This is a genomic window from Klenkia terrae, assembly GCF_900491935.1.
GTDB lineage: Bacteria > Actinomycetota > Actinomycetes > Mycobacteriales > Geodermatophilaceae > Klenkia > Klenkia terrae.
In genome coordinates this window covers 2,055,571-2,113,241 of the sequence record NZ_UEXK01000004.1, presented here as the reverse complement: position 1 = coordinate 2,113,241, position 57,671 = coordinate 2,055,571, and the positions used below count along the sequence as shown (strand labels likewise).

Below are 57,671 nucleotides of genomic sequence, written 5' to 3'. Positions count from 1 at the left end.
GCGCCAGGTCCTCACCGAGATCGGGTTGATCCAGTGAACGAGGCGGAGGAGTCGGTCGCCGCGGAGACCCCGGCGACCCCGGTGGCCCAGCGGCCGGGGTCGTTCAACGGCGAGCTGGTCGCTGCGGTGCTGCTGGCCGCCCTGGGCGTCTACCTCCTGGTGGACGCCGGCGCGATCGCGATCCCGGGGTCGAGCAACACGGTCGGCCCGCGGTTCTTCCCCTACGCGGTCGGCGGGCTGTCGGTGCTCACCGGTGCCCTGCTGGCCCTGCGGGTGCTGCGCGGGGACCGCGGCCCGGCCGACGACGGCGAGGACGTCGACCCCGACGCCCCGACCGACTGGCGGGCCGTCGCGGTCATCGCGGTGGCCTTCGTGGCGCACGCGCTGCTGATCAACGTGGTCGGCTGGCCGCTGGCGGTCGCGCTGATGTTCGCCGCGGTGGCCACCACGCTGCAGGGCCGGCTGACCCCGGTGGCGGCGGTGCGGCCGTTCCTCGTCGGGCTGACCGTCGGCTGCGTCGTCTGGATCATCTTCGTCAAGGCGCTGAACGTGGCGCTGCCCGGCGGGATCGTCCTCGAGTTCCTGACGAGCTGGTTCTAGATGGCCATCTCCGACCTGCTCGGCGGGTTCGCCGACGCGATCACCCCGGTCAACCTGCTCTTCGCGCTGCTCGGCGTGCTGCTGGGCACCGCCGTCGGCGTGCTGCCGGGCATCGGCCCGGCCATGACGGTGGCCCTGCTGCTGCCGGCCACCTACGTGCTGGAGCCGACCAGCGCGCTGATCATGTTCGCCGGCATCTACTACGGCGGCATGTACGGCGGGTCGACCACGTCGATCCTGCTGAACACCCCCGGTGAGTCCGCGTCGATCATGACCGCGCTCGAGGGCAACAAGATGGCCAAGGCCGGCCGCGGGTCCGCGGCCCTGGCCACCGCGGCGATCGGCTCGTTCGTCGCCGGCACCATCGCCACCCTGCTGCTCGCCCTGGTCGCGCCGACCCTGGTGCAGGTCGCGATCAACGTGACGACGGCGGACTACTTCGCCCTCGCCGTCCTGGCGTTCGTCGCGGTGGCCAGCGTGCTGGGGTCCTCCCCGCTGCGCGGGCTGGCGGCGCTGTGCCTGGGGCTGTACCTGGGCCTGGTCGGCACCGACGTCCTGTCCGGGCAGGAGCGGTTCACCCTCGGCATCCCGCAGCTCTCCGACGGCATCGACGTCGTCGTGGTCGCGGTGGCGCTGTTCGCCGTCGGCGAGGCGCTGTACGTGGCCAGCCGGTTGCGCAAGGGGTCGGTGCAGGTCATCGACCACAAGGGCGGGTGGCTGACCAAGGAGGACTGGCGCCGGTCGTGGAAGCCGTGGCTGCGCGGCACCGCGCTGGGTTTCCCGTTCGGCGTCATGCCCGCCGGCGGTGCGGAGATCCCGACGTTCCTCTCCTACGCCACCGAGAAGAAGCTCACCAAGCACCCCGAGGAGTTCGGCCACGGCGCCATCGAGGGCGTCGCCGGGCCGGAGGCGGCCAACAACGCCTCCGCCGCCGGTGTGCTGGTGCCGCTGCTGACGCTGGGCATCCCGACCTCGGCGACCGCGGCGATCATCCTGGCCGCGTTCCAGGGCTACGGGATCCAGCCCGGCCCGACGCTGCTGACCACCGAGGGCCCGCTGGTCTGGGCGCTGATCGCGTCGCTGTTCATCGGCAACGTCATGCTCGTCGTGCTGAACCTGCCGCTGGTCGGCCTGTGGGTGAAGCTGCTGAAGATCCCGCGCCCCTACCTGTACGCGGGCATCCTCACCTTCGCCTCGCTGGGCTCGTTCGCGGTGAACGCCGACCCGCTGGACCTGGTGATCCTGCTCGGCCTGGGCCTGCTCGGGTTCGCGATGCGCCGGTTCGGCTGGCCGGTGGCCCCGGCGGTGATCGGGCTGATCCTGGGGCCGATCGCGGAGACCAACCTGCGCCGGGCGCTGGCGATCAGCGACGGCGACCTCTCGGTGCTGGTGGACAGCTGGTTCAGCCGGGTCGTGCTGCTGCTGGCCCTGCTCGCCCTGGTCGGGCCGGTCGTGCTCCGCGCGGTGCGCGGGCGGCGGGCGACCCCGGCCGAGGTGGCCCAGGAGCAGGAGGAGGATCGAGAGGTGCAGACCGCAGCGAACCGAGAGGGAGGCACCCCGTGAGCGCCGTCGTCGTGGGCTACGTCCCCCACCCCCGTGGCCGGGCCGCGCTGGACCACGCCGTCCTCGAGGCGCACCGCCGCGAGGCCCTGCTCGTGGTGGTCAACTCCTCCCGCGGCGACGCCCTGGTCGACGAGGAGTTCCTCCGCGGTGACCAGCTCCGCGCGCTGCACGACGAGCTGGCCGCCTCCGGCCTGCAGACCGAGATCCGCCAGCCCGTCCGCGGCCGCGACGTGGCCGAGGAGCTCGCCGCGGCCTGCACCGAGACCGGGGCAGAACTGCTGGTCATCGGCCTGCGGAAGCGCTCGGCGGTGGGCAAGCTGCTGATGGGCTCGGCCGCCCAGCGGATCCTGCTGGACGTCGACTGCCCGATCCTCGGCGTCAAGAGCTCCCCCCGGGAGAGCTGACCGGGCGGTCGAGAAGTCGACCGCCGCAGGACGACGACCCGCAGGTCAGGGTGCGGTTCGGTGACGATGGACCAGGGCGGCTCAACCCTGGGGCGGGTGGGACCGTAGGGACGGGTGTGACCGGCAGCTCAGCCGGCTCGTCGCCTGGGAGTACACCGTGCGTTGGTTCACCGACAGATCTGTCTCGATCAAGATCGGCGCCGTGGTCGCGGTCGTCTGCCTGCTCGCCGCAGCCCTCACCGGGCTGGCGCTGTCCCGCCTGTCCTTCCTGCGCGCGGAGGCCAACGACCTCTACGACGGCCACATCGTCCAGCTGGTCGCGCTCGGCGAGCTGCAGCGCGCCTACCAGGGCGACCGGGCCCGGTACGCCGGCTACGCCCTGCTGGACGACGACGGCCGCGAGGAGATGGCCGCCGAGCTGGCCGAGCGCCGCACGGAGTTCGACCAGAAGGTCGAGGACTACGCCGACCACGCCATCGACGCCGCGGCCTGGGCCCAGTTCCGGTCGGACCTGAACACCTACTACACGATCGCCGACCAGCAGCTGGTCCCGGCGGCCGACGCGGGCAACCAGGCCGGCGTCGCGACGGTGCTGACCGGCTCGCTGCAGTCGGCGGTGGACTCGGTGATGGACGACTTCTCCGCGGAGTCCGACCGGTCCAGCGAGGAGGCCGCCACGCAGATCGTCTCGACCGACGCCAAGGCCGCCCAGGCGATCTGGACCATGGTCGGCGGGCTGGTCGCCATGGTGCTGCTCGGCTCGCTGGTCGCCTGGTACGTCATCCGCGGCATCAAGCGCTCGGTGTCCTCGGTGCAGGTGTCCCTGGAGGCGCTGGAGCACGGCGACCTCACGGTCACCCCGACCGTGCACTCCCGGGACGAGCTCGGCCGGATGGCCGAGGCGCTGGGCACCGCGCAGGGCCAGCTCCGCTCGCTGATGGCCTCGGTGGTCGGGTCGGCGGACGCGGTGGCGGCCTCCAGCGAGGAGCTGTCGGCCTCGGCGGCGCAGATCGCGGCGTCGGCGGAGCAGACCAGCGTGCAGTCGGGGTCGGTGTCGTCGGCGGCCGACGAGGTGTCGCGCAGCGTGGCGACGGTCGCCGCCGGTGCCGAGGAGATGTCGGCGTCGATCCGGGAGATCGCGCAGAACGCCAACGAGGCGGCCCGGGTGGCCGCGGACGCGGTCTCCGAGGCCGAGCGGACCAACGCCACGATCACCAAGCTGGGTGTGTCGTCGAAGGAGATCGGTGACGTGATCAAGGTGATCACGAGCATCGCGGAGCAGACGAACCTGCTGGCGCTGAACGCGACCATCGAGGCCGCGCGGGCCGGCGAGGCGGGCAAGGGCTTCGCGGTGGTGGCGAACGAGGTGAAGGAGCTGGCGCAGGAGACCGCTCGGGCGACCGAGGACATCGCCCGGCGGGTGGAGGCGATCCAGGCCGACACCGGTGGTGCGGTGGCGGCGATCGGCCGGATCGGCACGGTCATCGGGCAGATCAACGACTACCAGCTCACGATCGCCAGTGCGGTCGAGGAGCAGACGGCGACGACCAACGAGATGTCGCGCAGCGTGGCCGAGGCCGCGGGCGGGACGACGGAGATCGCGTCGACGATCACCGGGGTGTCGGGCGCGGCGGGGGCGACCACGCAGGCGCTGGGGCAGACCCGGGTCGCCGTGGACGAGCTGGCCCGCATGGCCGGCGAGCTCCGCACCACGGTGGGGACGTTCACCTGGTGACCAGGGCCGCCGCGCAGGGTGGGGCGCCGGTGCGACGTCGTCGCGGGCTGGCCTACCGCTCCCTCCGCTTCAAGGGCACGGTGCTGGGGCTCGTCGTCCTGGCCGCCGTGGGCGCGCTGGTGACGGCCCTCGTCCTCGGCAACGCGACCGTCGTCGCGTCGTCGGGGCGGGTCGACGAGCTGTCGGCCGCCCGCTCGGACGTCCTGGCCCTGGGCCAGCGCACCAGCGAGCTGCAGGTCGAGGCCTACGAGGCGCTCATCCGCGCCGACCCGCAGAGCCAGCAGGGCCAGGTGGCCGGGCTCGGCGAGCGGGTGCAGGAGCTGGTGGACCAGGTCGGCGGGGCAGCGCTGGACGGGGACGCCGCGCAGGCGGTGCAGGCCCTGGGCACGTCGGCCACCGACTACGCCGGCACCGTCTCGGCCTTCGTGGCCGACGCGGTCGCCGACCAGGGTGCGGCCCGGCGGCGCTGGACCGAGGTGCAGGCGGCGGAGGACACGACCGGCGCGGCCGTGGCGGCCGCCACCGAGGCCCTGGACGCCGACCTGGCCGACGCCCGCGCCGAGCTGGCCCGCACGGTGCAGATCACCACCTGGGCCGGACCGCTGATCGCGCTGCTCGGCCTGGCCGGCGTGGCGAAGGTCGGTCGGGACACCTACCTGTCCGTCGTCCGACCCGTGGGGCGCCTCAAGCTGGGTCTCGAGGCCCTGGCCGAGGGCGACTTGACCGTGCAGTTCGGCGTCCGCGGCAACGACGAGATCGGCCAGATGGGCCGCGCGCTGCAGGCCGCGCAGGCCTCGCTGCGCGAGCTGATCGGCTCGGTGGTCCGCTCGGCCGACGCCGTGGCGGGCGCTGCGGCCGGCCTGGCCGAGTCCTCCGCGCAGATCTCGGTCTCGGCGGAGCAGACCTCCGGGCAGTCCGGTGCCGCGACCGCGGCGGCCGGCGAGGTGTCCCGGTCGGTCGCGACCGTGGCGGCCGGTGCCGAGCAGATGAGCGCCTCCATCCGGGAGATCGCCCAGAACGCCGGCGAGGCCGCCCGGGTCGCCGCCGGTGCGGTCGAGGAGGCCGCGGACACCAACGCGACGATCGGCCGGCTGGGCGAGTCGTCCCAGGAGATCGGCGACGTGGTCAAGCTGATCTCGGCCATCGCGGGCCAGACCAAGCTGCTGGCGCTCAACGCCACCATCGAGGCGGCCCGGGCCGGCGAGGCGGGCCGGGGCTTCGCGGTCGTGGCCGACGAGGGCAAGCAGCTGGCGCAGGCCACGGCCCTGGCCACCGAGGAGATCATCCGGCGGGGGACGGCGATCCAGACCGACACCGGCGGCGCGGTCGACGCGATCGGGCGGATCGGCACGGTCATCGCGCAGATCAACGACTACCAGCTCACCATCGCCTCCGCGGTCGAGGAGCAGACCGCGACCACCCAGGAGATGTCCCGGTCGGTGGCCGAGGCCGCAGCGGGCACGACCGAGATCGAGCAGAACATCACCGGCGTCTCGGGGGCCGCGCGGGCGACCACCGAGGCCCTGGGCCAGAGCCGGTCCGCGGTGGACGAGCTCGCCCGGATGGCAGGTGATCTGCGGGCCACGGTGAGCACCTTCCGCACCTAGCCCGGGAGGGGCTCAGAGCTGGAAGGACCTCCGGGACAGCCCCATCATGTAGCCGTCGATCGTGGTGGTGACCGGACGCTCCGGCTCGTCGGCGGCACCGAGCGTGACGAACAGCGGGCTCAGGTGCTCCACCGTGGGGTGGGCATAGGGCAGGCCGGGGGCGTCGGCGGCGTAGCGGGCCAGGCCCTCGACGTCGCCGGCGGCCAGCAGCTCGGCGGCCCAGTCGTCGAAGTCCCGGGACCAGGAGGGCACCTGGCCCGAGGCGATCGACTCACGGGTGAGGAAGGGCAGCCCGTGGGTCATGAACCCCGAGCCGATCACCAGGGTGCCCTCCTCGCGCAGCTCCCGGATCCGCCGGCCGAGGTCGAGCAGCCGGTGCGGGTCGTGCGTCGGGAGCGACAGCTGCAGCACCGGGACGTCGCCGAGGGGGTACATCACCTTCAGCGGCACCCAGGCGCCGTGGTCCAGGCCGCGGTCGCGGTGCTCGTGCAGCGGCTCGGAGTCCGGCATCGCGCCGGCCACCCGGCGGGCCAGCGCCGACGCGTCCGGCGTCGCGTAGGTCATCTCGTAGTAGCGGCGGGCGAAGCCGCCGAAGTCGTAGACCAGCGGGGTCTGCGCAGCCGACGACGAGATCGAGAGGGGGGCGGACTCCCAGTGGGCGCTGACGATCAGCACGTCCTTGGGCTTGGGCATGGACAACGCCCAGGTGTGCAGGTCGCGCATCCACGGGCCGTCGTCGAACAGCGGCGGTGCGCCGTGGCTGAGGTACAGGCTCGGCAGCGCGCCGTCGGCCTCGGTCCAGCTCCGCTGCTCACGGGCGGCGGGGAGGGCGTCGACGAGGAACTCGTCGAAGGCGGCGGCCGGGACGCGCGGGTCGAAGATCGAGGTCATGGCCCGACCGTAGGCCCAAGTACTTGAGAAATCAAGTATCTGCCCCCGACCCCCGATGGGGTGATCCGGAACGGCATCGGCTGCTGTCGCGGGGCGGACCTGCCGACACGAGGAGGAGCGCTCGTGCGGGCGGCGGACAGGGGATGTTCCACGTGGATCAGCGACCGGGCGGTCGACGCCTGAGGTGGGCCCTCGTCCGGGCCGCGCTCGGCGCCGCCCTGCTGGGCGGGGTGCTGCTCGCCGTCGCGACGCCACCGGTCGACACCCCTGCGCTGGTCGAGGCGAGCGACAGCAACCCGCTGCCCCCGACCAACGTGGTCATCACCCCAGGCAACGGCCAGTTCACGACGGTGACCTGGACGGCCTCGACGGAGCCCAACCGCAGCGGGTACGTGGTCAAGGTGGGCTCCTACCAGACCACCGTCACCGGCACGACGACGACGACGCCCATCACCGGGCTGACCAACGGCACCGACTACACGGTCCAGGTCTTCACCAGGACCAGCTACAACCTGCTGGGCCTGCAGACGGCCACCGGCACGGTCCCGGCGACGGCGTCGAGCTACCCGCGGGACGGCGTCGCCCCGGCTGCGCCGACCGGGGTCGCCGCGGTCCGCGGGGACGGCCAGGTCACCGTGACCTGGGCGGCGAACACCGAGCCCGACCTGGCCGGGTACCAGGTGCTGCGCGACGGCACCCCGGTCAGCGGGACGCTCACCGGGCGCACGTTCACCGACACCGGCCTGGTCAACGACACCACCTACCGCTACCGCGTCCAGGCGATCGACGTCTCCCGGCAGTGGTCCAACTCGTCGGCACCGCCGGTGGCGGCGACGCCCACCGACCTGACCCCGCCCGGCACCCCGACGATGCTGCTCACCGAGCGCGGCGACGGCCAGGTGACGGTGTCGTGGGCGGCCAACCCCGAGACCGACGTGACCTCCTACCGGCTGCTGCGCGACGGGGTCGAGGTGGCCACCATCCCGGCCGGCACCCGCGGCTACACCGACACCGGCCTGGTCAACGACCGCACCTACCGCTACTCGCTCGTCGCGGTCGACGGGCACGACAACCGGTCGGTCCCGACCGCCCAGATCAACGCCACCCCCACCGACCTGACCCCGCCGGCGGTGCCGACCGGGTTGACCGCGGTCCGCGGCGAGCAGAGCGTCGCGCTGTCGTGGACGGCGAACACCGAGCCGGATCTGGCCTCCTACCGCGTGCTGCGGGACGGCGTGGAGATCGCCACGGTCACCGGGACGTCGTACACCGACACCGGGCTGACCAACGACCGCACCTACGGCTACCGGCTGGTGGCCGTGGACACCCACACCAACCGGTCGGCCCCCTCCGCGTCGGTGAACGCCACGCCCACCGACCTGACCCCGCCCGCCGTCCCGACCGGGCTGGCCGCGGTGCGCGGCGACGGCCGGGTGGACCTGACCTGGACGGCGAACGCCGAGGCCGACCTGGCCACCTACCGGGTGCTGCGCGACGGCGTTGAGATCGCCACGGTCACCGGCACCTCCTACGCCGACACCGGGCTGGCCAACGACACCGCGTACGCCTACCGGCTGGTCGCCGTGGACACCCACGGCAACCGGTCGGCGGCCTCGGCGGCCGTGTCGGCCACCCCGACGGACCTCACGCCCCCGTCCGCGCCCACCGGGCTGACCGCCGTGCGCGGCGACGGCCGGGTCCAGCTCGGCTGGACGGCGAACCCCGAGACCGACGTGGCCACCTACCGGGTGCTGCGGGACGGCGTCGAGGTGGCCACGGTCACCGGGACGTCGTACACCGACACCGGCCTGACCAACGACCGGTCCTACGCCTACCGGCTGGTCGCGGTGGACACCCACGGCAACCGGTCCGCCGCGTCGGCCGCGGTCAGCGCCACCCCCACCGACCTGACCCCGCCGGCCGTCCCGGTCGGCCTGGCCGTGGCCCGCGGCGAGCAGCGGGTCACCCTCTCCTGGACGGCGAACACCGAGCCCGACCTGGCCACCTACCGGGTGCTGCGGGACGGCGTCGAGGTCGCCACGGTCACCGGCACCTCCTACGTCGACACCGGGCTGACCGACGACACCGCGTACGCCTACCGGCTGGTCGCGGTGGACACCCACGGCAACCGCTCCGCCGCCTCCGCCGCGGTCAGCGGCACGCCCACCGACCTGACGGCCCCGGCCACCCCGACCGGGTTCACCGCGGTCCGCGGCGACGCCCGGGTCGACCTGGCCTGGACGGCGAACGGCGAGCCCGACCTGGCCTCCTACCGGCTGTACCGCGACGGCCTGCTGCTGGCCACGGTCACCGGCACCTCCTACGCCGACACCGGCCTGACCAACGACCGCACCTACGCCTACCGGCTGGCCGCCGTGGACACCCACGGCAACGACTCGGTCGCCACCGCCGTCGTGCCGGCCACCCCCACCGACCTCACGCCGCCGGCGCCGCCGACCGGCCTGGCCGTCGCCCGCGGGGACGGCCAGGTCGTGCTGACCTGGACGGCGAACACCGAGCCCGACCTGGCCACCTACCGGGTGCTGCGGGACGGCGTCGAGGTCGCCACCGTCACCGGGACGTCGTACACCGCGACCGGGTTGACCAACGACCAGACCTCCGCGTGGTCCCTGGTGGCCGTGGACACCCACGGCAACCGGTCGGCCACCTCGACCGCGGTGCCGGCCACCCCGACCGACCTGACCGCCCCGGCCGCCCCGGCCGCGCCGACCGCCGTGCCCGGCGACGGCCAGGTCGCGCTGAGCTGGCCCGCGAACGCCGACCCCGACGTGGCCTCCTACCGCGTGCTGCGGGACGGCGTCGAGGTCGCAACGGTCACCGGCACGTCCTACACCGACCCCGGGCTGACGAACGACACCGCCTACGCCTACCGCGTGGTGGCCGTCGACGGCCACGGCAACCGGTCCCCCGCCTCCGCGGCGACCACCGCGACCCCGACCGACCTGACGGCCCCGGCCACCCCCGGTGCGGTCACCGCCACCCCGGGCGACGGCCGGGTCGACCTGACCTGGCCGGCCAACACCGAGCCCGACCTGGCCACCTACCGGGTGCTGCGGGACGGCGTCGAGATCGCCACCGTCACCGGGACCTCGTTCACCGACACCGCCCTGGTCGCCGACCGCGCCTACTCCTACGCCCTGGTCGCGGTGGACACCCACGGCAACCGGTCGGCCACCGGTCCCTCGACGTCGGCCACCCCGACCGACACGACCGCGCCGGGCGCCCCGGCGGGCCCGGCGGCGACCGCGGGCGAGCGGCAGGTCGGGCTGACCTGGACCGCGCCGGCCGACGCCGACGTGGTCGGCTACCGGGTGCTGCGCGACGGCGTCGTGGTGGCCACGACCACCGGGACCTCGGCCACGGTGACCGGCCTGGCGCCGGGTGCCGCGGCGACGTTCACCGTGGTCGCCGTGGACGGGCACGGCAACGTCTCCGCCGCGTCGGCCGCGGTCACCGCCACGCCCTACGACAGCACGGCCCCGGCCGCCCCGACCGCGGTCACCGCCCGCGCGGCCAGCGGGTCGGCCACCGTCTCCTGGACCGCGCCGGCCGACCCCGATCCGCTGGTCTACCGGGTGTACCGGGACGGCGTCCTCGTCGCCTCGCCGACCGCGTCCCCCGTCGTCCTCACCGGGCTGACCAACGGCACCTCCTACTCGATCACCGTGGTCGCGGTGGACCCCAGCGGCAACGCCTCGGTCGTGTCCGCAGCGGTCGCCGTCGTCCCGGTCGGGGCCACGGTGCCCGCGCAGGGCTCCGGCGAGACGGGCGGTCTGGCGGTCAGCTCCGACGGCCGCTTCGTGGTGGTCGGCACCCGGGCCCGGCTCGAGGCCGCCGACACCAACACCGCCTACGAGCTGTACCGGCTGGACCGGACGACGGGCACCGCGAGCCGGCTCGCGCCGATGGCCGCCGGGGCCTCGGCCGCCGACGCCACCAACCTCGCGGCGCCGGCGATCAGCGACGACGGCCGGTACGTCGCGCTGGCCACCACGGCCCGGTTGGTGGCCGCCGACACCAACACCCTGGCCGACGTCTACCGCCTGGACACCGCCACCGGCACGTGGGCCCTGGTCAGCGCGCCGACCACCGGCCGGGTCAGCGCCTCGGTGCCCGGCACCGAGCTGCAGGGCGGGTCGTCGGTCTACGCCACCAGCCCGACCGTCGTGATCAGCGGCGACGGCGACCTGGTGCTCTTCTACTCCGCCCGCGACGACCTGGGTCCGGTCGACACCAACGGGGTCGTCGACGTCTACGCCAAGCGGCTGTCCACCGGCGCGGTCACCCGGGTCTCGGCGACCGGCACCGGCGCCGACCTGCCGCGGGCGGCCACCGGGCCGGCGCTGGCCCTGACGCCGGACGGCCGGTTCGCGCTGTTCCCGGCGTCCGGCCCCAACGGCCCGGTCGTGCTCTACCGGCGGACGCTGTCCGGCGCCGGGGCCGGCGACGCCACGGTGGTGAGCACGATGGGCACGACGACGGTCGGGGTCTTCCGGGACCTCGGGGACGTCGACCTGTCCGACGACGGCCGGTACGTGGCTTTCGTGACCGCGGCCAAGCCGAGCGCACCGACGTCCAGCTGGTCGACCGGGTTGGCCTACCGCAAGGACACCGTGACCGGCGCCGTGGCGCCGCTGGGCACCGGCCAGACCTCGGCCTGGGAGCACCAGGTCGCCCTGGACCCCACCGGCCGGTACGGCTTCTTCTCCACCGTCGCCGCGGTGGTCGCCGGCGACACCAACGGGCACACCGACGTCGTCCGCCGGGACCTGGACACCGGCACGCTGACCCTGGTCACCGCCGACGGCGACGGCCGGCCGGTCACCGGCCCGACCGGGTCGGTGGCGCCGGCCGAGTACGGCCGGGTGCTGGCGGTGCGCGGCGACCTGGTGGTGCTGGCGACGTCCCAGGCACTCGTCACCGCCGACGCCAACCGCCTGCGGGACCTCTACGTCAAGGACCTCACCACCGGGGCCGTGCTGTCCCCCGTCCCCTGACCCGGGTCAGCGCAGCCAGACCGCCTGGTACGGGGCCAGCTGGACGGCGTCCTCGGCGATCCGCGGCGCCGCCCCGGTGAGGTGGTCGACCACGGCCGCCGGGTCCAGGCCCACCTCCCGCAGCACGTCCAGCGGCACGTGCCGGGGCCCGGGCGCGACGTTGTAGGCGCCCAGCACGGTGCCCAGCGGGTGCGGCCGGGCGACCAGCAGGACGGCGGGGTCGCGCGGGTCGAGCACCCGGGCGGCCACCGAGGCGTGCAGCTGCGGCAGGGTCACCCGGGCCCGGGCCAGAGCCGCGATGCCCGCCGCGATCGCCGGGGAGCCCGGCACCGGGCGGCCGTCCCGGTCCCAGGTCAGCCGGGGGCGGTGCGCCCACCGGTTGTCGCCCTCGTGGCCGGGCTCCTCGGCCCAGTGCGGGTCGTCGAGCAGCCCCAGCTCGTCGCCGGACCACAGCACCGGGATGCCGCCGAACCCGAACACCACGGCGTGCGCGAGCAGCACCCGGGCGGCGGCCTGCGGGTCCCAGGCGCCGAGGCCGGCCAGGGAGGCCGCGGTGCCCGAGATCCGCCGGTCACCGGTCGCCGCGTTCTCCCCGAACACCAGGCCGCGGGCCCACGAACCGGGGAAGGTGCCGGCGTACCAGTCGGTGAGGAACCGGCGGTGCTCGTACCCGGAGATGCCCACGGCCGCGGCGTCGCCGTCGTCGATGGCCCAGCCGATGTCGTCGTGGCAGCGCACGTAGGTGATCCAGGCCGTCGAGGCCGGCGGGACGGGCAGGGTCTGCAGCGCCCGGGAGGCGAGGACGGCGTCCCGCGCGGCCAGCATCGACCAGACCTGCACCATGAGGCCGTTGTGGTAGGCCAGGTCGCTGACCTTGCCCCAGTGCTCACCGGTGCCCAGGTACCCGACGAGGTCCCGCGGCCCGACGATCGCCTCGGCCTTGAACAGCAGCGCCGGGCAGGCGATCCGGGCCACCGTGCGCAGGGCCTGGGTGAGGGCGTGCACCTCGGGCTGGTTCTGGCAGTTCGTGCCCAGGCGCTTCCAGGTGAACGCGATGGCGTCCAGCCGCAGCACCTCGACGCCGTGGTTGGCCAGGTCCAGCACCACGTCGGCGTACTCGCAGAACACGTCGGGGTTGGCCCAGTCGACGTCCCACTGGTAGTCGTTGAACGTCGTCCAGACCCAGCCGTCGAGGTCGTCGTCCCAGGTGAAGTTGCCCGGTGCGAGGTCAGGGAAGACCTCGGGCAGGGTGGCCTCCCAGGCGTCGGGCCCCGTCCGGTCGGGGTAGACGTGGAAGTACGCGCGCTTCACCGGGTCGCCGGCGCGGGCCTCCCGGGCCCAGGTGTGCTCGCGGGCCACGTGGTTGAGGACCAGGTCCAGGCACAGGCTGATGCCGCGGCCGCGCAGCTCGCGGGTGAGGGCGGTCAGGTCGGCCATGGTGCCCAGGTCCGGGCGGATCGAGCTGTAGTCGGCGACGGCGTAGCCGCCGTCGTTGGGCGGTGGGCCGGGGGTCAGCACCGGCATCAGGTGCAGGTAGCTCACGCCCAGGTCCTGCAGGTACCCCGCACGCTGCGCCACGGCGGCCAGGTCGCCCCCGGCGAACCGCTCGGCGTAGGCGGCGTAGCCGACCACGTCGGGACGCTGGAACCAGTCCGGGGCCAGGCTCCGGCGCAGGTCCAGGGCGTGCAGCTCGTCGTCGCGGGCGGCGAAGGCGCGCGCCGCGGCGGTCAGCAGCCGGTCGGCGACGGCCTGCGGGTCGGGGTACAGCGGGGCCAGTCCGTCGAGCAGGTCGGGCAGCCAGCGCTGCACCCGGGCCCGGAACAGCTCCTGGCGGTGGGCGGGCAGGGTGCTCAGCTCGGCGTCCACCCCGGCAGCATCGCAGCCGGGGCTCAGCCGGCCGACCAGCGCCGGGCCGACAGCACGTCCACCACCCGGGCCAGCTGGGCACGCAGCGCAGGCAGGTCCTCGACCGCCCCGGCGAAGAGGCGCTCGGCGGCGTCGTCGGACCCCGCCTCGGCCACGGCCACCCGGCCGGTGTCGCTGAGGGTGACCTCGACCCGGCGCCGGTCGGTGGTCGAGCGCTCGCGGGTCACGTGCCCGTGCCGCTCCAGCCGGTCGAGCACCCGGCTCATGGTCTGGTCCTCCACCTGCATGGCCTGGGCCAGCTCGCGTTGGGACCGCGGGCCGCCCGACACCATCCGGAGGACGGCGAAGCCCGAGTGGTTGAGCCCCCACCGGTCCAGGTGGGCGTCCCACTCGTGCTCGACCAGCCGGGCCGCGGTGGACAGCAGCCGCCCGGTGGCCCAGCTCGACGGGTCCGGTGGCGACGACACGCGAAGTCCCTCCCCCGTCGAATGGTCAGCCTGCTGAGCATCGTCTAGCGTGCATCCTCAGCAGGCTGACCATCCTGCTCCCCCGCCCCGCCCGCGTCTCCCTGGAGTCCCTCCGTGGCCAGCTCGACCACCCTCACGCCGTCCCGTCGCCGGCTCCGCTGGCTGCTGCCGGCGGTGCTGCTGCTCGCCTGGCTGGCGCTGTCGTCGGTCGCCGGGCCGTACAGCGGCAAGCTGTCGGAGGTCCAGTCCAACACCCAGAGCGAGTTCCTCCCGGCGGACGCCGAGTCCCAGCGGGTGGCCGAGCTGTCGGGCGGGTTCAGCGACTCCGACGCCTTCCCGGCCTACCTGCTGCTGGAGTCCGGCACCCCGCTCACCCAGGCCCAGCTGGCCGACTTCGGCGCCTTCGCCGCGTCCGTGCCCGAGGTCGAGGTGCCGGTGACCGGGGGGACCGCCCAGCGGGTCGGGGACTTCCTGGTGCCCGGCCCGATCCCGGTCGTGCCCAGCGACGACGGTCTGGCCGCCCTGGCGCTGGTGTCCTTCGACGCCGGCCAGCTGTCGGCCTCGCTGCCCGACGGCGAGAGCCCGGTGACCGTGGCCGTGGAGCAGATCCGGGAGGCCGCGGCGGGACTGTCCGGCGACGGCGTGCAGGTCTACACGGCCGGTCCGGCCGCCACCACCGCCGACCTGGTCAGCGCCTTCGGCGGCATCGACGGCACGCTGCTGCTGGTCGCCGGCGTGGCCGTGCTGCTGATCCTGCTGGTGGTCTACCGCTCCCCCGTGCTGCCGTTCTTCGTGCTGCTGACGGCGGGCTTCGCGCTGACCACCGCCAGCCTGGTCGTGTACCTGCTGGCCGACGCCGACGTCGTCACCCTCGACGGCCAGGGCCAGGGCATCCTGTCGATCCTGGTCGTGGGCGCGGCGACGGACTACTCGCTGCTGCTGGTCGCCCGCTACCGGGAGGAGCTGCGCCGGCACGACGACCGCTACGACGCGATGCGCCGGGCCTGGCGGCAGACCCTGGAGCCGGTCGCGGCCAGCGCGGCCACCGTCGTCCTCGGCCTGCTCTGCCTGCTGCTGGCCGACATCGGCCCGACCCGCGGGCTGGGCCCGGTCACCGCCGTCGGCATCGTGTCCGCGGTGCTGGCCGCGCTGACCTTCCTGCCGGCCCTGCTGGTCCTGCCCGGCCGCACCTCGCCCGGCGAGCACGGCCGCTGGGTCTTCTGGCCGGGCATCCCGCGGGTGGGCTCGCGCGGCCCCGAGGTCACCGGCGTCTGGGCCCGGGTGGCCCGCCTGGTCGGCCGTCGTCCGGTCGCGGTCGGCGTGCTCAGCACGCTGGTCCTGGTCGTGCTGGCCGCCTTCGCACCGACCCTGGACACCGGCGGGGTCTCCCAGACCGACACGTTCCTGGACCGGGTCGAGTCCGTGGTGGGCGGCGAGGCCCTGGCCCGGCACTTCCCGGCGGGCTCGGGGTCCCCGACGCTGGTGGTCGCCCCGGAGTCCGAGCTGGCCGCCGTCACCAGCGCGGTCGAGGCCGCCGACGGCGTCTCCTCGGTCGTCCCGACGCTCGACGACGGCGGGCAGCCGCGGGTCTCCGACGGCCGGGTGCAGCTGCAGGTCACCCTGGACGACGCCGCGGACTCCCCCGCCGCCGAGGACGCCGTCGCCGCGCTGCGCACCGACCTGGACGCCGTCGACGGCGACGTGCTGGTCGGCGGGACGACGGCGCAGGCCCTCGACGTCCGGGAGTACTCGACGGCCGACCGGGACCGGATCATCCCGGTGATCCTGCTGGTGGTCTTCGTCGTCCTGGCCGTGCTGCTGCGGTCGCTGCTTGCCCCGCTGCTCCTGGTGCTGGCCAACGTGCTGAGCTTCGCGGCCACCCTGGGCGCCGCCGCGCTGGTCTTCGACCACGTGCTGGACCTGCCCGGCGGGGACCCGACGGTGCCGCTCTACGCGTTCGTCTTCCTGGTCGCGCTGGGGATCGACTACTCGATCTTCCTGATGACCCGGGTGCGCGAGGAGTCGCTGCTGCAGGGCACCCGGCCCGGCGTGCTGCACGGCCTGGCCGTGACCGGCGGGGTGATCACCAGCGCCGGCATCGTGCTGGCCGCGACCTTCGCCGCGCTGGGCGTGCTGCCGATCCTCTTCCTGCTGCAGATCGCGTTCCTGGTGGCCTTCGGCGTGCTGCTGGACACCTTCGTCGTCCGGTCGCTGCTGGTGCCCGCCCTGGTCTACCTGACCGGCAAGAAGGTCTGGTGGCCGCACCGGATGTCCCGGGACGAGGAGCCGGCCCCGGCCGAGGGCGACGTGCTGCTCCCCCGCTGATCAGGGGGCGGTGGCCCGGACCTCGCGGTGCAGGCGCTGCATCGTGGCGTCCAGGCGGTCGGCGATGTGCGCGGCCTCCAGCAGCTCCGCGCGGAGCTCGGCCGGCACGTCGCGATCCCACTTGTAGAACACCTTGTGCTCCAGGCTGGCCCAGGAGTCCATCGCCACGGTGCGCAGCTGCAGCTCGACCGGCACCCACACCGGGCCGGTCGACAGGTGCACCGGCGTCCGCACGATCAGGTGCAGGCTCTTGTAGCCGTTGGCCTTGGGGACGGCGATGTAGTCCTTGGTCTCCAGCACCTCCACGTCGGGCTGCCGGGTGAGCATGTCGGCGACGAGGTAGACGTCGGAGACGAAGCTGCAGACCACCCGGATGCCGGCGACGTCGAGCACGGACTCCCGGACGGCGTCCAGCTCCAGCGGCAGGCCCTTGCGGGCGACCTTGGCGGTCAGGCTCTCGAAGGACTTCAGCCGGGACCCGACGTGCTCGATGGGGCAGTCGTCGTCCTCCAGCCGCAGCTCCTCGCGGAGGATCTCGACCTTGGTCAGCATCTCCTGCAGGCCGAAGTAGTAGACCGAGAGGAACCGGCGCAGCTCGCTGCCGGGGCCGCGGATCAGCCGGGCGGCCTCGGCCAGGGTGGTCGGTCGGTCCTCGGACAGCAGCTCGCTCACCCCTCCACCTCACCGCACGGGGGTACCCGGGCGCATCACCCCCCGGGTGCAGCCCCCGCCGGCGACGTACGCCCGGCGGCGTACGTCAGCCCTCCGACCGCCAGCGGTACTCCAGCTCCGGGCGGCCGGTGCCGCCGTAGCGGGGGGTGCGGGCGACCAGGCCGGACTCGGCCAGGTGCTCGAGGTAGCGCCGGGCGGTGATCCGCGAGGCGCCGATCAGGGCGGCGGTCTCGGCGGCGGACAGCCCGTCCCCGGCCCGGACGGCGGCGACCACCGCGTCCAGGGTCTCCCGACCCATGCCCTTGGGCAGCGGGGCCGGCCGGCTCGGGCGGGCGGCCTCCAGCACCCGGTCGACGGCGTCCTGTCCGGCGATGTCGCCCTCGGCGCGCAGCTGGGCCCGGTAGTCGGCGTAGGCGGCCAGCCGGTCGCGCAGCGCGGCGTAGGTGAAGGGCTTGAGCAGGTAGCCCACGACGCCCTGGGCCACGGCCGCGCGCACCGTGGACAGCTCCCGGGCCGAGGTGACCGCGAGGACGTCGACGTCCCGGCCGGCGGCCCGCAACCGGCGGACCAGCTCGACGCCGTGGGTGTCGGGCAGGTTCATGTCCAGCATCACCAGGTCCACCGGCAGCCGGCCCAGCGCGTCCCAGGCCGCGGCGCCGGTGCCGGCGACGGCGACGGCGGTGAACCCCGGCGTCCGGTCGACGTAGGCCCGGTGCGCCTGCGCGGCGACCGGTTCGTCCTCGACGACGAGCACCCGCAGGTCGTTCACCGGGTCGCCCCGGCCGGGCTGCGCAGCGGCAGGGAGACCCGGAACTCCGCGCCCGGGCCCGGGCGCACCGACACGGTGCCGCCGTTGCGCTTGACCGCCTGCGCGACCAGCGCCAGGCCCAGCCCGCGGCCGTTCCCGCGCGGTCCGTCGGCCTTGGTGCTCCAGCCGCGCCGGAACACCGCGTCGGGGTCCGGGACGCCGGGGCCGGTGTCCTCGACCCGCAGCTCCAGCCGCCCGTCGGCCTCCCACAGCGCCAGCTGCACCTCGCGCGGCGGGTCCCCGGCCAGCGCGGCGTCGATGGCGTTGTCCAGCAGGTTGCCCACGATGGTCACCAGGTCCCCGCCCGGGATCCCGGTGCTGCCCACCGACGAGGACGGGTCGACCTCCAGGGTGACCCCGCGCTCGTGGGCGGTGGCCGCCTTGCCCAGCAGCAGCGCCGCCAGCACGGGTTCCTCGACGGCGCCGACCACCCGGTCGGTGAGCTGCTGGGCCAGCGCGAGCTCGGCGGTGGCGAACTCGACGGCGTCGGCGCTGCGGCCCAGCTCGACGAGGGAGACGGTGGTGTGCAGCCGGTTGGCCGCCTCGTGCGCCTGGGCGCGCAGCGACTCGGCGAAGGCCCGCACGCTGTCCAGCTCGCCGGTCAGCGCCTGCAGGTCGGTGTGGTCCCGCAGCGTGACGACGGCGCCGACCGATCCCCCGGCCGGCGTCGCGGGTGCCTGGTTGACCACCAGCACCCGGGAGCCGGTCACGTGCACCTCGTCGACGGCCAGCCGCTGCTGGGACAGGGTGGCGACCAGCTCGGGCGAGAGCCCCAGCTCGTCGACCCGCTTGCCGGTGACGTCGCCGTGCAGGTCCAGCAGCCGGCGGGCCTCGTCGTTGACCAGCTGGACGGTCCGGTCGCCGTCCAGCAGGAGCAGGCCCTCCCGGACGGCGTGCAGCACCGCGTCGTAGTACTCGAGCATCCGGGCCAGCGGGGCCGCGCCCAGGCCGTGGGTCTGCCGGCGCAGCCGACGGCTGATCAGCCAGCTGCCCAGCGCCCCGACCCCCAGCACCGCGGCCGCGACGCCGAGGACCCCGGGCAGGGCGGCGGCGACGTCGTCCCCGATGGCCGCCACCGTGATGCCCACGCTGACCAGGGCGACGACCTGGGTGCTGCTCCCGGTGGCGAAGATCGGGGCGACCGTGCGGACCGAGGGGCCCAGCGTGCCGGTGTAGGTCTCGGTGAAGGCCCGACCCGCGAGGGCGGGGGCGATGGTGCCGACGAACGGCTGGCCGATCTGGTCGGGGTCGGGGTGGGTGAACCGGGTGCGGTCCAGGGCCATCACGGTGATGAAGGAGGTGTCGGTGTCGGCCCGCACCTGCTCGACGTAGGGCTGCAGCACCGCCGTCGGGTCGGTGCCGACGACCGCCTCCCGGACCAGCGGTGAGTCCGCGATCGTCTCGGCGATGCTCCGGGACTGGTTGCCGGCGCGGTCCTCGACGGCGGCCCGGGCCCGGTCGACGGCCACCCAGCCCAGCGCCGCCACCACGACCAGCAGGACCAGCGCCTGCAGGGCCAGCAGCTGGCGGGCCAGGCTGCCGCCCTCCCGCCGGCGGCCCCGGGCGGTGCCGCCGGGCGGTCGCCGGGTGGGGAGGACGGGGCTGCGCACGGGGTGAGTGTGCCGCGTCACGCGGTCCACGCGGTGCGGGCACCGTGCACGCAATGAACGCAAGGGTGACCCGGGTCACGGAATCGGGGAGTCTGTGACCGTCGCCGGTGAGAGGCGACCCCAGCCCCACCGACGGACCGGTCCACCGATCGCCCGCCACCGACTCCACAGGAGCAGTCCATGGCACAGCAGACACCCCTCGACGGCGCACCCCGCCAGAAGCGGGACAAGACGCACTGGCTCTACATCGCGGTGATCGCCGCGGTCGTCGCCGGCATCGTCGTCGGGCTGGTCTTCCCCGAGTTCGGCGTCAGCCTCAAGTGGCTGGGCACCGCGTTCGTCGGCCTGATCAAGATGATCATCGCGCCGGTCATCTTCTGCACGATCGTGCTGGGCATCGGGGCCATCCGGCAGGCGGCGCAGGTCGGCCGGATCGGCGGCCTGGCGCTGGGCTACTTCATCGCGATGTCGACGGTGGCGCTGGCCATCGGCCTGGTCGTGGGCAACATCCTGCACCCGGGTGACGGGCTGCAGCTGACCGACGAGGTGCGCGGCGCCGGTGCCGACCTGCTCGCCGAGTCGGCCGAGGAGGCCCCGGAGGGCACGACCGGGTTCATCCTGTCGCTGATCCCGACCACCCTGCTCTCCTCGCTGACCAGCGGGTCGGTGCTGCAGGCGCTGCTGATCGCGCTGCTGGTGGGCTTCGCGCTGCAGGCCATGGGCCGGGCCGGCGCCCCGATCCTCACCGGGATCGGCCACCTGCAGAAGCTGGTCTTCCGCATCCTGGCGATGATCATGTGGGTCGCCCCGATCGGTGCCTTCGGCGCCATCGCCGCGGTCGTCGGCGCCACCGGCGTCGACGCCCTCAAGAGCCTGGGCATCCTGATGCTGGGCTTCTACCTGACCTGCGCGGTCTTCGTCTTCGTCTTCCTCGGCACCATCCTGCGGATGGTCGTGGGGATCAACGTCTTCACGTTCCTCAAGTACCTGGCGCGGGAGTACCTGCTGATCGTCTCCTCCTCGTCCTCGGAGACCGCGCTGCCCCGGCTGATCGCCAAGATGGAGCACGTCGGCGTGAGCAAGCCCGTCGCCGGCATCGTCGTCCCGACCGGGTACTCGTTCAACCTCGACGGCACCGCGATCTACCTGACGATGGCGTCGCTGTTCATCGGCGAGGCGCTCGGCGACCCGCTGAGCCTGCCCGAGCAGATCAGCCTGCTGGTGTTCATGATCATCGCCTCGAAGGGTGCGGCGGGCGTCTCCGGCGCCGGGCTGGCCACGCTGGCCGGCGGCCTGCAGTCCCACCGCCCCGAGCTGCTGGACGGCGTCGGCCTCATCGTCGGCATCGACCGCTTCATGTCCGAGGCCCGCGCGGTCACCAACTTCTCCGGCAACGCGATCGCCTGCATGCTGGTGGCCACCTGGACCCACGAGCTGGACCGCGAGCAGATGAAGGCCGTGCTGGCCGGCGACCGGCCCTTCGACGAGACCACGATGCTCGACGACGGCCACGGCCCGTCCGCCGACGCCGAGCCCGAGCTGGCGCAGCGCGCGTCCAGCTGACCTCCGCTCACCGACGACACCGGCCCACCCCGTCCGCGGGGTGGGCCGGTGTCGTTCCACGTGGAACCGGCGCCGGTAGCCTGCGCGGGTGGCCCAGCTGCCGACCCTCCAGCAGCTCGCCTACTTCGTCGCCGCGGTCGAGCACGGTTCCTTCGTGGCCGCTGCCGAGGCCACGCACGTCGCCCAGCCCAGCCTGTCCGAGCAGGTCCGGCGGCTCGAGCACACCCTCGGCGTGACCTTGTTCGTCCGCACCAACCGACGGCTGCAGCTCACCGAGGCCGGCCGGGCCCTGCTGCCCGCGGCCCGGCGCACGCTGGCCGACGCCACCGCGCTCACCGAGAGCGCCCGGCACGTCCGCGAGATGTCGGGCGGCACGGTCAGCTTCGGCACCTTCTCCAGCGCGCACCTCTACCTGCTCAGTGCACTGATCAGCGACTTCCGGTCGCGGTACCCCGGTGTCGTCACCCGGGTCGTGGGGCTGAACAGCTCCGAGGTGGCCGCACAGGTGCGCGCGGGCGAACTCGAGGCCGGGTTGGTCCAGCTGCCGGTCGACGACCGCGGTCTGGACGTCGGTCCCCCGGTGCTCGTCGACTCGGTCGTCTACGTGAGCACCGACGGCGACCGGACCCGGGGGCCGGTCACCATCGAGCAGCTCGCGGACGCCCCGCTCATCCTGTCCGAGGCCCGCTGGGGTGCCGAGGACCCGCTGCGCCGGGTGCTCACCGACCGGGCGCGGGAGGCCAGGGTGACGCTCCGGCCGCAGATCGAGGTCGAGTTCCAGACCGCCGCCGTGGAGCTGGCCTCGCACGGTCTCGGCGACTCGCTGGTGTCCTACCTGGTCACCCGCTGGCCCGGGTACCCCGGCCGGTTGCACTGGGTGCCGCTGGACCCACCCGTGGTCGAGCGGTTCGCCTTCATCACCCGCACCGGGGGCGTGCTCAGCCCCGCCACCAGGGTGTTCATGGACCTGGCGCACACCCACACCCAGGCGCTGCAGCAGGCAGCGGACGGCGGTCCGGCCAGAGGCTGAGCCTTGAGCTGGCGTCGGGAAGTGGATCTTCACACCGCGGCCCGGCCCCCGGGAGACTGCTCCCGACCGACCACCGTGGCCGGCGGGGAGGACCCGATGCCCAGCAGCACCACCGCGCAGCGCATCTGCGTGATCGGCGCCGGGGCCGCCGGCCTGGAGGCCGTCCGCGTCCTCCGCGACGCCGGGCACGACGTGGTGGCCCACGACCGCAGCGACCGGGCTGGTGGGCACTGGCACACCGACTACGAGGCGCTGCACCTGATCACCCCGCGGGACGTCTCCTGCTTCGACGGCGTCCCGATGCCCGCGCACTACCCGCTCTTCCCCAGCCGTGAGCAGGTGATCGACTACCTGGACGCCTTCGCCGCCGAGCACGACCTGCTCGCACACGTCCGGTTCGGCACCGAGGTCACCGCCGTCACCAGCCCGGACGACGGCGTCTCCGGCTGGGACGTCACCACGGGGTCGGGGACCGAGCACTTCGACGCCGTCGTCGTCGCCAACGGCCACCACTGGGACGCCAGGCTGCCCGCGATGGCCGCGGACTTCACCGGCCGGTCGCTGCACTCCTCGCAGTACCGGTCGGTCGCCGACGTCGAGGGCACCCGCGTGCTGGTCGTCGGGGCCGGCAACAGCGGCTGCGACCTGGCCGTGGACGCCGCCAACGCCCGGCTGGACGTCTCGATCGCGATGCGGCACGGCCAGGTGTTCCAGCCCAAGACCTTCTTCGGCCGCGGCCGCAACCAGCTCCCGTTCCTGGCCAAGCTGCCCGGCTGGGCGGCCGAGCGTGTGCAGCGGGCCCTGGTGCGGATCTCGGTGGGCAGCCCGTCGGACTACCCGGGCCTGCAGGAGCCGGTCACCCGGAACCTGAACCAGCAGCTGCCGGTGGTCAACGACCTGTTGCTGTACTGGCTGCAGCACGGCCGGATCACCGCCCGGCCCGGCGTCGTGGACGTCTCCGGCCGGGAGGTCTTCTTCGCCGACGACACCTCGGCGGAGTTCGACACCGTGCTGTGGGCGACCGGCTTCCGGGTCAGCCTGCCGTTCCTGGCCCCGGAGCAGCTCACCTGGTCCGGCGGGGTGCCGCTGCGGGTCGGCGGCATGGTCGTGCCGGTCGGGACCTCCCGGCTCTACACGGTCGGGCTGGCGAGCCCGCGCGGCGCGCAGTTCCCGGTCTTCAGCGCACAGGCGGCCCTCGTCGCCCGGCTGCTCGGGCTCGAGGGCCGGACGGCCCGCCCGCTGCACACCGAGCTGCTGGCCGCCGGGGCCCCCGACGACCGGGTCGACGTGCTGCGACCGCTGTGGACCGCGGCGACCGCCCGTGCCCACCGGGTGCTGGATGCCCTCCCGACCACCGACCGCACCGCACCCCTGCAGGAGGCCCTCCGATGACCGACACCGTGCTGGTGACCGGCGCCGCCAGCGGGATGGGCGCCACCGTCGTGGAGCGGCTGGCCGGGGCCGGCTGGCGGGTGCTGGCGCTGGACCGCGCTGCGGTGCAGGCGACCGGGCCGGCCGTCGTGCCGGTGGTCGCCGACGTGGTGGACCGCGCGCTGGTCACGGCGGCGGTCGACGGGGCGCTGGACGGCCACCGCCTCACCGCCGTGGTCAACGCCGCCGGGATCTACCCGCCCACCCGGCTCGACGACTACACCGACGACCTCTACCGGCGGGTCTTCGACGTCAACGTGCTCGGCACCCTGAACGTAACCGCCGCGGCCGTCCCGCACCTGCGGGCCGCGGGAGGCGGCGCGGTGGTCAACTTCGCCTCGGTCGACGCGTTCGCCGTCTCCCCCGGGCAACTGCTCTACAGCGCCTCCAAGGCCGCCGTCCTGTCGATCACCAAGTCCCTGGCCATCGAGCTGGCACCCGACCAGATCGTCGTCAACGCGGTGGCGCCGGGGTGGGTCGACACCCCGGGCAACGCGGCCACCGGCCGGATGGCGGCCGCGGCCGCGGGCATCCCGCTGGGCCGGGTCGCCCAGCCCGACGAGATCGCCGTCTGGGTGCAGCGCCTGGTGGAGCCGGGCTACGTCACCGGAGAGACGGTCGTCATCGCCGGCGGCGCCGCGATGCGCTGAGCACTCCCCGATCCCGAGGCGACGGTGCCTCGACCCGCACCACCGGCGCGACAGCTCGCGGCCGGCCCCACCCTCCACCAGGAGACCGCGATGCGGACACACCCCACCCTCGGACGGACGCTCGTCCTCGGCGCCGTCGTCCTGCTGGCCGCCTCGGCGTGCGGCAGCGGGTCCTCGGACACCGACAGCGCCGGTGCCTCGACCGCGGACGACGGCACCAAGCAGGTCAACGTCTACGGCGCCGACGGCAACATGAACAACGGGCTGGGCGAGGACTTCGCGGACTCCCCCGGCGCGCTGGCCGGCATGCGCGGCACCGTGCTCCTCACCGACATCGGCCCGGAGTTCCGGGAGCGGCTGCTCGGCGTCGACCCCTCGCTGACCAACTTCAACACCGCCGCCGAGACCTACGACGCGGTCGTGATCGCCTCGCTGGCCGCCCAGCTGGCCGGCAGCAACGAGGCCACCGTCTGGGGTCCCTACGTCAACGGGGTGACCTTCGGCGGCGAGGCCTGCACGACGTTCGCCGAGTGCAGCGAGGTGGTCGCCGGCGGCGGCAACCCGGACTACGACGGCGTCAACGGCCCGCTGGCCTTCACCGACCCCGGTGAGCCCTCGGTGGCCAGCTTCGCGATCGAGAGCTTCACCGAGGACGGGACGATCGACGAGGACGCCCGGGAGTTCGTCCAGGCCGGCGACATCGACGACGCCGCCACCGACGAGGGCCCGGCCCCGGCCGCGCCCGGCACCACCGGGGCGCCGCTGGTCATCGGCAGCCTCACCCCGCAGACCGGCAGCCTGGCCTACCAGGGGCCGCAGCAGATCGCCGCGCTCACCCTGGCCGTCACCGACGTGAACGCCGCCGGCGGGGTGCTGGGCAACCCGGTCCAGCTGAACACCGGCGACTCGGGGGACGCCAGCACCGACACCGCCACCCAGACCGCCGACCGGCTGCTCCAGCAGGGGGCGAACGTGATCGTCGGGGCGTCGTCCTCCGGCGTCACGCTGACCGTCATCGACGCGGTCACCCAGGCCGGTGTCGCGATGATCAGCCCGGCCAGCACCTCGGACCGCCTCACCGACTACGCGGACAACGGGCTGTTCTTCCGCACGGTGCCGCCGGACACGCTGCAGGCCCGCGCGTTGGCCGACCTGATCGGCGGGGACGGCAACAACACCGTCGGCATCCTCGCTCTCAACGACCCCTACGGCACCGGCCTGGCCGACAACACCGCCGCGGACCTGATCTCCGACGGGCTGGACGAGGACTCGATCCGCTCGCTGGTCTACGACCCCACGGCGGCGAACTTCGACAGCGAGGTCTCCCAGATGGTCGAGTTCAACCCCGACGCGATCCTGGTGATCGGCTTCGAGGAGACCAGCCGGATCATCGAGGGCCTGAACGCGCAGGGCATCGGCCCGCAGCGCTGACCCTCCCCCGGACCAGACGCACCTCGCCGTCCCCCCGTGCGGCGGGGTGCGTCTGCCGTGGCCTCAGGCCACCTCGATCGCGAAGGCGACCAGGAACCCGAGCGCGGTGATCAGCCCGGTCCAGGTCCGGGTCTCGGCGAAGGCCTCCGGGATCATCGTGTCCGCGATCATCGTCAGGATCGCGCCGGCCGCCACCGCGGTGATGACCGCGATCGCCTCCGGCGGGGCGCTGCCCAGCGCGACGTAGCCGACCAGGGCCGAGATCCCGGAGAGCACGGCGATCCCGATCCAGACGCCGAAGACGTAGCGGGCCGAGCGGCCGCTGCGCTTCATCCCGGCCGCGCTGGACAGGCCCTCGGGGACGTTGGAGATGAACACCGCGGCCAGCACCGGCAGGCTCACCGCGCCGCCGCCCAGCAGGCCGACGCCCAGCACCACCGACTCCGGGACGCCGTCGAGCAGAGCGCCCACCGCGATGGCCGCACCGCTGCCCTGCTGCTCGCCCTCCGACGGCTGCTGGCCCCCCGACCGCTTGCGGTGCCGGGCGCCGCGCGCAGCCAGGGCGGCGTTGGCCGCCAGGTAGACCACCGCCCCGCCGAGGAACCCCAGCGCGGTGGGCAGCAGCCCGCCGGTCTCGGCCGCCTCGGCCATCAGGTCGAAGGCGACCGCGGAGATCAGCACCCCGGAGCCGAACGCCATCACCGAGGCGACGACCACCTGCGGCACCCGGGCGAACCAGGCCACCAGCGCACCCAGGACCAGGGCGCCCCCGCCCAGCAGGCCCCACAGCCCGGCCTCCAGCCACGTGGGCACCGGCACCACCTCCGTCGTCGCCGTCCCCCCTGCCCCGGAAGGAGGGTCGGCAACCGGGCGCTGGGACTCAGCCGAAGGCGGCCTCGAACAGCGCGCGCAGCTCCGGGCTGTCGGCCCCGCTGCCGCTGCAGGAGCCGATCGTGCCGCCGTCGGCGGTGAGCAGGTAGGTCGTGCCCGGCTGCAGCTCCAGCGGGGCGCCGTCCACGACGTCGCCGGCGTCGCCCTGCACCACCTCGACGGTGTCGGCGACGTCGCCGGCGAAGCGCTCGGTGGTCTCCAGCGTCACCGTGCCGCCCTCGACCCCGGTGACCCGGGCGGCGAAGGCGACGTCGCTCCCGGCCAGCGTCTCCGGGGTGATCGCGGCGCAGCTGGCCGCCGGGCCGCCGACGGGTTGGGCGGTGAGCACGGTCGGGTCACCGTCGCCGGTGGTCAGCCAGAGCGCTCCCCCGCCGACGGCGACGACGGCCGCGGCGGCGCCGGCGAGCAGCAGGGCGCGGGGACGGCGGTGGGTCTGCGGGGCGGTGCTGGTCACGGTGTCCTCCAGGAGCTGGTCCAGCCGGTCGGGCCGGAGGGCGGGCAGGTCGGGGAGGGGGTCGGCGGCGCGCAGCCGTCGGTCCAGGTCGTCGTCGGTCATGGCGTCCCCTCTCCTCGCTGTCCTGTGTCCGGACGGGCCCCCGGTCTTCCCAGCTCCTCGCGCAGCCGGCCGCGGGCCCGGTGCAGCCGGATCGCCACCGCGTTGGTGGTGATGCCCAGCAGCTCGGCCACCTGCCCGGTGGTCAGCTCGTCCCAGGTGACCAGCCGGAGCAGCTCGGCGTCGGCGGGGCGCAGCCGGCCGAGGGCGGCGCGCACCACGGCGACGTCGTCCAGTCGGCCGGCGACCGGCTCGGTCGGGTCGGGCACCGCGGTCGCCTCGGTGCGGCCGAACCGCAGCGCCAGCCGGCCACGCCGGTGCCGGCCGCGCTCGGCGTTGGCCAGCTGCAGCCGGGCGATCCCGATCGCCCACGGCACCGGGTCGGCCGGGACGTAATCCAGCCGCCGCCAGAGCACGACCAACGTCTCGCCGAGGACGTCGTCGGCCGTGGCCGCGTCGGTGCGGCGGTGCAGGTAGCGGCGCACGGGCTCGACCACCGTGCGCACGACGCGCTCGAGGTCGGCCCGCCGCTGGTCCGGTGCGGTCCTCACGGGGTGCTCTGTCCGGATCCGCGGCAGGTCTTTCAGTCCGGCTGGCGGAGCAGGTAGCGGCCGAAGTGCGGGACGGTGAAGGCGATCTGGCCGCGCTCGGCGCTGTAGACCAGCCCCTTCTTGATCAGGGAGTCCCGGGCCGGGGACAGCGAGGCGGGCTTGCGGCCCAGGCTGACCGCGACGTCCGAGGTGCTCACCGCGCTGCCGGCCGGCCCGCCCAGGTCGGCCATGGCGTGCATGTACTCGCGCTCGGCCGGGGTCGCCCGGTCGTAGCGGGAGCCGAAGAAGCCCACCGCCAGCTCGGCCTCGGCGGCCGGCGCGGCCACGGCGACGTCGTCCTCGGTGATCGGCGAGGTGGCGGCGACGTCCCAGGTGACCTTGCCGTAGGCCTGCACGAAGTAGGGATAGCCGTCGGCGGCGGCGTAGAGGGCGTCCAGCGCGCCCGGGGTGAACTCGACGTCCTCCCGGCCGGCGGGCCCGACCAGCGCGCGGTCGGCGGCCGGCCGGTCCAGCCGGTCGATCCGCAGGTACCGGAACAGCCGCTCGGAGTAGGACTTGGACGCCGACAGCACGGCCGGCAGGTGCGGCAGCCCGGCGCCGACGACGATCAGCGGGGCGCCCTGCTGGGAGAGCTCGTGGCAGGCGGCGCAGATGGCGCTGACGTCGTCGGGCTGCACGTCCTGCATCTCGTCGATGAACAGGGCGATCCCGCTGCCGGTGTCCGCGGCGACCCCGGCGGCGTCGCTGAGCAGCTCGACCAGGTCGATCTCCATGTCGCCGGTGTCGGCCCGGCCGGTGGCGGCGGGGGCGTCGATGCCGGGCTGCCAGCGGTCGCGGAGCTTGGCGTCGGCCGGCTGGTACTGCGCGAACGCCTTCACCACGCCCAGCACGTCGGCGACGGCCTCGGCGTTGCCGTGCCGCGGACCCAGCTCGCGCAGCGCCATGTGCAGCGCGCTGGACACCGGCCGGCGCAGCGACTGGTCGGGGCGGGCCTCGATCTTGCCGGTCCCCCACCCGCGGGCGATCGCGGCCGAGCGCAGGTGGTTGAGCAGCACGGTCTTGCCCACCCCGCGCAGCCCGGTGAGCACCAGCGACCGCTCGGGCCGGCCGTGCGCGATCCGCTCCAGGACGACGTCGAACGCGCTCAGCTCGGTGTCCCGGCCGGCGAGCTCGGGCGGGCGCTGGCCGGCGCCGGGGGCGTAGGGGTTCCGCACGGGATCCATGTCGGGCACCGTATTCCGTTCTCTAGCCCGGGACGTAGAACCGCGTAGAACGGGGTAGCGCGTGTCGTGTGGCAGATCGCGTGCGGTTCGACGGCTGGATCCTCGGGCTGGGGACGACGTCGGGCACCCGCCTGGTGGTCGGGCACTGGCCGCGGTCGCCGCTGGGCGCCGTCTCCGACGTGATGGTCGAGCGCCCCGACGGGCACCGGGTGCTGCTGGCGGCGACGCCCGAGCTGGCCGAGTTCGTGGCCGACACCTACTCCTTCGACGAGGTCCGGGTGGTCGACGTGCAGGTCGGCCGGGTGGCCGGGCACTGGGTGGTCGACGCCGAGCCGCTGGCGCTGCGGGTGCGGGTGGGCCGTCGTCCGGCGCTGGGGTGGTTGCTCCGGACCGTTCCGTCACCCCTGGCCCGCACGCCGGCGTGGGTGGGGCTGCTGGACCCGGTCGCCCGGCTGGCGATGGGCGTGCGGACCCGCGGATCTGCCGGGAACGGGCGCACCGAGTGGTACGGCGTGCAGGACCTGCACGCGCTCCGCTCGGCGTCCGCGACCTGGGACGGCGCCGACCTGGGCGGGCTCGCCGACGTCCGGCCGCCGGTGCGGTTCGGGTTCGGGTCGGTGCCGCCGACGCCGTCCGTCGTCCGGGTGACGACGACGATCGCGCTCTCTACGGCTGTCTAGCCCTCGACCGAGACGGCCGCAGACCGACCTCGACGCCGCCACCACCGGACGCCGAGGACCACGCCGACCACGACCACCGGCCCGACCGCGATGGCCAGCCCCCACTCTCCCAGCGACCCGGCCACCGAGCCGACCGCCACGTTGAACACCGCCCCCGGCAGCAGCCCGACGAACGTCGCCGCCAGGTAGACCGGCAGCCGGACGCCGGACAGCCCGCCGGCGTAGTTGACCAGGAAGAACGGCAGCACCGGCGTCAGCCGGGCGAGCAGGACGGCGGTGAACCCGCGCTCCATCGCCAGCTGGTCGGCCCTGCGCAGCCGGGGGCCGGCCAGCCGCAGCAGGGTGTCCCGGCCCAGCGCCCGACCCAGCCCGAACCCCATCAGCGCGCCCAGCAGGGCGCCGACCACGGTGACCAGCAGCCCCGGCCAGAACCCCAGCAGGATCCCGGTCAGCAGGGCCAGCGCCGTCCGCGGGATCGGCGCCAGGACGGCGACCGCGGTGCCCCCGGCGACGGCTGCCCAGCCCAGCAATCCGGCGTCGGCGACCCGGCCGCGCAGCTGGTCGACCGTGGGCAGGTCGGTGGTCAGCGCGACGACGGCGCCGGCGAGCAGGATCGCCACCAGCAACCCGGCCCGCACCGCCTGCGCCGCGCTGATCCGCTCCCCCACGCCCCCATCCTCCCCGCCGTCGGTCGACGGCTGCTGATCACTCCTGGGCCGGAGTGATCGGTGAACGTCGATCGACGGCCTGCGGCGTCGGGTGCGCGCTCAGTGCTGTCTGCGGGGGCTGGGAACAGCGCTCAGCGCGCACTCGGCGCCCACTTCCCCCGCGCCAGTCGTCGATCGACGGGTATCGATCACCCCTGAGCCGGAGTGATCGGTGAGCGTCGATCGACGGCCGGCGGCGTCGAGTGAGCACTCAGCGCGGTCTGCGGGTGCTGGGAACAGCGCTCAGCGCACACTCGACGGCCGCGCCCGGTGCACGGGGACCCTCCGGGCACCTGATGGCACCGGGAGCACGGTTCCCGCCCGCTGCGGGGCGTGGATGAGGGCCGGAACCCCGGTCGGGGCAGACTCCTGCGCGTGACGGGGGTGCTCACCGGGTTCGTGGTGATCGGGGTGGTCATCGCCGTGGGGTACCTGGCCGCCCGGCGCGGGGTGCTGCCGCCGGGCGCGCAGCTGGTCCTGGCGCAGACCTCGTTCCGGGTCGCCACGCCCGCGCTGCTGTTCACCACGCTGGTCGCGGCCGACCTGGGGCAGATCTTCTCCGGCACCCTCTGGGTCACCTCCGCGGCCGCCCTGGTGTGCGCCGGGGCGATGGGGGTCGTGGGCGTCGTCCGCCGCTGGGGCGCCGGTCGGACGACGATCGGGGCGCTGGGCGCCGGCATGGTCAACTCCGCCAACCTGGGCATCCCGATCGCCGTCCACGTGCTCGGCGACGCCACCCTGGTCGCGCCGCTGCTGCTGTTCCAGCTCGTGGTGCTCGTGCCGGTCGCGGTGGTGCTGCTCGACCTCACCGGACCCGACGACGGCACCGCCCGCTGGGTCCGGCTGACCACCCCGTTCCGCAACCCGGTGCTGATCGCCTCGGTGCTGGGCCTCGTGGTCAGCGGTCTGGGCTGGACCGTGCCCGACCTGGTGCTGGACCCGCTGGAGCTGCTGGCCTCCTTCGCCGTCCCCGCGGTGCTGCTCGCCTACGGGGTCTCCCTGCACGGCGCCCCGGTGCCCGGCCGCGGACCCGAGCGGCGCGCGGTGCTGCTGGCCTCGGCGCTCAAGCTGCTGGTCATGCCCGGGGTGGCCTGGGCGCTGGCGGCCGCGGTGGGCATCGGCGGCGCCGAGCTGTTCGTCATCGTGGTCCTGGCCGCGTTGCCGACCGCGCAGAACGTCTACACCTACGCGGTCGCCTACGGCGTGGGCGAGCGGATGGCGCAGCAGACCGTCACCGTGACGACCGCCGGCTCGATCCCGGTGCTGCTGCTGGTCGCGGCCCTGCTCGGTCCCTAGACCGGTCTCGGGCTCTCTACGCTCGAACTTAGACAGCCGTAGAGATGGTCAGACCCGGTGCGCGTCGAGCCAGCCGACGACGTCGTCCAGGACCCGGTCCCGCTCGGGCTCGTTGTGCGGCTCGTGGAACAGCCCGTCGTAGACGGTGTGCGTGACGTCGGCCGAGGAGACCGTCGAGGCCACGAACTCGCTCGCCGCCGGCGGGACCAGCCGGTCGGCACCGCCGTGGATCACCAGCACCGGCATGGTCAGCCGGCGCAGCCGCTCGGGCATCGCGGCCACCGTGGTGATCATCTCGGCGCCGGTGCGGGCCCGGACCTTGCCCATCCGGTTCAGCGGGTCGGCCCGGTAGGCGGCCACGACGGCGGGGTCCCGGCTGACCGCGTCGGCGTCCAGGGTGAGGACGCCGAGGTCGGGCAGCAGCCGGCCCAGCACCGGGGCGACCTTCTGCTGCAGCGGGCTGGCCGAGCTGAGGTCCAGCGCCGCGGCCGACAGCACGGCACCGCGGACGGGCACCGACGGCGACCCGGTGAGGTGCTGGGCGGCGACCAGCCCGCCCATGCTGTGCCCGTAGACGAACAGCGGGACGCCGGCGTGCCGGCCTAGGGCGAGCCCGGCCAACTCGTCGACGCCGGCCACCGTCGCGGCCATCGAGCCGATGTTGCCGCGGCTGCCCGGGGACCGGCCGTGCCCCGGGTGGTCGGCGGCGTACGAGGCGTAGCCGGCCGCGGTCAGCCGCTCCGCGACGTGGGCGTACCGGCCGCCGTGCTCGTGCAGCCCGTGCACCAGGACGACGACCCCGGTCACCTCGTCGGGCACCCACCCCTGCCAGTACTGCCCGGTGGAGAGGTGCCCGTCCGTGTGCGTGGTCACGGCCGCAGCGTAGGTCCGCGCAGGCGGGGGTGGTCGCCGCTACCTTCTCCCCGTGTCCACGATCGTGAAGTTCGCGCTCCGTGTCGTCGTCCTGGCCGTGATCATCTACGTGGTCACCCAGCTGGTCTCCGGCATCACCGTCATCGGCAACACCGAGGGGACCTTCGGGGAGGTCGGCACCTACCTCTGGGTCGCGCTGCTGTTCGCCGTGGTCAACACCTTGGTCGGCCCGGTCGTACGGCTGCTGTCGCTGCCGTTCGTCGTCCTCACCCTGGGGCTGTTCCTGCTGGTCATCAACGCGGCGCTGCTGGGCATCACCGCGGCGATCAGCGACCGCCTGGAGGTCGACGGCTTCTGGACGGCGGTCGTCGGCGGCTTCCTCATCGCCCTGTTCAGCTGGATCGCCGAGCTGGTCCTGCCGCTGGAGGTCAAGCGCTGACCGTGGCGTGTTGGTGACGCGCGGCAGCGCAGCGCACTAGCGTCGGGTCATGGCTCGTCCCGGGACCGTCCACCAGCCGATCTCGACGACCCCGGAGCCCGCCCCGGACATCATCCGGCCCGCCGACATGGCCGCCCTGGAGGCCGCGCGCACCGAGAAGGCGCACCTGCTCGACCTCGCCGGCGAGGCGCTGGCCACCGAGGAGGTGCCCGAGCTCCCGGCCGGGCTGACCGACGACGACGTCCCCGCGGTCGTGCACTCCTACTTCCGCGGGGAGCCGGCCGCCGAGGTGGTCGGGCACGACCCGGGCTCGCTGGCCCGCCTGGCGCTGGACCACCTGGCCCTCGCCGCGGTCCGCCCGCAGGGCGCTGCGCTGGTGGCCGTGGACCGCACCGTCGGCGGTGCCTCGGTGCTGCGGGTGGTCACCGACGACATGCCGTTCCTGGTCGACTCGGTGGCCGCCGAGGTCGTCCGGCAGAAGGTCGTGCTGGACCACGTCGTCCACCCGGTCGTGTCCGTCCGCCGGGACATCGCCGGCAACCTGCTGCAGTTCTGCGACGGCGCCGACCCCGCCGACGCGATCCACGAGTCCTGGATCGCGGTCGTGCTGGCCGGCGCGATCGACGACGAGGCAGCCGACGACCTGGTCGCCGGCCTGCGCACCGTGCTGGCCGACGTCCGCGGGGTGCACGAGGACGCCGAGAAGCTCAAGGCCCGCGCCCTGGACCTCGCCCACTTCCTGGAACAGGAGAACGGGCACTTCCTGGACGCCGAGCCGGCCTCGACCACCGAGGACCCCGTCGACGACCCGCACGAGGCCGCGGCCCTGCTGCGCTGGATGGTCGACGGCAACTTCGTCTTCCTCGGCGCCCGCGACGTCGCCCTGGTCGACGCCGGCGGCGAGGCGGCCACCACCGCCGTGCCGGCCAGCGGGCTGGGTGTGCTGCGCGCCGACACCGACATGAGCACCCCGGTGGTGCCGGTCAGCGCCGCGGCGCGCGGTGCGCTGGGACGGCGGGTCCTGGTCACCAAGGCCGACGTCCGCTCCACCGTGCACCGCCCGGCCTGGCTGGACGTCGTGGCGATCGCGCTGCCCGGGCCGCAGGGCTCGCGGATCCGCCAGCACCGGATCGTCGGGCTGTTCCCGACCGGGGCCTACACCGCCAGCGTCACCGAGGTGCCGCTGGTCCGCCGCACCGCCGCGGCCGTGCTGGCCCGCTCCGGGGTGGACGCCGGCAGCCACACCGGCAAGGAGCTGCTCGACGTCCTGGAGACCTACCCGCGCGACGAGCTGCTGCAGGTCGACGTGGAGGAGCTGCTGCCGGTCGCGCTGGCCGTGCTGCACCTGCGCGAGCGCCGGCAGACCCGGCTGTTCCTCCGCCGGGACCCCTTCGGCCGGTTCTTCTCCGCGCTGGTCTACCTGCCCCGCGACCGGTACACCACCGAGGTCCGGCTGGCGATGCAGCAGCTGCTGCTGTCCACCCTCGGCGGCTCCTCGATCGAGTACACCGCCCGCTCCACCGAGTCGGTGCTGACCCGGCTGCACTTCGTCGTCCGGGTGCAGGCCCGCCGCGGCGTCGCCGCGCTGCCCGAGGTCGACGTCCCCGAGCTGGAGCGGCAGCTGGCCGCCGCGGCCCGCAGCTGGACCGACGACCTGTCCGACGTCCTCACCGCCGAGTACGGAGTGGACGCCGAGCGTCGGCTGGCCCAGGTGGCCGACGCCTTCCCGCCCGCCTACCAGGCCGACTTCCCCGCCTCCACCGCCGTCGGCGACCTGGACCGGCTGGAGTCCCTGCAGCCCGGCGAGCTCTCGCTGCGGCTGTGGACCCCCCGCGACGCCGCCCCCGGCGAGCGCCGGCTGACCGTCTTCCGGGTCGGCGAGCGGCTGCTGCTGTCGGCCGTGCTGCCGGTGCTGCAGCACCTCGGGGTGGACGTCGTCGACGAGCGTCCCTACGAGATCGACCGGATCGGCGCCCCGCTGGCCTGGGTGTACGACTTCGGCCTGGCCACGCCCACGACCGACGTCCCGGCGCTGGACTCCCTCCCCCGCCGGTTCACCGACGCCGTCGCCGCCGTCTGGCGCGGGGACGCCGAGGACGACGGCCTGGGCGCGCTGGTGCTGGTCGCCGGGCTGACCTGGCAGCAGGTGGCCGTGGTGCGGGCCTACGTGCAGTGGCTGCGCCAGGGCGGGCTGCCGTTCTCCGCCGGCTACGTGGAGTCCGTGCTGGCCGGGCACCCGGAGATCGTCTCCGGCGTCGTCGACCTGTTCGCGGTCCGCTTCGACCCGCGGCAGACCGGCGACCGGGCCGGCGCCGAGCGCGCGATCGTCGACCGGCTGACCGACCGGATCGGGGCGGTCTCGTCGCTGGACGCCGACCGGGTGCTCACCGCGTTGCTGGCCGCCGTCCGGGCGACCCAGCGGACCACCGCCTACGTCGCCGGTGCGTTCACCGACGGCACCCCGCTGGCGATCAAACTCGACCCGCACGCGGTGCCCGACCTGCCCGAGCCGCGCCCGGCCCGCGAGGTCTGGGTGTCCTCGCCCCGGGTGACCGGCGTCCACCTGCGGTTCGGCGCGGTCGCCCGCGGCGGACTGCGGTGGTCCGACCGCCGGGAGGACCTGCGCACCGAGATCCTCGGCCTGGTCAAGGCGCAGACGGTGAAGAACACCGTCATCGTGCCCACCGGCGCCAAGGGCGGCTTCGTGCTGCTGCGCCCGCCGGCCGACCGGGAGGCGTGGCTGGCCGAGGGCAAGGCCTGCTACGAGCTGTTCATCGGCGCGCTGCTGTCGCTGACCGACAACCTGGTCGACGGCGCCGTCGTCCCGGCCGAGGGCGTGGTCCGGCACGACGGCGACGACACCTACCTGGTCGTCGCCGCCGACAAGGGGACGGCGACCTTCTCCGACCTGGCCAACGCCGTCGCGATCCGGCGCGGCTTCTGGCTGGGCGACGCCTTCGCCTCGGGCGGGTCGGTCGGCTACGACCACAAGGCCATGGGGATCACCGCCCGCGGCGCCTGGGAGTCGGTCACCCGGCACTTCCGCGAGCTGGGCATCGACACCCAGACCCAGGAGATCACCGTCGTCGGCGTCGGCGACATGAGCGGCGACGTGTTCGGCAACGGGATGCTGCTGAGCGAGCACCTGCGCCTGGTGGCCGCCTTCGACCACCGGCACGTGTTCGTCGACCCCACCCCCGACGCTGCGACGTCCTTCGCCGAGCGGCAGCGGCTGTTCGCCCTCCCCCGGTCCAGCTGGGCCGACTACGACCCGATGCTGATCAGCGCCGGCGGCGGCGTGTGGCCGCGGACGGCGAAGTCGGTGCCGGTCAGCGGGCCGATGCGCGAGGCGCTGGGGCTGGCCGAGGACGTCGAGCACCTGACCCCCGCCGAGCTGATCCGCGCCGTGCTGCTGGCCCCGGTGGACCTGCTGTTCAACGGCGGCATCGGCACCTACGTCAAGGCCACGACCGAGAGCGCCCTGGACGTCGGCGACAAGGCCAACGACGCGGTGCGGGTGGACGGCGAGCAGCTGCGCGTCCGGGTGGTCGGCGAGGGCGGCAACCTGGGGCTGACCCAGCGCGGGCGCGTGGAGTACGCCCGGGCCGGCGGGCGGGTGAACACCGACGCGATCGACAACTCCGCCGGGGTGGACACCTCCGACCACGAGGTCAACCTGAAGATCGCGCTGGGCGCCGTCCAGCTGGGCGCCGAGGGCCGGGCCGAGCTGCTGGCCTCGATGACCGACGAGGTCGCCGCCCAGGTGCTCACCGACAACTACGCGCAGAACGCCACGCTGGCCGCCGAGTCCGCCTCGGCCCGCAGCCTGCTCGACGCGCACACCCGGTTCATGCGGGCCCTGGAGCGCTCGGGCCGGCTGGACCGGGCGGTGGAGGCGCTGCCCGACGGCCGGGCGCTGTCCGAGCGGCGCCGCGACGGCCAGGCGCTGACCTCGCCCGAGCTCTCGGTGCTGCTGGCCTACGCCAAGCTCGAGGCGGACGCCGCGGTGCTGCACTCCACGCTGCCCGACGACCCGGCGCTGGACCGCCTGCTCACCGAGTACGCCCCGGGCCCGCTGCGCGAGCGGTTCCCCGACGCGGTCGCCCAGCACCCGCTGCGCCGGGAGATCATCACCACCGCGCTGGTCAACCGGGCGGTCAACGTCGCCGGGGTCACCGGGCTGTTCCGGCTGGCCGAGGAGACCGGCGCGCCGCTGGTCGCCGTCGTCCGGGCGCACGCGGTGGCCCGGGCGGTGTTCGACGTCGACCGGTTCTGGGACGCCGCCCGGCCGCTGGACAACCGGGTGCCGGCCGCCGTCCAGGTGCAGCTGCGCACCGAGGCCACCCGGCTGGCCGAGCGGGCCGCCCGCTGGCTGCTGCACCTGCCCGAGCTGTCCGCCGAGCCCGGGGCGCCGATCGCGACGGTGACCGCCCGCTTCGCCGGTGCGGTGGCCACCGTGGCCCAGCAGCTGCCGCAGTGGCTGCTCGGGGCCGATGCCGACGCCTACGCCGAGCGGGCCGCCGGGTTCCGCTCCGCCGGGGTGCCGGCCGACCTGGCCGCCACCGCCGCGGTCGCCCCGCTGCTGCCCGGTGCCCTGGACCTCACCCGGGTCTGCGAGGACACCGGCGCGCCGATCCAGCTGACCGGACGGGTCTGGGAGCACGTCGGGGCCAGGCTCGACCTGGTGCCGCTGCGCGAGCTGGTGATCGGGCTCCCCCGGGACCGCCGCTGGCCGGCGATGGCCCGCGCCTCCCTGCGCGACGACCTCACGGCCGAGCAGGCCGCGCTCACCGCCGAGGTGCTCCGCGGGCGCCGCGCCGACGACGAGGACCCGGGCGCCCTGGTCGCCCGCTGGGCGGAGCGCTGGGACACCGGCCAGCGCCGCGCCGCCGCGCAGCTGGCCGAGCTGGCCGCCGGCGAGGCGCACGAGCTGGCCGAGCTCGTGGTCGCCGTCCGCACGCTGCGGGGGTTGCGCGCCCGCGGCTGACGCCGCGCCGACCCTGCGGAAACATTGCGGAACGCTGCAGGCCGCAACGAGGGTGGCCGGTCAGGGTCGGTCCCGACGCCGGTGGACGCCGGTCGACGGAACCGACCTGGAGCAGCCCCCATGAGCGCCACCACGCCCCTCGCCCGCCGGACCGCCCGCTCGACCGGGGGCAAGATCGCCGTCTCCCTGTGCGTGGTCGGGGCGGCGGCCGCCGTCGCCGGGCTGGGTACGTTCGGCACCTTCACCAGCAGCACGAGCGCCACCGAGACGGTGAACACCGGCACCGTCTCGATCGCCCTCGGTGCGACCGGCACGGCGGCCAACCGGCTGTCGGTGACCGCGGCGAACATCGTGCCCGGCGACACCATCAGCCGGGCGGTGACGCTGTCCAACACCGGCGACCAGGCGCTGGCCACGATCGTGCTGAACACGACCGCGACCACCGCGAGCCTGCTCACCAGCGACGCCACCAACGGCCTGCAGATGACGATCGACGCCTGCTCCGTGCCGTGGACCGAGGCCGGGACGGCGCCCGCGTACACCTACACCTGCACCGGCACCACGACCCCGGTGCTCGCCTCCCGGCCGGTCCTCGGCACCGCCACCGCGCTGGCTGTGCCCGCAGCGCTGCCGGCCGCCGGCACCGCCAACCTGGTCGTGTCCCTCGCGCTGCCGCAGGCGGCCGACAACACGTTCCAGGCCAAGACCGCGGTCGTCGCCCTGGAGTTCGTCGGCACCCAGCGCGCCGGCACCGCCCGCTGACCCGGGCGCGCCCGCCCGCACCCCGCCGTCGACCGGGAGAGGAGCCCCGTGACCGCCGTCCTGCGCGCCCGAGCGGTGCTGCGCCGCCTGGCCGACCTGGTGCTGGTGCTGGCGGTGCTCGCCTTCGCCGCGCTGGCCGTCGGCCCGCACGTCCTGGGCTACCGGACGGCGACCATGCTCACCCCGAGCATGGCGCCGGGGATCGAGCCCGGCGACGTGGTCGTGGACACCGCGCTGCCGGTGGCCGAGATCGAGCCGGGGATGGTGCTCACCTTCCACATCCCGGTCGGTGACCGGCGCGTGGTCAGCCACCGGGTGGTGTCCGCCGACGTCCGGCCGGACGGGTCCGTCACGATCACCACCCGGGGCGACGCGAACGACGCCGCCGACCCGTGGACGGCGACCTTCGCGGCGGGGGACACCGCCTGGCGGGTGCGCGCCGTGGTCCCGGCGGTGGGCCGCGCGATCCAGCTGCTGCGCACCCCGCCGGTGTCCTACGCCCTGGTCTGGGGTGCGCCCGTCCTGCTGGCCGGGTGGGCGCTGGCCGCGGTGTGGCGACCGGCCCGGCCCGGGCGCACCGCGTGAGCACCGCCGGGGTGCGCCGGTGGACGCTGGTCCTCGGCGTGGTGGCCACGGTGGTGACGGGTGCCCCCGGGACGGCGTCGGCCCGGTTCACCGCGTCCGTCGTGGCCCCGGTCTCGGTCGGCACCGCGACGGTCGCGCCGCCGACCGGCACCTCGACCGCCGGGTCGACCAGCTGCAGCCTGCTGACCACCGGCTACACGGTGCGGGTGGGCTGGACGGCCAGCACCACCGCCCGGGTCACCGGCTACCGGGTCACCGAGACGGTCAACGGCAGCGCCCGCCCCGTCGTCACGGTCGGCGGCACGAGCACCTCGAGGGCGGCCACGAAGGCGGTGCTGAGCACCGCGACCCACAGCTTCTCGGTCGTGGCGGTCACCGACTACGGCTGGCTGTCCGTGCCCGGGACGGTGACCTACACGTGCTGACCGGCTCAGGCGACCAGCCGGTAGCCCACCCCGCGGACGGTGCGGAGCTCGGGGCGGCCGAGCCCGCCGACGGCGAGCTTGCGGCGCAGGTTGGACATGTGCGCCTCGACCAGCCGCAGGTTGCCCTCCCAGTCGCTGTGCCAGACCTCGTGCAGCAGCACCTCCCGCGGCAGCACCCGGCCGGGCCGGCGGGCCAGCGCGTGCAGCAGGTCGAACTCGGTGCGGGTCAACGGCACGAGGGCCCCGCGCACCCGGACCTCGCGGGTGGCCTCGTCGACCTCGAGGTCGCCCACCGTGGTCCGCGTCGCCGGCACCCGCACCGTGACCTGGCCGGCCGCGGGGCCGGCCGGCAGCGTGGCCGGGCGGCGAAGGAACGTCTGCACCCGGGCGGTGAGCTCGCGGGTGGAGAACGGCTTGGCCATGTACCCGTCGGCGCCGGCGGCCAGGCCGACCAGCACGTCGACCTCGTCGGCCTGCGCGCTGAGCAGCAGCAGGTAGGCGTGCGTCCGGGTGCGCAGCTCCCGGCACAGCTCGGTGCCGTCGGCGTCGGGCAGCTCCAGGTCCAGGACGACGACGTCGGGCGGCGCCGCGGCCACCTCCGCCCGGCACTCCCGCGCGGTCCCCACGGCCCGGACGCCGAGCCCGGCCCGGCCCAGCGCGCAGGCCACCAGCTCCCGGGTCTCGACGACGTCCTCGACGACGAGGACCGATCCCCGCGTCACCGCTGACCACCGNGCGGTGCGGTGTCGGCGCTGCCGCGGGTGAGGGCCCCGACCGCCACGACGGTACCCGGACCGTCCGGGCCGGCGGGCGCGCGCGCGCACACCCCCCCCCCGCGCCCCAGGGGCCCCCCCCGCCCCCCGCCCCGGGCGGCGCCCGCCGCCCCCCGCCCCCCCCCCCGGCCCGGGCCGCGGGGCAGCCGCCCGGCGCGGGGCGCGGGAGGGGGACGGGCAGGGCACGGCATCCTCCGGTGGGTCTGGGCGCCGCGGCGGGCACCGGTGCACCCAGTCCAACGACCGCTCCGGGCACCCGCTCTGCCCCGGGCCCGGTGACCACCCCATCGGGTGCGGAACTGATCCGTCCGGTGACGGTGGGCGTCCCCGGCCACCCAGGGTGACCGCCGGGCGGTCAGCGCAGGCGGGCCAGCCGGAGCAGACCGACGACGACGGTGGCGACCGCGGTGGCGCCGGCGAGGACCAGCAGGACACCGCCGACGGCGATGCCGCTGCTCAGCCGGGGGTCGACGGCGGCCTGCAACAACCCCAGCAGCTGGCCGCCGCCCGCCTGGAGCACGATCCCGGCCCCGACCAGCAGCAGCCCGGTGCCGACCCCCACCCGGCGACGCTGCAGCAGCGCGCCGACGACCAGCAGGACGACGCCGGCGAGGAGCGCCAACCCGGCGGCCTGGAAGAAGGTGTCGCCGTTGATCGACTGGAGCAGCGGGCTGTAGCTCCCGATGCCGTCGCCGTAGCTGTAGTTGGGCAGGAACGCGCCGAGCAGGCCCAGCAGGGCGGTGACCAGGCCGAGCACCAGCAGCGGCACGCCGCCACCGTCGGCCCGCGGCGGGGGCCCGGCGGGCTGGTGGCCCCAGGGCGGCGGCTGGTTCCACGGCTGGGGCTGGTTCCAGGGCGGTGGCTGGCTCACCCGGACCATCCTGCCGGGTCGACGGCGTGCTGGTCGGCGTGCTGGTCGGCATCCAGGTGGGCATGGCTGCGCAGCAGCCGGCGCAGGGCCGCGACCGCCCGCTCGGTGCGCTCGGCCCCGCCGAACGCGGTCTGGTGCAGGACCAACGCGTCGATGGTGAGGAAGACCAGCTCGGCGAGGTCGGGGTCGCCCAGCCCGTTGCGCACCAGCTCCTCGCGCACCGCGGCGCGGTAGCGGGCGTTCACCCGCTCCATGACCGCGGCGATCTCCGGCCGGCGGCGGCCCTCCAGGTAGAGCTCGAACTGGAACGCCTGGACCTCGGGGTGCCCGGTGACCATCTCGACGATGCCCGAGGCCAGCTCGCCGAAGCCGAGGCCGGGGGAGCGCAGGTGGATGTCGTCGATGCTCGGGCCGACGCAGTGCAGCAGCGCCTCCTCGACGAGGGCGTCCCAGCTGCCGAAGTGGTAGCGGACCGACCCGTGGGTCACCCCGGCCGCGGCGGCCACCGACCGGTAGGTCAGGCCGCGCAGGCCCCGGGTGGCCGCGATGGTGACCGCGGCCTGCAGGAGGGCCTCCTTCGCCGTGCCGTACGGCACGCCCGCCATCCGCTCCTCCGTCCTCCCCACCCCGACCGGGACCGAGGCTAGAGGAGCCCGCCGCGGTCGGCGGTCAGCGCAGGCGCAGGATCCGGGCGTCCCAGGGCCCGAGGACGGCGTCGTCGTGGTCGGGCAGGTGGTCCCGGTTGCCCAGCACGAGCTCGTCGCCGACGGCCTCGGGCAGCAGCTCGGCCAGCGGGTACGGGGTGGCCGACACGTTGCAGACCACGAGCAGGGTGTCGCCGTCCAGGCTGCGGGTGAAGGCGTACACGTCCTCGTGGTCGGGCAGCAGCATCGTGAAGTCACCGAGCTGCACGGTGCGGTCCGCGTGCCGCAGCGCGATCAGCGCCCGGTGGTGGGCCAGCACCGAGTGCGGGTCCTCCCGCTGGGCCGCGACGTTCCACTCGACGTGGTCGGGGTTGACCCCGATCCACGGCGTCCCGGTGGTGAACCCGGCGTGCTCGGTGGCGTCCCACTGCACCGGGGTGCGGGCGTTGTCCCGGCTGGCCGGGCGCAGGGTGGCCAGCACCTCCTCCGGGTCGGCCCCGAGCGCGGTGGCCTCGGCGACGTGGTTGAGCGTCTCGATGTCCCGGAAGTCGCGGACCGAGGACCAGGTGGAGTTGGCCATGCCGATCTCCTCGCCCTGGTAGACGTAGGGCGTCCCGCGGTGGCCGTGCAGCAGGGTGGCCAGGCACGTCGCGGAGTCCCGTCGGTACGCGGGGGAGTCGTCGCCGAACCGGGACACCGCGCGCGGCTGGTCGTGGTTGTCCCAGTACAGGGAGTTCCAGCCGACGTCGGCCAGACCGGCCTGCCAGCGGCCGAACGAGGCCTTCAGGTCGGTCAGCCGCAGCGGCCGGTGGTCCCACTTGGACGCGCCCTGGTCCAGCTGCACGTGCTCGAACTGGAACACCATGTCCAGCTCGGCGCGGGCCGGGTCGGTGACCAGGCGGGCCTGCTCGACCGTGGCGCCGGGCATCTCGCCGACGGTGATCAGGTCGGCGTCCCGACCGGCGAACACCTCGCGGTGCATCTCGGCGAGGAACTCGTGCAGCCGTGGGCCGAAGAAGGTCGCCACGCTGCCGTCGCCATAGGGGGTACCGGGGATCGGCGGGCCGTCGGGGAGGTCGGGCTGCTTGCTGATCATGTTGATCACGTCCATCCGGAAGCCGTCGACCCCGCGGTCCAGCCACCACCGCATCATCTCGTAGACCGCCCGCCTGACCTGCGCGTTCTCCCAGTTCAGGTCGGGCTGCCTGCGGCTGAACAGGTGCAGGTAGTACTGGCCGGTCGTCTCGTCGAGCTCCCAGCAGGGCCCGGAGAAGAAGGACTGCCAGTTGGTCGGCTCGGCGCCCGGGGTGCCGGCGTCCATGCCCTCGCGGGCGTCCCGCCACCAGTACCAGTCGCGCTTGGGGCTCACCGTCGAGCTGCGGGACTCCACGAACCACGGGTGCTCGTCGCTGGTGTGGTTGACCACCAGGTCCATCACGATCTTGATGCCTCGGGCGTGCGCGTCGGCGAGCAGCGCGTCGAACTGGTCCAGCGTGCCGAACGCGGGGTCGATGTCCTGGTAGTCGCTGATGTCGTAGCCGTTGTCGTCCTGCGGCGAGCGGTACACCGGTGACAGCCAGACGACGTCCACGCCCAGGTCGGCCAGGTGGTCCAGCTTGCCGCGGATGCCCTCGAGGTCGCCGATCCCGTCGCCGTCGGAGTCGGCGAAGGAGCGGGGGTACACCTGGTAGACGACGGCCGAGGTCCACCAGGGCGGGTTCGCGGAGGTCACCAGCCCCATCCTGCCGACCATCCGGTCACCCCGCAGTCGCGCACCGTCCGCGCAGTCGCGGTTCAGATGCGTGCCGAGGCCGCACACGGGTCGGGGACGGCAGGGTGCCGGCGTGATCCGGTCGCGGGGGGCGGAGCCCTCCCGACCGGATCACTCGCAGCGGCTCAGCGGCGGTCGGGACGGCCGTCGACCGCGGTGCGATCCGGAGGATCGCGGTGTCACAGCACGGGGCGGCGCAGGCCGTGGCCGGTGGCCTGCTCGAAGGCGTGGCCGACCTCCAGCACCCGCCGGTCGGCCCGGGGTGCGGCGATGACCTGCAGACCCACCGGCAGGCCGGCGGGGGGGGACCCGCCGGGGGCGCTCCGCGCCGGGCAGCCGGGGGGGCTGATCAGGGGGCAGGAGCGCATCCAGCCCCGGGAGTCGGCGAACTCCACGCCGGCGACGGACGGCGGGTACTCCTGCTCGACGGGGAAAGGCAGCACCTGGGTCACCGGCGCCAGCAGGACGTCGTAGCGGGTGAAGAACTCGACCACCCGCTCGTACAGCTTGGTGTGCGCCACCTCGGCGCGGCCGACGTCGGCACCGGTGAGGGCCGCACCGACCGAGGCGTTCCACTTGATGGTGTCCTTGACCAGGTCGGGGGAGCGGCGGACGGCGTCGCCGAACGAGGCCTCGAACAGCCAGGCCCGCAGGACGCCGAACGCCTCGTCGGCACCGGTCAGGTCGGGGCAGTCCTCGTCGACCGTGGCCCCCAGGTCGCGGAAGACCTGCAGCTGGGCCATCAGCACCTCGGTGATCGCCGGGTCCACCGGGACCCGGCCGCCCAGGTCCGGCGTCCAGGCGATCCGCAGCCCGGTCAGCTCGGTGGGCAGCGGGTCGGCGAAGGCGGCGGCCGGGTCGGTCAGCGAGATCGGCACCCGCGGGTCGGCGCCGGCCAGCACGGACAGCCCCAGCGCGACGTCGGAGACGGTGCGGGCCATCGGTCCCTGCACCGAGAGCTGCGACCAGCCGATCGCGGTCGGGTGCGAGGGCACCCGGCCCGGCGTCGGCCGCAGCCCGACGACGTTGTTGAACGCGGCCGGGTTGCGCAGTGAGCCGCCCATGTCGCTGCCCTCGGCCAGCGGCACGAACCCTGCGGCCAGCGCCGCGGCCGCCCCGCCCGAGGAGCCGCCGGCGGACAGCCCGTGCCGGTAGGGGTTGTGCGTGGCGCCGAAGAGGGTGTTGAAGGTGTGCGAGCCGGCGGCGAACTCGGGCACGTTGGTCTTGCCGACCCGGATCGCCCCGGCGGCCTTGAGCCGGGCGACGACGAGCTCGTCGCGGGCCGGCACGGTGTCCCGGTGCAGCGGCGAGCCCCACGTCGTCCGCATCCCGCCGGTCTGGTGGGTGTCCTTGTGCGCCACCGGGATGCCGTGCAGCGGGCCGACCGCCTCGCCGGCCGCCAGCCGGGCGTCGGCGTCGTCGGCCGCGGCGCGCGCGGCGTCGTCGTCGCGGGTCACGATCGCGTTGACCTGGCCGTCGTACCGGTCGATGCGGGCTAGGTGCGCCTCGAGCACCTCGCGGGCGCTCACCTCGCGGGTGCGGATCAGCGCGGCCAGCTCGGTGGCGGGGCGGGTGCACAGCTCGTCGGTCACCGGGCGACCGTAGCGCGGAAAGTATCTCAGTGGTGAGAGATCTCGGGACGTCGGCACACTGACCCGGTGACCGTCCGACCCGCCACCGACGCCGACGCCGCGGCGATCAGCGCCGTCTACGACCACCACGTGCTGCACACGCTGGCCACGTTCGACCTGGTCCCGCCGACCCTCGAGCACCGGCGGGCCTGGCTGGCCGACCATGCGGGCGGTCGGCACCGCGTGCTGGTCGCCGAGCGCGCCGGCGCCGTGGTCGGGTTCGCCAGCAGCGGCCGGTTCCGGCCCCGGCCGGCCTACGACGCGACCGTGGAGACCAGCGTCTACCTGGCCCCGGACGCCGTGGGCCAGGGTCTCGGCCGCGCGCTGTACGCGGCCCTGTTCGAGGTCCTGGCGGGGGAGGACGTGCACCGGGCGATCGCGGTCATCGCCCAGCCCAACCCGGCGTCGGAGGCCCTGCACCGGGCGTTCGGCTTCCGCCACGTCGGCACGTTCGGCGAGGTCGGCCACAAGTTCGGCCGGTACGTCGACGTCGCCTGGTTCCAGAAGGACGTCTGACCCCACTCGTCGCCCGGCGTGACCCAGGTCGCCCGGATCGGTCGTGTGCAACAGATCGCATGCGGGTAGGTGGGGTGGGCGCTGCTGGGTCCGCAGGGATCCCGGCGCTCCCCCCGTACCGAGAACCGAGGAGATCCACGTGCCCACCACCGTGACCGCCCGGTCCACCGCCTCCGCCGGCGGCTCCTTCGAGCGCACCACCATCGAGCGCCGCGACGTCCGCCCGAACGACGTCCGGATCGAGATCGCCTACGCCGGCATCTGCCACTCCGACATCCACACCGCGCGCGACGAGTGGGGTGCCGCCAACTACCCGCTGGTGCCCGGGCACGAGATCGCCGGGGTCGTGGCCGAGGTCGGCTCCGACGTCACCAAGTACTCCGTCGGCGACCGGGTCGGCGTCGGCTGCTTCATCGACTCCTGCCGCGAGTGCGAGAACTGCCTGGCCGGCGAGGAGCAGTACTGCCTGAAGGGCGAGACCGGCACCTACGGCGGCATGCAGGACGGCAAGCCCACCGACGGCGGCTACTCCGAGCAGATCGTCGTCGACGAGAACTACGTCCTGGGCATCCCCGAGGGCATCTCGCTGGAGCAGGCCGCCCCGCTGCTGTGCGCCGGCATCACGCTGTACTCCCCGCTCAAGCACTGGGGTGCCGGCCCGGGCAAGAAGGTCGCCATCGTCGGCCTCGGCGGGCTCGGCCACATGGGCGTCAAGATCGCCGCGGCGCTGGGCGCCGAGGTCACCGTGCTGTCCCAGTCGCTGAAGAAGCAGGAGGACGGCCTGCGCTTCGGCGCGGAGCACTACTACGCGACCAGCGACGAGAGCACCTTCGAGACGCTCAAGGGTGAGTTCGACCTGATCGTCAACACCGTCTCGGCGACCCTGGACCTGGACGCCTACCTGGGCCTGCTCCGGGTCAACGGCACCCTGGTAGAGGTCGGCGCCCCCGAGCAGCCGATGACCGAGGCCGCGTTCTCGCTCATCACCAACCGCCGCTCGCTGGCCGGCTCGAAGATCGGCGGCATCCGCGAGACCCAGGAGATGCTCGACTTCTGCGCCGAGCACCACCTGGGCGCCGAGGTCGAGGTCATCGGCGGCGACCAGATCGACGAGGCCTACGAGCGCGTCGTGCACTCCGACGTCCGCTACCGCTTCGTGATCGACACCGCGCGTCTGTGAGCTGAGCGCAGGTCCTCGACGCCCCCCGGCACAGCACCGCCGGGGGGCGTCCTGCGTTCAGGAGACGGTGAACTCGCCCAGGTCGTCCCAGTGCTCGCCGGGGATCTGCATGTTGCGGACCTTCGGGGTGCGGACCAGGTACTGCGGCAGCTCTGCCTGGGCGGTCCTGAAGTGGTCGCTGGTCACGTGCGCCTCGGCGGCGTCGTCGGCGAAGCCCTCGATGAGGATGTACTCGGTCGGGTCCTCGACGTTGCGCGACCAGTCGAAGAAGAGGTTGCCGGGCTCGGCGCGGGTGCCCTCGGTGAACGCGCGGGTGAGCTCGGGCCACTGGTCGGCGTGCTCGGGCTTCACCGGGAATCGGACGCAGATGAAGATCATGCGTCCAGTCTGCGGCGCCCGGCGCCGTCCCGCTCAGGCCGGGACGACGAGGGTCAGCGCCGCGCTGCCCCGAGCCCGTTCCACGTGGAACCCACCCCGGCGGAGCAGGGCCACCAGGCCGACCACGTCGGCCGGCTCGGCGCGGGTGGTGGCCAGCAGCCGGGCCAGCCGACCCTTGTGCGCCTTGTTGAAGTGGCTGACCACCGCGCGCGAGCCGTCGGCCCGCTCGCTGAGCACGTCGACGGTCACCGCACCCGGGACCGGTGCCAGATCGGCATAGCTGCCCGAGCGCAGGTCGACGACCAGCCCGTCGGCCGCGGCCGCGAGCACCGGGCCCAGCACCGGCCGCCACAGCGCCCGGAGCCGGGGGAGACCCGGCAGGTGGGAGATCGCCGACAGGCGGTAGGCGGGGATCGGCTCGCCGCCGTGGACCAGGCCGAACAGCGCCGACCCGACGGCCAGCCGCCGGTCGGCCTTGACCCGCTGCGCCCGGGTCAGCGACCGGACGTCCAGCGCGTCGTAGAGCACGCCGGTGTACCGGTCCAGGGCGGGCAGCGTCGGCGCCGTCCGGACGGCGGCGTTGCGGGCGATCTCGGCGTCCTGCGCGGCGCTGACCCCGAGCGCCTTCCGGGAGGCCGGCACGTCGCCGGCCAGGGCCTCGATGCCGCCCAGCAACTGCTCCCGCACCGGGTCCAGCTCCGGGTGGCTCAGCGCGGCGAGGTCCAGCGGGGCGCCGTCCCCGCCGGGGTGCTTGGTCTCCGAGGGGGGCAGCAGCACGAGCACGAGGAGCGAGCCTAGGTCCAGTACAGGAAGCGGGCGCCGGGCAGGCGGCGCTCGACCGCGTCGGTGAACCAGCCGCGCAGCTCGGTCATCACGTCCTTGGGGTAGACGTGCTTCACCGCGCCGAACTTGCCGCGCTTGGTGGTGCGCAGCTCCTCGTCCATCTCCAGCTTGGTGCGCGGGTACCAGTCGGTGAGCGTCGCCTTGGAGTTCGGGGTGAACCGGTGGGTGATGCACTCGACGGTCAGGTCGGCGTGGTGGGGGAGGACGGCGGCGACGGAGTCCAGGAGCTCGCCGTACTCGGTGCGCCAGTCCTCGACCGGCATGATCGGGGCGATGGTCAGCCCCACCGGGTAGCCGGCCTCGGCCACCCGGCCCAGCGCGGCGACCCGGGCCGGCACCGGGGAGGTCGCGCCCTCGAAGCGGCGGGCCACCGAGGCGGCGTTGACCGAGAACCGCAGCCGGGTGCGACCGCGGTGGGGGAGCTCGAGCAGGGACTCGACGTCGTCGAACTTGGTGGTGGCCCGCAGCTGCACCGGACCGGGCCAGTCGTGGGTGCCGAAGTGCGTGATCGCCGTGGCCAGGCCGCCGGTGAGGTGCTCGATGGCCAGCGGGTCGGTGTAGCAGGACGCCTCGAACGTCGTCCCCTCGTGGCCGCGCTCGGCCGTGCCCGAGGTGACCTCGCCGCGGCCGACGTAGCCGTCGAGGGAGGCCAGCACGTCGGGCAGGTCGGCGAACACCCGGGTGATCGGGGGGCCGGTGAGCGAGCCGGCCAGGTAGCAGTACTGGCAGTGCGCGGGGCAGCCCTCGGCCAGGTCGAAGCGCCAGTCCGCGGACGGCGGGATCGGCTGCAGCCGGCGCTTGGACGGCGCGCCCACGACCACGGCGAGGGTGTCCTTGGCGGCCATGAAGGCGGCGCGGTCGCCGTCCCCGCGCAGGTTGGGCAGCCGGTCGCCGGCGAGCACCTGGACGTCGGGCACGCCGGCCGCCTGCACCCGCTCCAGCACCTGGCGGCCGTGGGGGAGGGCGGCGGCGGAACGGGTCACCAGGACGCGGGACGGCGTCCACAGGCGGGGGGGCGCGGGGGCGGGGGGGCGCACCCCCCCCCACACCCGGAGGGGGGGGGCCGCCTCCCCCCCCCCGGGGGGGCCGCCCCGCCGGCCGCCCCCCGGGGGCGGGCCCCCGCCCCCTGCGCGGNCGCCGTCCCGCGTCCTGGTGACCCGTTCCGCCGCCGCCCTCCCCCACGGCCGCCTGCACCCGCTCCAGCACCTGGCGGCCGTGGGGGAGGGCGGCGGCGGAACGGGTCACCAGGACGCGGGACGGCGTCCACAGGCGGGTGGGCGCGGGAGCAGTGGTCATCACCTCCTCCAACACCGGACGGCGGGGGCTCGCTTCCCCCGGCCGAGGGGGTCTGCCTTGACGTCGGCGCCCGGGGGCAGGACCGTCGACCCATGACGGTGCCGGCGGTGACGCGGATGGGGTCGTGGGTGCTGGACCGGCGCGGTCAGGGCCGTGGCGTGCGGATCACCCGGCACCCCGAGCTGCACGCGATCAACCTGAGCATCTGGCGCGAGAGCGTCTGCGTGGGCACCGTGCACCTGAGCCCGGTGGACGCCGCCGAGGTCGTGCAGGCCATCACCGGCCAGCTGGCCGAGCTGGCCCGTCCGGCGCCGGTGCCGCCGGTGCGTGCCGCGGGCCGGGTCGACGAGCTCGAGGCCCGGATCGCGCAGCTGGAGCAGCAGGCCCGGGCACCCCGGCCGGCCGGCTGGCGCCGGGCCGTGGAGAAGCTGGTCGCGGTCAGCTCGGTGCACCCCTTCGGCAAGCCCGCCCCGCCGACCCCGACCGGGCCGATCGGCGTCGTCAGGTAGCCGGCCGGGGCGCCGCCCCGGCCAGCAGCAGCTCCACCACGTCGGCCACGTGGTCCTCGGCCAGCAGCTCCCCGCGCCACAGCAGCGGGTAGTAGGCCGCACCGGCCACCAGGTCGAGCACGGTGTCGGCGTCCAGGTCGGCCCGGACCTCGCCGCGCTGGCGGGCGTCCTCGACCCACCGGTGGCCCTCGGCCCGCACGTCGGCGAGCGCGTCGCCGAAGGCCTCGCCGATCCGGGTGTCGCCGGCCGCGGCGGCCAGCAGCTCGGTGGAGGCCCGCCGGACGCCCGGTTCCGCGAGGCCCGCGGCGGTCCGGTGCAGCGTGGCCACCAGGAACTCCCGCAGCGAGCTCACCGGGGGCAGCGGCCGGGGCTCCGGCTCGGCGCGCAGCGCGGCCAGCAGGACGTCCTCGACCGTGGCGTACCGCCGGGTGAGCGCGGGCAGGCTGACCCCGGCCCGCCGCGCGATCCGCTCCCGGGTCAGCCCGGCCCGGCCCTCCTCGGCGAGCAGCGCGAAGCAGGCCCGGGCGACGGCGCGGTCGATCTCGGGGTCGCGGGGTCGGGCCATGCGGGTTACGTTAACTCCACGAACGCAACCGAGCGAGAGGGGACGACGTGCTGTCGACCACCACGTACACCGGGGAGATCCAGGGCCACACCGTCGAGGTGCGGTTCGACCAAAAGCTGGTCGTCGTCAACCGCGTCGACCTCGCTGTCGACGGCACGCAGGTCGACGCCGCGAAGGTCGTCTATGGCGAGCGCGAGCTGACCACCACGCTGGACGACGGCACGGTCGTCGCCGTCGTCGTGCACTCCGGCATGAACGGCGAGGCCACCCGGGTGCAGCTGCCCCAGGCCGACGGGTCGTTCACCGACCTGCAGGCGCGCTGACCTCCACCGGGCGCCGCTCGTACCGGAGGACCAGCCAGAGCCCGAACGCCAGGGTGAGCAGCAGCTGGCCGGCCTCCCACCAGACCGGGACGGCGCCCGGGGCCTCGGCCAGCACCAGCAGGTTGCTCAGCGCGTGCAGCCCGACGAGCGGCCAGATCGACACCACGTGCATCCGCAGCGCGGCCAGCGCGAAGCCCTGGATGGTCGCGTGCGGCACCTGGAAGGCCAGGTAGTCCAGCTCGCGGCCCAGCACGACGCCCGACAGCACGTGCCCGACGCCGAAGAGCACGCCCACGGCGACCGCCCGCCACAGCGGCCTGACCGCGCGCAGCAGCTCCTGCACGACGCCGCGGGACCACAGCTCCTCGCTGGTCGCCGCGACCAGCACCAGGACGACGGTGCTCATCGCCTCGACCGGGCCGAGCTCCCAGCCGAACACGATGCGCGCGGCGTAGACGACAGCCAGCGGCGCCAGCGGCCACCACGCGCGGGGCCGCACCTCGCGCAGCCACGGCATCCGCCACCAGCCCAGCCGGGCGACGACCGCCAGCGGCACCGCGCAGGCCAGCAGGTTGACCACCACGGCACCGAGGTCGGGGAACGCGGCGACGGCCATCGGGGACAGTCCCAGCGCAGCGACGACGACGACGGCCCGCCAGCCGACGGCGACCGCCACCGACCACAGCCACGGGTGCCGGACCGGGGCGGCGGTCACCGGTGCGGTCACGCGGTGAGCATGCCGGGCGTGCGCGCCGGGAGCGAGGCCCCCGCGGTCAGTCGGCGAGGTCGACGACCACCGGGGCGTGGTCGCTGGCGCCCTTGCCCTTGCGCTCCTGCCGGTCGATCTCCGCGCCGGTCACCCGAGCGGCGAGGGCGGGGGAGCACAGCGCGAAGTCGATCCGCATCCCCTCGCGCCGCGGGAAGCGCAGCTGGGTGTAGTCCCAGTACGTGTACTCACCCGGCGTGTGCGGACGGACGACGTCGGCGTAGCCGGCCTCGACGACCGCGGCGAAGGCGGCGCGCTCGGGCGGGCTGACGTGCGTGGAGTGGGCGAAGACCGCCATGTCCCACACGTCGCCGTCCTCCGGGGCGATGTTCCAGTCGCCGGTCAGCGCGATCTGCGCGTCGGCGTCCGCGGCCAGCCAGCCGGCGGCGTTCTCCCGCAGCGCCGCGAGCCAGTCGAGCTTGTAGGCCAGGTGCGGGTCGCCGAGCTGGCGGCCGTTGGGCACGTACAGCGACCACGTCCGGACGCCGCCGCAGGTCGCGCCGATCGCGCGTGCCTCGGGGGCGGGGTCCAGGCCCTCCTTGGCCGACCAGGACGGCATGCCGTCGAAGCCGATCTGCACGTCCTCGATGCCCACCCGGGACACGATCGCGACGCCGTTCCACTGGTTGAGCCCGACGTGGGCGACCTCGTAGCCGATCGCCTCGAACGGCATGTGCGGGAACTGGTCGTCCCGGCACTTGGTCTCCTGGATCGCCAGGACGTCGACCCCGCTGCGCTCGAGGAACGCGGTGACCCGGTCGACCCGGGTCCGGACGGAGTTCACGTTCCAGGTCGCCAGGCGCACCGCTCGACCCTAAGGCGGCGCCTCAGGCTTGGGCGAGGGGGGCGATCTGCTCGTCGGCGCGGGCCTGCAGGCGGTCGCGCATCCGCTGCCGGGACTCCACGAACTTCGTCGCCTGCGCATCCAGCCCGACCATGAACTGGGCGAGGTCCTCGCGGGCCTTCTCGCCCTCGGGGCCGAAGCCCTCGCGCTCGAAGACCTTCCAGTGCCGCAGGATCGGCGCGACGACATCGTCGTGGTGCAGCCGCAGGTCGTAGATGCCGGCCTTGGCGATGATCGTGGAGTTCTTCCGGAAACCGGCCATCGTGGCGCCGGGCATCTCGAAGCCGATCACCTCGTCGGCGATGGCCCGCATGGTCTCGTCCGGGGCGATCTCGAGCGCCGCGGCGACGATGTTCCGGTAGAAGACCATGTGCAGGTTCTCGTCCTTGGCGATCCGGGCGAGCATCTGGTCGGCGATCGGGTCGTTGGTCGCCTTGCCGGTGTTGCGGTGGCTGACCCGGGTGGCCAGCTCCTGGAAGGACACGTAGGTCACCGCCTCCAGCGGCGTCTTGTCCCCGGAGTCGTAGCCCGACGTCATGTAGTCCATCCGAGCCCGCTCGAGCTCCACCGGGTCGACGCCGCGGGTGACCACGAGGTAGTCGCGGATGGCGATGCCGTGCCGGTTCTCCTCGGCGGTCCAGCGGCCGACCCAGGTGCCCCAGGCGCCGTCCCGGCTGAACCGGGTGGCGATCTCCCGGTGGTAGCTGGGGAGGTTGTCCTCGGTGAGCAGGTTGGTGATCATCGCGGCCTTGGCGGTCGCGTCGAGACGGGACTGCTCGGGCGCCCAGTCCTCGCCGCCCAGGAAGGCGAAGTCGCGGCCCTCGGACCACGGCACGTAGTCGTGCGGGTGCCACTCCTGGGCCATCTTCTCGTGCCGGTTCAGGTTCTCCTCGACGACCGGTTCGAGTTCGGCCAGCAGGGCCGCCGTGGTCGGGTTCTGGGACACCGTGCACCTCCGAGATGGGCCGAGGAGTCCCACGCTACCCGCGCACCGGGTGTGGCACGCTCTTGCCCGATGCTCGCGACGAGACTCTCCGTGGACCTGGCCGGACCCGACGACGTCGCCCCCGCCCGGGCGCTGATGGTGCGCGTCCTCGGGGAGGACCTGGGCTACGGCTTCCGCCCGGAGTGGCACGCCGACCTGGCCGACCCGGCCACGGCGTACCTGCGGACGCCGGGGCAGGCGCTGTTCCTGGCCCGGGACGCCGAGGGCACGCTGCTGGGCACCACCGCGGTCAAGGCCGGCGGTCCCCGCAGCCCGCAGGTGCTGGTCGACCACTACGCCGGCCGGTCGGTCGCCCAGCTCGCCCGGGTGTGGGTGCTGGCCGAGCACCGCCGGCGCGGGGTGGCCCGGGCCCTGGTGGCCGCCGCGGCGCGCTGGGCCGCCGTCGAGGCCGGCTACCGGACCGTCTACCTGCACACCGACGCCGCCGTCCCCGGCGCGGAGGCCTTCTGGCGCTCGATGCCGGTCCGCGAGGTGCTCGACGAGCGGACGCCGGGTGCGCTGCTGCAGACGATCCACTTCGAGCTGGACGTCACAGCGCTGCCCGGGAACCACGACCAGCCCCACCACGACTGAGCCGGCATGCCCGACCTCGCGATCGACGACGTCTTCGCCCCGCTGACCCGGGTGGACGTCGACCCCGTGGGCTGGCTGGCCGACCGCCGCGAAGAGGGGCCGGTCACCCGGCTGGACCTGTTCGGCAACCCGGTCTGGCTGGTGACCCGGCACGCCGACGTCCGTGCGGTGCTCGCCGACACCAAGGCCTTCAGCAACGACTTCGCCCACCTGGCCGCCGCCGGCGGGGACGACGACGGCGACCTGGGGCTGGCCGACCCGGGCGGGCTGGGCTTCCGCGACCCGCCCGACCACACCCGGCTGCGCCGCATGCTGGCGCCGGCCTTCACCGCCCGCCGGCTGGCCACCCTGGCCCCCGCCGTGGAGCGGGTCGTGCACGAGCGGCTGGACGTCCTGGCCGCGGCCGGCCCGGGGGCCGACCTGGTCGCCGAGTTCGCCACCCCGGTGCCGGCGATGGTGATCGGTGAGCTGCTCGGGGTCTCCCGCGCCGACCAGGAGGCCTTCGCCGACATCGCCACCGGCCGGTTCGACCTGCTGGCGTCGATCCTGGCGCCGCTGGACTCCGCCGCCGATGGCCTGGCCCACCTGCAGGACCTGGTCGCCCGCGAGCGCGCGGCCCCCGGCCCGGGCCTGCTCGGCGATCTGGTGCGCGACCACGGGGACGCCGTCGACGACGTCGAGCTCGCCGGGCTGGTCGACGGCCTGCTGGTCGGCGGGCACGAGACCACCGCGAGCATGCTGGCGCTGGGCAGCCTGCTCCTGCTGCGGGACCCGGCGCGGGCGGCCCTGGTGCGCGACGAGCCGGCCGCGGTGGCCGGTGCGGTGGAGGAGCTGCTGCGCCACCTGACCGTCGTCCAGGTCGCCTTCCCGAGGTTCGCCCGGGCCGACGTCGAGCTCGCCGGCCAGCAGGTGGCCGCCGGCGACCTGGTGCTCTGCTCGCTGGCCGGCGCCGACCGGGATCCCCGGCTGGCCGCCGACCTCGACCGGCTGGACCTGCGCCGGACGCCGACCCAGCACGTGGCCTTCGGGCACGGCATCCACCACTGCCTCGGCGCCCCGCTGGCCCGCCTCGAGCTGCAGATCGCCTTCCCTGCGCTGCTGCAGCGCTTCCCCGGTCTGGCCGTCGACATCGCACCGGAGATGCTGACGTTCCGTCAGCGGTCGATCGTGTTCGGTCTGGACGCGCTGCCGGTGCGCTGGTGATCCTGCCGCGAAAGGGTTGTGTTCGCGGCTGACGGGGAAGTGCGGGCGGTTGCGGTGCGATCATGGGTCGATGTGCCGACCGGACTGCGAGCGGGCGAGAGCGTGCGGGTGAACGCCTGATGGGTCCGACCGACCCGAGCGACCCGATCGACAGCACCGCCCGCATCCCGCGCCGCGAGCTCGACGCCGGGCGCCCGCCGGCCCCCGGGACCCGACGAGGCCGTCGAGCCGAGGGCAAGACCGACCCCGAGCTCGCCGCGCGCGCCCGGGCCGCGGCCGGGCTGTCCCCGGTCGAGCCCGAGCGTCCTGCCCGGCCGGAGCCGACCCCCGACGAGGACGACGTCGCGACCGCCTGGGTCCGCCCGGTGGCCGCCGACGTGCCGCGCCGGTCGCCCGAGGCTGCCCGGGACCGGTCCGCCCCCCCGGCCGGGGGGCGCCGTCCGGCCCGCAGCTTCGGCCGGGCGGCCGGCCTCACCGTGCTCGGCGCCCTGGTCCCGGGGACCGGGTTGCTGGCCGCCGGGTGGCGCCGCACCGGTGCCGTCGTCCTGGCCGTGTTCGTGGTGCTGCTGGGCGGGCTGGCCTGGCTGGCGACGGCCGGCCGGCGCACCGCCGTCCGCGCCGCCGTCGACCCGGACCTGCTGCTCGGGGTCATGGTGGGCGTGGGTGTGCTGGCCGTCCTGTGGATCACCGTCGTCGTGCTCGGCTACCGGCTGCTCGTGCCGCGGCGGCTGCCTGGTCTGCAGCGGGCGGCCGGGGTGCTGCTCGTGGTGCTGCTGATGGTCGGGGTCGCTGTCCCCGCGGTGGCCGCGGTCCGGTTGGCCGGCGCCCAGCGGAACCTGGTCGACACGGTGTTCGCCGACTCCGAGAGCGCCACGGTCGTGGAGCCGGCCGACCCGGTGAACCCCTTCGGGGACAAGGAGCGGGTGAACATCCTGCTGCTGGGCGGGGACGGCGGCGACGGGCGCGAGGGCGTGCGCACCGACACCGTGATCGTGGCCAGCATCGAGACCGCCACCGGCGCGACCACGCTGTTCAGCCTGCCCCGCAACCTGGAGGACCTGCCGTTCCCGCAGGGCACCGAGCTGGCCGAGCTGTTCCCCGACGGGTTCGACGCCGGCGAGGAGAGCGAGAGCCTGCTCAACGCGGTCTACCGCAACGGCCCGGCGCTCTACCCCGATGCGCTCGGCGCGCCCAGCGACAACCCGGGTGCCGACTGGCTCAAGCTCGGCGTGGGCGAGGCCCTCGGCCTGCCGATCGACTACTACGTGCTGGTCAACCTGGACGGGTTCAGCCAGCTGGTCGACGCCCTCGGCGGCATCACGGTCAACGTCAACTACTACGTGCCGGTGGGCGGCGAGCCCAGCATCGGCACGCTGCCCGACGCCTACATCGCCCCCGGCCCGGACCAGGAGATGGACGGCGCCACCGCGCTGGCCTTCTCCCGCGGCCGGTTCGGCCTCACCGACTACCAGCGGATGGACCGGCAGCGCTGCGTGCTGGACTCCATCGTCGCCGCGGCCGACCCGGTCACCCTGCTGACCCGCTACCAGCAGCTGGCCGCGACCACGACGGACATCGTGAGCACCGACATCCCGCAGTCGGTGCTGGGGGACTTCGTCGACATCGCCTTCCTGGTCAAGGACGCCGGGATCCGCAGCGTGGTCTTCGACGACACGGTGATCAGCCCGGCCTACCCGGACTACGACCAGATCCGGCTGCTGGTGCAGCAGGCCCTGGGCACCGCGCCGCCGGTGACGGCCGCCCCGACGTCCGCGGCACCGGCCCCGGCGACGACCACCTCGGCCGCGCCGACCAGCGGCGCGGCACCCACGACGGGTGCGGTCGCCGACGTCGCGGACGCCTGCGCCTACGACCCCGCAGCCGCCCAGGCGGCCATCGACGCCGGCGAGCCGCCCACCCGAGGGTGAACGGGCGGCCGCCGGCCTGACCGGCGGCCGGTGGCTGTGCCATGGTCGCGCGGAAGCGCAGCCGGGACGGGATGCAGGGGGACACGATGACGCCGACCGACGACGACCCGGGCGCCGGGTTCCCGGTGCCCTTGGACCCCGCCGCCCTGCCCACTCGGCGGGAGCGCCGGCTGGCCTCCCGGGCAGCGGGCCGGGTCGATGCCCGGGGGCCGCGGACCGGTGAGTTCGAGCTGACCGATGCAGCCCGGGCCGCTCGGGACGCAGCAGGTCTCACCGCCGAGCTGAGCGCCACGGGTCGGTGGCGCTGGCTGCAGCGGGAGGACGAACGGGCCGCGCAGACCGACGAGCCGGTCCCCGGACCGACCCAGGGCCGGCACCGCGGCTGAGCTGCGGACCGGGCGGGTGGGG

52 protein-coding genes (1 of these 52 running past the window's edge) are annotated in these 57,671 nt (G+C 74.7%); 28 read left to right on the top strand and 24 right to left on the bottom strand.

Going from position 1 to position 57,671, the window contains the following annotated elements; genetic code table 11:
• The 6 genes from LFA75_RS10800 to LFA75_RS10775 form a co-directional block, all read left to right on the top strand.
• Positions 1–37, top strand: partial view of a Bug family tripartite tricarboxylate transporter substrate binding protein gene (locus LFA75_RS10800; protein WP_225233644.1) — the end only. 947 nt of this gene lie to the left of the window's left edge; only the last 37 of its 984 coding nucleotides appear in the window; its start codon lies beyond the left edge, outside the window; the stop codon is at positions 35–37.
• Positions 34–600: a tripartite tricarboxylate transporter TctB family protein gene (locus LFA75_RS10795; protein ID WP_225233643.1), complete on the top strand. Its 567-nt coding sequence runs from the start codon at positions 34–36 to the stop codon at positions 598–600. The genes LFA75_RS10800 and LFA75_RS10795 overlap by 4 nt, the downstream gene beginning before the upstream one ends.
• On the top strand, positions 601–2,163 hold the full coding sequence (locus LFA75_RS10790; protein WP_225233642.1) for a tripartite tricarboxylate transporter permease: 1,563 nt from the start codon (positions 601–603) through the stop codon (positions 2,161–2,163).
• Positions 2,160–2,567 carry a universal stress protein gene (locus LFA75_RS10785; protein WP_225233641.1) on the top strand — a complete coding sequence of 136 codons (408 nt, stop codon included), beginning with the start codon at positions 2,160–2,162 and terminating at the stop codon, positions 2,565–2,567. The genes LFA75_RS10790 and LFA75_RS10785 overlap by 4 nt, the downstream gene beginning before the upstream one ends.
• A gap of 157 nt (positions 2,568–2,724) precedes the next feature.
• The gene (locus LFA75_RS10780; RefSeq protein WP_225233640.1) at positions 2,725–4,302 is read left to right on the top strand and encodes a methyl-accepting chemotaxis protein; all 1,578 of its coding nucleotides are present in this window, start codon (positions 2,725–2,727) and stop codon (positions 4,300–4,302) included.
• The gene (locus LFA75_RS10775; protein ID WP_225233639.1) at positions 4,299–5,909 is read left to right on the top strand and encodes a methyl-accepting chemotaxis protein; all 1,611 of its coding nucleotides are present in this window, start codon (positions 4,299–4,301) and stop codon (positions 5,907–5,909) included. Before LFA75_RS10780 ends, LFA75_RS10775 begins: the two co-directional genes overlap by 4 nt.
• 12 nt (positions 5,910–5,921) lie before the next feature.
• Here LFA75_RS10775 and LFA75_RS10770 read toward each other — a convergent pair whose 3' ends face one another.
• Positions 5,922–6,800, bottom strand: a complete 879-nt coding sequence (locus tag LFA75_RS10770; RefSeq protein WP_225233638.1) for a dioxygenase family protein — start codon at positions 6,798–6,800, stop codon at positions 5,922–5,924.
• Positions 6,801–6,952: 152 nt separating this feature from the next.
• Here LFA75_RS10770 and LFA75_RS10765 point away from each other — a divergent pair, with 152 nt between their 5' ends.
• Positions 6,953–11,818 carry a fibronectin type III domain-containing protein gene (locus LFA75_RS10765; protein WP_225233637.1) on the top strand — a complete coding sequence of 1,622 codons (4,866 nt, stop codon included), beginning with the start codon at positions 6,953–6,955 and terminating at the stop codon, positions 11,816–11,818.
• A gap of 6 nt (positions 11,819–11,824) precedes the next feature.
• Here the strand turns inward: LFA75_RS10765 and LFA75_RS10760 are convergent, their stop codons facing one another.
• Positions 11,825–13,684, bottom strand: coding sequence for an alpha-amylase family protein (locus tag LFA75_RS10760; RefSeq protein WP_225233636.1), 1,860 nt, complete (start codon positions 13,682–13,684; stop codon positions 11,825–11,827).
• A gap of 23 nt (positions 13,685–13,707) precedes the next feature.
• Positions 13,708–14,151, bottom strand: a complete 444-nt coding sequence (locus LFA75_RS10755) for a MarR family winged helix-turn-helix transcriptional regulator (RefSeq protein WP_225233635.1) — start codon at positions 14,149–14,151, stop codon at positions 13,708–13,710.
• Between the two features lie 114 nt (positions 14,152–14,265).
• Here LFA75_RS10755 and LFA75_RS10750 point away from each other — a divergent pair, with 114 nt between their 5' ends.
• Positions 14,266–16,476 (top strand): MMPL family transporter, encoded by a 2,211-nt coding sequence (locus tag LFA75_RS10750; RefSeq protein ID WP_225233634.1) that lies wholly within the window; start codon positions 14,266–14,268, stop codon positions 16,474–16,476.
• Here the strand turns inward: LFA75_RS10750 and LFA75_RS10745 are convergent, their stop codons facing one another.
• The 3 genes from LFA75_RS10745 to LFA75_RS10735 form a co-directional block, all read right to left on the bottom strand.
• Entirely contained in the window at positions 16,477–17,148 is a 672-nt protein-coding gene (locus LFA75_RS10745; protein ID WP_225233633.1) for a GTP pyrophosphokinase, read from the bottom strand.
• 85 nt (positions 17,149–17,233) lie between these two features.
• Positions 17,234–17,917 (bottom strand): response regulator, encoded by a 684-nt coding sequence (locus LFA75_RS10740; RefSeq protein WP_225233632.1) that lies wholly within the window; start codon positions 17,915–17,917, stop codon positions 17,234–17,236.
• Positions 17,914–19,566: a sensor histidine kinase gene (locus LFA75_RS10735; protein WP_225233631.1), complete on the bottom strand. Its 1,653-nt coding sequence runs from the start codon at positions 19,564–19,566 to the stop codon at positions 17,914–17,916. Before LFA75_RS10735 ends, LFA75_RS10740 begins: the two co-directional genes overlap by 4 nt.
• A gap of 180 nt (positions 19,567–19,746) precedes the next feature.
• On the opposite strand from LFA75_RS10735, the gene LFA75_RS10730 reads away from it, so the two are divergent.
• The 5 genes from LFA75_RS10730 to LFA75_RS10710 all read left to right on the top strand — a co-directional run bounded on the left by LFA75_RS10730 (position 19,747) and on the right by LFA75_RS10710 (position 25,671).
• A complete protein-coding gene (locus tag LFA75_RS10730; protein ID WP_225233630.1) occupies positions 19,747–21,129 on the top strand; it encodes a cation:dicarboxylate symporter family transporter in 1,383 nt (460 codons plus the stop codon).
• An 88-nt stretch (positions 21,130–21,217) separates the two neighbouring features.
• A complete protein-coding gene (locus LFA75_RS10725) occupies positions 21,218–22,159 on the top strand; it encodes a LysR family transcriptional regulator (RefSeq protein ID WP_225233629.1) in 942 nt (313 codons plus the stop codon).
• Positions 22,160–22,255: 96 nt separating this feature from the next.
• A complete protein-coding gene (locus LFA75_RS10720; RefSeq protein ID WP_225233628.1) occupies positions 22,256–23,551 on the top strand; it encodes a flavin-containing monooxygenase in 1,296 nt (431 codons plus the stop codon).
• Positions 23,548–24,240 (top strand): SDR family NAD(P)-dependent oxidoreductase, encoded by a 693-nt coding sequence (locus tag LFA75_RS10715; RefSeq protein WP_225233627.1) that lies wholly within the window; start codon positions 23,548–23,550, stop codon positions 24,238–24,240. Before LFA75_RS10720 ends, LFA75_RS10715 begins: the two co-directional genes overlap by 4 nt.
• 90 nt (positions 24,241–24,330) lie before the next feature.
• Positions 24,331–25,671, top strand: a complete 1,341-nt coding sequence (locus tag LFA75_RS10710; protein ID WP_225233626.1) for an ABC transporter substrate-binding protein — start codon at positions 24,331–24,333, stop codon at positions 25,669–25,671.
• Positions 25,672–25,734: 63 nt separating this feature from the next.
• Here the strand turns inward: LFA75_RS10710 and LFA75_RS10705 are convergent, their stop codons facing one another.
• The 4 genes from LFA75_RS10705 to LFA75_RS10690 form a co-directional block, all read right to left on the bottom strand.
• The gene (locus LFA75_RS10705; protein ID WP_225233625.1) at positions 25,735–26,484 is read right to left on the bottom strand and encodes a ZIP family metal transporter; all 750 of its coding nucleotides are present in this window, start codon (positions 26,482–26,484) and stop codon (positions 25,735–25,737) included.
• A 67-nt stretch (positions 26,485–26,551) separates the two neighbouring features.
• On the bottom strand, positions 26,552–27,118 hold the full coding sequence (locus tag LFA75_RS10700) for a hypothetical protein (RefSeq protein WP_225233624.1): 567 nt from the start codon (positions 27,116–27,118) through the stop codon (positions 26,552–26,554).
• A complete protein-coding gene (locus tag LFA75_RS10695; RefSeq protein ID WP_225233623.1) occupies positions 27,115–27,666 on the bottom strand; it encodes an RNA polymerase sigma factor in 552 nt (183 codons plus the stop codon). Before LFA75_RS10695 ends, LFA75_RS10700 begins: the two co-directional genes overlap by 4 nt.
• Positions 27,667–27,698: 32 nt before the next feature.
• The gene (locus LFA75_RS10690; RefSeq protein ID WP_225233622.1) at positions 27,699–28,889 is read right to left on the bottom strand and encodes an ATP-binding protein; all 1,191 of its coding nucleotides are present in this window, start codon (positions 28,887–28,889) and stop codon (positions 27,699–27,701) included.
• Between the two features lie 68 nt (positions 28,890–28,957).
• On the opposite strand from LFA75_RS10690, the gene LFA75_RS10685 reads away from it, so the two are divergent.
• A complete protein-coding gene (locus LFA75_RS10685; protein WP_225233621.1) occupies positions 28,958–29,569 on the top strand; it encodes a hypothetical protein in 612 nt (203 codons plus the stop codon).
• On the opposite strand, the gene LFA75_RS10680 is transcribed toward LFA75_RS10685, so the two are convergent.
• The gene (locus LFA75_RS10680) at positions 29,566–30,237 is read right to left on the bottom strand and encodes a TVP38/TMEM64 family protein (protein ID WP_225233620.1); all 672 of its coding nucleotides are present in this window, start codon (positions 30,235–30,237) and stop codon (positions 29,566–29,568) included. The two genes, LFA75_RS10685 and LFA75_RS10680, sit on opposite strands and share 4 nt — an antisense overlap.
• Positions 30,238–30,651: 414 nt before the next feature.
• Between LFA75_RS10680 and LFA75_RS10675 the strand changes: the two genes are divergently transcribed.
• Positions 30,652–31,572, top strand: coding sequence for an AEC family transporter (locus tag LFA75_RS10675; RefSeq protein ID WP_225233619.1), 921 nt, complete (start codon positions 30,652–30,654; stop codon positions 31,570–31,572).
• A 48-nt stretch (positions 31,573–31,620) separates the two neighbouring features.
• On the opposite strand, the gene LFA75_RS10670 is transcribed toward LFA75_RS10675, so the two are convergent.
• Positions 31,621–32,445 (bottom strand): alpha/beta hydrolase, encoded by an 825-nt coding sequence (locus LFA75_RS10670; protein ID WP_225233618.1) that lies wholly within the window; start codon positions 32,443–32,445, stop codon positions 31,621–31,623.
• A gap of 52 nt (positions 32,446–32,497) precedes the next feature.
• Here LFA75_RS10670 and LFA75_RS10665 point away from each other — a divergent pair, with 52 nt between their 5' ends.
• The 5 genes from LFA75_RS10665 (at position 32,498) to LFA75_RS10645 (ending at position 39,643) form a co-directional block, all read left to right on the top strand.
• On the top strand, positions 32,498–32,884 hold the full coding sequence (locus LFA75_RS10665) for a phage holin family protein (RefSeq protein WP_225233617.1): 387 nt from the start codon (positions 32,498–32,500) through the stop codon (positions 32,882–32,884).
• Between the two features lie 49 nt (positions 32,885–32,933).
• On the top strand, positions 32,934–37,871 hold the full coding sequence (locus tag LFA75_RS10660) for an NAD-glutamate dehydrogenase (protein WP_225233616.1): 4,938 nt from the start codon (positions 32,934–32,936) through the stop codon (positions 37,869–37,871).
• Between the two features lie 120 nt (positions 37,872–37,991).
• Positions 37,992–38,633 (top strand): TasA family protein, encoded by a 642-nt coding sequence (locus LFA75_RS10655; protein ID WP_225233615.1) that lies wholly within the window; start codon positions 37,992–37,994, stop codon positions 38,631–38,633.
• Positions 38,634–38,681: 48 nt separating this feature from the next.
• Positions 38,682–39,218, top strand: a complete 537-nt coding sequence (locus LFA75_RS10650; protein ID WP_225233614.1) for a S26 family signal peptidase — start codon at positions 38,682–38,684, stop codon at positions 39,216–39,218.
• A complete protein-coding gene (locus LFA75_RS10645; protein WP_225233613.1) occupies positions 39,215–39,643 on the top strand; it encodes a hypothetical protein in 429 nt (142 codons plus the stop codon). The genes LFA75_RS10650 and LFA75_RS10645 overlap by 4 nt, the downstream gene beginning before the upstream one ends.
• Before the next feature lie 5 nt (positions 39,644–39,648).
• Here LFA75_RS10645 and LFA75_RS10640 read toward each other — a convergent pair whose 3' ends face one another.
• From LFA75_RS10640 to LFA75_RS10620, 5 genes are all read right to left on the bottom strand, one after another.
• Positions 39,649–40,365, bottom strand: coding sequence for a response regulator transcription factor (locus LFA75_RS10640; RefSeq protein ID WP_225233612.1), 717 nt, complete (start codon positions 40,363–40,365; stop codon positions 39,649–39,651).
• A 406-nt stretch (positions 40,366–40,771) separates the two neighbouring features.
• Positions 40,772–41,287, bottom strand: coding sequence for a hypothetical protein (locus LFA75_RS10635; protein WP_225233611.1), 516 nt, complete (start codon positions 41,285–41,287; stop codon positions 40,772–40,774).
• On the bottom strand, positions 41,284–41,892 hold the full coding sequence (locus LFA75_RS10630) for a TetR/AcrR family transcriptional regulator (protein ID WP_225233610.1): 609 nt from the start codon (positions 41,890–41,892) through the stop codon (positions 41,284–41,286). The genes LFA75_RS10635 and LFA75_RS10630 overlap by 4 nt, the downstream gene beginning before the upstream one ends.
• A 64-nt stretch (positions 41,893–41,956) precedes the next feature.
• Entirely contained in the window at positions 41,957–43,663 is a 1,707-nt protein-coding gene (locus LFA75_RS10625) for a glycoside hydrolase family 13 protein (RefSeq protein ID WP_225233609.1), read from the bottom strand.
• Between the two features lie 218 nt (positions 43,664–43,881).
• Positions 43,882–45,294 (bottom strand): amidase, encoded by a 1,413-nt coding sequence (locus LFA75_RS10620; protein ID WP_225233608.1) that lies wholly within the window; start codon positions 45,292–45,294, stop codon positions 43,882–43,884.
• 66 nt (positions 45,295–45,360) lie between these two features.
• On the opposite strand from LFA75_RS10620, the gene LFA75_RS10615 reads away from it, so the two are divergent.
• Together LFA75_RS10615 and LFA75_RS10610 are read left to right on the top strand one after the other, a co-directional pair.
• Positions 45,361–45,849 (top strand): GNAT family N-acetyltransferase, encoded by a 489-nt coding sequence (locus LFA75_RS10615; protein ID WP_225233607.1) that lies wholly within the window; start codon positions 45,361–45,363, stop codon positions 45,847–45,849.
• Between the two features lie 139 nt (positions 45,850–45,988).
• The gene (locus tag LFA75_RS10610) at positions 45,989–47,029 is read left to right on the top strand and encodes an NAD(P)-dependent alcohol dehydrogenase (RefSeq protein WP_318249979.1); all 1,041 of its coding nucleotides are present in this window, start codon (positions 45,989–45,991) and stop codon (positions 47,027–47,029) included.
• Positions 47,030–47,086: 57 nt separating this feature from the next.
• On the opposite strand, the gene LFA75_RS10605 is transcribed toward LFA75_RS10610, so the two are convergent.
• The 3 genes from LFA75_RS10605 to LFA75_RS10595 are packed head-to-tail and all read right to left on the bottom strand — an operon-like array spanning position 47,087 to position 49,287.
• Positions 47,087–47,407 carry a putative quinol monooxygenase gene (locus tag LFA75_RS10605; protein WP_225233606.1) on the bottom strand — a complete coding sequence of 107 codons (321 nt, stop codon included), beginning with the start codon at positions 47,405–47,407 and terminating at the stop codon, positions 47,087–47,089.
• Positions 47,408–47,440: 33 nt separating this feature from the next.
• Positions 47,441–48,190 carry a peroxide stress protein YaaA gene (gene yaaA / locus LFA75_RS10600; protein ID WP_225233605.1) on the bottom strand — a complete coding sequence of 250 codons (750 nt, stop codon included), beginning with the start codon at positions 48,188–48,190 and terminating at the stop codon, positions 47,441–47,443.
• An 11-nt stretch (positions 48,191–48,201) separates the two neighbouring features.
• Positions 48,202–49,287 (bottom strand): SPL family radical SAM protein, encoded by a 1,086-nt coding sequence (locus LFA75_RS10595; protein WP_404820937.1) that lies wholly within the window; start codon positions 49,285–49,287, stop codon positions 48,202–48,204.
• A gap of 351 nt (positions 49,288–49,638) precedes the next feature.
• Here LFA75_RS10595 and LFA75_RS10590 point away from each other — a divergent pair, with 351 nt between their 5' ends.
• The gene (locus tag LFA75_RS10590) at positions 49,639–50,055 is read left to right on the top strand and encodes a hypothetical protein (protein ID WP_225233603.1); all 417 of its coding nucleotides are present in this window, start codon (positions 49,639–49,641) and stop codon (positions 50,053–50,055) included.
• Here the strand turns inward: LFA75_RS10590 and LFA75_RS10585 are convergent.
• A complete protein-coding gene (locus tag LFA75_RS10585; protein ID WP_225233602.1) occupies positions 50,048–50,620 on the bottom strand; it encodes a TetR-like C-terminal domain-containing protein in 573 nt (190 codons plus the stop codon). The two genes, LFA75_RS10590 and LFA75_RS10585, sit on opposite strands and share 8 nt — an antisense overlap.
• A 47-nt stretch (positions 50,621–50,667) precedes the next feature.
• Here LFA75_RS10585 and LFA75_RS10580 point away from each other — a divergent pair, with 47 nt between their 5' ends.
• On the top strand, positions 50,668–50,943 hold the full coding sequence (locus LFA75_RS10580; RefSeq protein WP_225233601.1) for a hypothetical protein: 276 nt from the start codon (positions 50,668–50,670) through the stop codon (positions 50,941–50,943).
• On the opposite strand, the gene LFA75_RS10575 is transcribed toward LFA75_RS10580, so the two are convergent.
• The 3 genes from LFA75_RS10575 to LFA75_RS10565 are packed head-to-tail and all read right to left on the bottom strand — an operon-like array spanning position 50,921 to position 53,499.
• Positions 50,921–51,670 (bottom strand): CPBP family intramembrane glutamic endopeptidase, encoded by a 750-nt coding sequence (locus LFA75_RS10575; RefSeq protein WP_225233600.1) that lies wholly within the window; start codon positions 51,668–51,670, stop codon positions 50,921–50,923. The two genes, LFA75_RS10580 and LFA75_RS10575, sit on opposite strands and share 23 nt — an antisense overlap.
• A gap of 46 nt (positions 51,671–51,716) precedes the next feature.
• Positions 51,717–52,514, bottom strand: coding sequence for an exodeoxyribonuclease III (locus tag LFA75_RS10570; protein ID WP_225233599.1), 798 nt, complete (start codon positions 52,512–52,514; stop codon positions 51,717–51,719).
• Between the two features lie 22 nt (positions 52,515–52,536).
• Positions 52,537–53,499 carry an acyl-ACP desaturase gene (locus LFA75_RS10565; protein WP_225233598.1) on the bottom strand — a complete coding sequence of 321 codons (963 nt, stop codon included), beginning with the start codon at positions 53,497–53,499 and terminating at the stop codon, positions 52,537–52,539.
• A gap of 69 nt (positions 53,500–53,568) precedes the next feature.
• On the opposite strand from LFA75_RS10565, the gene LFA75_RS10560 reads away from it, so the two are divergent.
• The 4 genes from LFA75_RS10560 (at position 53,569) to LFA75_RS10545 (ending at position 57,649) form a co-directional block, all read left to right on the top strand.
• Positions 53,569–54,132 (top strand): GNAT family N-acetyltransferase, encoded by a 564-nt coding sequence (locus LFA75_RS10560; protein WP_225233597.1) that lies wholly within the window; start codon positions 53,569–53,571, stop codon positions 54,130–54,132.
• A 6-nt stretch (positions 54,133–54,138) separates the two neighbouring features.
• Positions 54,139–55,335, top strand: coding sequence for a cytochrome P450 (locus LFA75_RS10555; protein ID WP_225233596.1), 1,197 nt, complete (start codon positions 54,139–54,141; stop codon positions 55,333–55,335).
• A 119-nt stretch (positions 55,336–55,454) separates the two neighbouring features.
• Positions 55,455–57,263, top strand: coding sequence for an LCP family protein (locus tag LFA75_RS10550; RefSeq protein ID WP_225233595.1), 1,809 nt, complete (start codon positions 55,455–55,457; stop codon positions 57,261–57,263).
• Between the two features lie 41 nt (positions 57,264–57,304).
• Entirely contained in the window at positions 57,305–57,649 is a 345-nt protein-coding gene (locus LFA75_RS10545) for a hypothetical protein (protein WP_225233594.1), read from the top strand.
• Positions 57,650–57,671 lie beyond the last annotated feature (22 nt).

Coding starts and splice junctions, on each gene's coding strand:
- LFA75_RS10790 (WP_225233642.1), top strand. CDS start 601: ATGGCCATCTCCGACCTGCTCGGCGGGTTCGCCGACGCGATCACCCCG.
- LFA75_RS10770 (WP_225233638.1), bottom strand. CDS start 6,800: ATGACCTCGATCTTCGACCCGCGCGTCCCGGCCGCCGCCTTCGACGAG.
- LFA75_RS10730 (WP_225233630.1), top strand. CDS start 19,747: ATGGCACAGCAGACACCCCTCGACGGCGCACCCCGCCAGAAGCGGGAC.
- LFA75_RS10720 (WP_225233628.1), top strand. CDS start 22,256: ATGCCCAGCAGCACCACCGCGCAGCGCATCTGCGTGATCGGCGCCGGG.
- LFA75_RS10715 (WP_225233627.1), top strand. CDS start 23,548: ATGACCGACACCGTGCTGGTGACCGGCGCCGCCAGCGGGATGGGCGCC.
- LFA75_RS10710 (WP_225233626.1), top strand. CDS start 24,331: ATGCGGACACACCCCACCCTCGGACGGACGCTCGTCCTCGGCGCCGTC.
- LFA75_RS10700 (WP_225233624.1), bottom strand. CDS start 27,118: ATGACCGACGACGACCTGGACCGACGGCTGCGCGCCGCCGACCCCCTC.
- LFA75_RS10690 (WP_225233622.1), bottom strand. CDS start 28,889: ATGGATCCCGTGCGGAACCCCTACGCCCCCGGCGCCGGCCAGCGCCCG.
- LFA75_RS10660 (WP_225233616.1), top strand. CDS start 32,934: ATGGCTCGTCCCGGGACCGTCCACCAGCCGATCTCGACGACCCCGGAG.
- LFA75_RS10655 (WP_225233615.1), top strand. CDS start 37,992: ATGAGCGCCACCACGCCCCTCGCCCGCCGGACCGCCCGCTCGACCGGG.
- LFA75_RS10630 (WP_225233610.1), bottom strand. CDS start 41,892: ATGGCGGGCGTGCCGTACGGCACGGCGAAGGAGGCCCTCCTGCAGGCC.
- LFA75_RS10605 (WP_225233606.1), bottom strand. CDS start 47,407: ATGATCTTCATCTGCGTCCGATTCCCGGTGAAGCCCGAGCACGCCGAC.
- LFA75_RS10590 (WP_225233603.1), top strand. CDS start 49,639: ATGACGGTGCCGGCGGTGACGCGGATGGGGTCGTGGGTGCTGGACCGG.
- LFA75_RS10585 (WP_225233602.1), bottom strand. CDS start 50,620: ATGGCCCGACCCCGCGACCCCGAGATCGACCGCGCCGTCGCCCGGGCC.
- LFA75_RS10560 (WP_225233597.1), top strand. CDS start 53,569: ATGCTCGCGACGAGACTCTCCGTGGACCTGGCCGGACCCGACGACGTC.
- LFA75_RS10555 (WP_225233596.1), top strand. CDS start 54,139: ATGCCCGACCTCGCGATCGACGACGTCTTCGCCCCGCTGACCCGGGTG.
- LFA75_RS10550 (WP_225233595.1), top strand. CDS start 55,455: ATGGGTCCGACCGACCCGAGCGACCCGATCGACAGCACCGCCCGCATC.
- LFA75_RS10545 (WP_225233594.1), top strand. CDS start 57,305: ATGGTCGCGCGGAAGCGCAGCCGGGACGGGATGCAGGGGGACACGATG.